This window comes from Paenibacillus xylanexedens (assembly GCF_017874615.1).
In the GTDB taxonomy this organism is placed as follows: domain Bacteria; phylum Bacillota; class Bacilli; order Paenibacillales; family Paenibacillaceae; genus Paenibacillus; species Paenibacillus xylanexedens.
On record NZ_JAGIKV010000038.1, the window covers coordinates 1 to 49,431 of the forward strand.

A 49,431-nucleotide genomic window follows, 5' to 3' on the forward strand; every position below is an offset into this window, starting at 1 on the left:
CAGTCGATTCAAGCCAAGGCTTGTCTCCAACTTTCGCGTTCATTCTGCAAGCAGAATGTTTACTCACTCGTTGTTCAGTTTTCAAAGATCAAACTCATTTTTTCGTCACCATTTTCTCTCAGCGGCGACTTTTATAATATATCATACTTCATTTGTTTTGGTCAAGTGTTTTTTTGAAATTCTTTTTCGAAGTTCGTAATGAACTCCTTCATTTCATCTAAAGCATCTAACCAAGCAAGCAAAGCAACGAGATATAATGTACCATATAAATATCCTGGGAGTCAACTATCCGAACAAAGAAATTTTTAACCCTAATAATAGCCCCACACCTGGCAATCCCAAAACAGTTACAGTCCCTATCGTTGCAGGGTTCAGCGGGATGTAGGTTCCTGTAATCCAGCCGGAATAATTCACGATATATATCCCTACTGCAGCCAGCACCAGATGAATTCCGAATGACGTGAAAAACGATAACCCTATCCGCTTTCTGAACAAAATAACGATAAGCCCCAGTAATGATATAACCAATACACTTCCCAGTATGATACTCTTCATAAGTTACACCTCCGTGTTTAATGTAAACGTGACTACATAATCCCGCGCTGTGATGTAACATCATCATTAGCTCTGGCTCGCTTTGCTCTTCTCAAGTGAATCTGGTACTTCCGCTCAGCTGCCTCCAATACATAAATGGCATAATCAATCTCATCCTGCCCCTGTGCATCTTCAAACTGTCTCATAGCCTGTTCCCATTCCCGCTTAGCCATCTGAATATCTGCATAGATCTGATCCGCCTCAAGCTCCTTCAACATTCTGTTGTGTTTCTCTACCGAGTTCCGTGTATTTCGCCACAAAAACATAAACTCTCCCCCTCCTGATCAGCACAGCATATTCTCATACTTATCAAGGAAAGGACAAACTTAGAACTCGTGCATTCATTTTCTTCACAAAAAAAGAGAGCCCTAAGGCTCTCTCCTGCACATCGAAACTTATTTAGCATCCGAAATTTCCAAAGAAGTGCACTGCGTAATACAAAATGAGCACACTAACGCATCTCCCTGCGCCCTTCCAGCGCTTTGGAAAGGGTTACTTCATCCGCATACTCCAGATCGCCACCTACAGGCAATCCATGGGCAATTCGGGTCACACTGATCTCAAACGGACGCACCAAGCGGGAGATGTACATTGCTGTAGCCTCCCCCTCAATATTGGGGTTCGTCGCCAAGATGATCTCTTTTATACGTTCATCACTTAATCGAATCAGGAGTTCCTTCAACCGAATATCGTCCGGTCCAATTCCCTCCATAGGTGAAATCGCACCCTGTAACACATGATAGTATCCATCGAATTCCTTGGTGCGCTCCATGGCCACCAGATCTTTCGAATCCTGAACTACACAGATTACAGAGACATCCCTGGACTTATCCTGACAGATGCGACACGGATCCGTATCGGTGATATTACAACACACAGAACAGTAATGAAGGTTACGCTTCACACTCACGAGTGCTTTGGCAAAATCGATAACGTCATCTTCCTTCATTTTAAGTACATGAAAAGCTAAACGCGCTGCCGTCTTGGGACCCACACCCGGCAACCGGGTGAAGGCATCAATCAGCTTGGCTATTGGTTCGGGATAATACAATCGATTTTGTCTCCTTTGACAGGATCAATTTTTAACTAAAATAATCCCGGAATATTCATGCCGCCTGTGAATTTGCCCATATCCTTGTTGGCAATTTCATCCGCTTTGGACATTGCATCATTAACAGCTGTCATAACGAGATCCTGCAACATTTCAACATCTTCCGGATCTACCGCTTCAGGTTTGATCGTGATAGCAAGCAATTTCTTGTGTCCGTTAACTTCAGCCGTCACAACACCGCCACCAGAAGTACCTTGGACTGTTTTGTCCGCCAATTCCTCTTGTGCTTTCAGCATTTGCTCCTGCATTTTTTTCACTTGTTTCATCATTTGGTTCATGTTGTTCATGATTATTCATCTCCTTTATTATAGTTATCGCGCAATGCGCATTATTCTTTGATCACTACAAGGTCCTCACCAAAGAGCTGGATGGCTTCATCAATCCAAGGCTGCTTGTTGCCTGAACCGCCGTCTTCATGCTCGGGTTCAAGCTTGAAGTCCTCCTTCGGCGCTTCAGAAGCCCCTTCCATTGCTCCAGTCCAATCTTTGAGCATCATCGTCACCAGTCGTGCCGAGCGCCCAAGATGTTCCGACAACACCCGCTCAATGACTTCGCGGTTAGCCTGCTTCTCCGTTGTTTCACGGTGGATGTTATTTTTAAAAGCAACCAGAACATTGTCTTCAAGCAATGATACCGGCTCTCCATCCACAAACCAGGCGTGGACGGTAACCCTCTCTTCTTTCACTCGTTGCAGGATCTGACTCCATTTTTTGCTGATCTCCGCGAACTCAGGGGCTCCCTTGCGTGCAACATACTGATCCAGCTGTGCAGGAAGCTTCGCAGGTGAGTTTCCTCTCGATACAGGGGCTCGTGTTGCTGGACGCGACGGAGCACTCGATGCACCTTCTCCACCAGACAACCCACTCTTTAGTGCACGATCCAATTTCTTTTCCAACTCGGCAAGCTGCTGCTTCAGGCGGTTGATCTCTCCATCAGCAGGCGCTGCATGGGATGAAGCTCCAACCGAAACAGAAGCCCCCTCTTGCGCCGGAATACTACACAGTTTAAGCAACGCGACCTCAAATAATGTCTGTGGCTGCACCGCATATTTCATTTCACTCTGGTACCGATTAAGGGTGTCGATCATGTGGAACAGTTGTTCCTTAGTGAATGACTCCGCCATATCACGGAAAGATTCCGGATCAAGCACCCGGTCCGTCAGTTTGTCTGCATCAGGCACCATCTTAATCATAAGCAAATCACGGAAATAATACAGTAGATTCTCCATGCACTTGTCTGCGCTCTTTCCTTCATGCATGAAACCTTCAATCATCTGCAAAATATGACCAACATCACCCTTGAGCAGCGAAGCAGCCAGCTTGGCGAATTGCTCTGATGCAATACCCCCGGTCATGTCCATAACCTGCTGGTACGTTACTCGTCCATCCGTAAATGAAGAGATCTGATCCAGCACACTAAGTGCATCCCTCATTCCACCGTCCGATAAACGAGCAATGTATTGGAGTGCATCCTGGTCAGCTTCCATGCCTTCCTGTTCACAGATCAGTGTAAGTCTTGCTGTCTGCTCTTCCAGGGAAACCCGGCGAAAATCAAATCGCTGACAGCGCGATATAATGGTAGCCGGAAGGCGGTGCGGTTCCGTTGTTGCCAAAATAAACATCACATGTGGCGGCGGCTCTTCCAATGTTTTGAGCAAAGCATTGAATGCCTCTGTCGTCAGCATGTGCACTTCATCAATAATATAGACTTTCTGCCGGACTTCAGTTGGCGCATATTTAACCTTTTCCCGAAGATCACGAATTTCCTCAACGCCCCGATTCGATGCAGCATCAATCTCCTGCACATCCATCACAGCGCCAGTCGTGATTCTGCGGCAAGCTTCACACTCGTTACAAGGTTCAGGCGCAGGCCCACGTTCGCAGTTCACAGCTTTGGCCAAAATCTTGGCGGCACTCGTCTTTCCCGTTCCTCTGGGCCCGCTAAATAAGTAGGCATGGGAAGTCCGCTGTTCACGAATCGCGTTCTGCAAGGTCTGAATAATATGCTGTTGCCCCACCATATCTTGAAACGACTGGGGACGCCAAGCCCGGTATAACGCGATATGCTCCATGATGCGTTACCTTCCTTCCACTTCGCATTCGAGTCCTTTGTCGTTCCCCTATTATACTATATTCTAGGGTGAATCCAAACTTTATCTGACTCATTCATGCGTGGTTTATTAAGACATATCAAAAAGACCTCTGCATACATACAACTGCAAAGGTCTCTACATTTAAATGATAAGCCGTGCACCTGCTATCGATATTTGCGATCCAAGTGGCACCCCTGAACAATAGCTCGGGCTAGGCAACCCTCCGGCACAAGAGTGATCTCACTTATGGCTGCTTCCTTCCGGACCTGACCAGGTTCATGAGTACTCATTGCGGAGGACCCAACCGTCAACACCACGTTTAGGGACCAAACCTCACATCGGCAAAACCTCTAGCAGGAATTCAACCTCGCTATAGCGGATTGCGAGTTACAGGGCACCGCTACCTCCCCATCTAGCACGGTAAGAAATAGTATAACGTAAGGTTATCCAAATTGCAACCAGAGGAACTCGGAAGCAACCACGCTTACATATAACATATAAAAACCCCTGCCAGATCAGCAGGGGTGCGTGGGATGCAATTAGCAGACAACTCCAAGAATTGTCCTATTAGATTCCGTATTTCTTTTTGAAACGATCAACACGGCCGCCAGCATCGATAAACTTCTGTTTACCTGTGAAGAACGGGTGGCACGCGGAGCAAATCTCTACACGAAGTCCGTCTTTAACCGAACCTGTCTCAAAAGTATTCCCGCAAGCGCAAGATACTTGACCAATCGTGTAATTAGGATGAATTGCTTCTTTCATTACCTTTCACCTCTTTCCGCCCTGAGCCTCAAGCGGACCCAGAGTAAATGGCACAACTCTGAGATTATAACACGGCCTTGTGCCTGTTGCAATCCATTATTGTTAAGAGGTAATCAACCGTTTTGGACGTGCCATTCCAGCGGGTGGAACATGGGTATACGATCCGATCACAACATCAGGCAACTCGTCTTCAAAAATCTCAATCATCTGCTTCATGCCCAAGATATCACCTTGAGCTGGAGGAATTAATTCCAGATAGCTCTCCGGATCAATATTGAGATTACGCATCTGAATCAAGCGTAGATCGGTTCTTCTTGCAAACTCAATCATCGCCTCAATCTCTTCTTCACGATCTGTTACGCCCGGGAAGATCAAATAGTTAATGGAGGTGTATACACCCTGCTGCGCTGCGTATTTCATCGACTTCTCAACATTGGCTAAGGTATAACCACGTGGTTTATAGTAGGCGTTATAGTGGTCATCCAGTGCGCTAATTGTACTTACGCGCATCAGATCCAATCCAGCATCTACAATACCTCTAATGTGATCGTTCAGACCGGCATTGGTATTAATATTGATATACCCCATGTCCGTTACGGAACGTACTTCGCGAATCGCTTCAATAATCAGCTTGGCCTGCGTGGAAGGCTCCCCTTCACATCCTTGTCCAAAGCTAATGATGGATTCCGGTGTCTTCAGGTGTTCCATCATGACCTGGACAATCTCATCCACACGCGGACGGAAGTTCATACGCGTCTGCGGTGAAACAAAGCCACTATCATCCGGTTGCTCGGAGATACATCCGAAACAACCTGCATTACAAGAATAGGATACCGGTACTCCGCCTTCCCAACGATTCAGGAACGTGTTCGACGAAGTTAGACATTCATATCCGAGCGCACAGTTGGATAGATGGGTGTAGAGACGGTTCTCGGGGTATTGCTCTGTCAATCGTTTAACCCCGGAACGTACATCGTCACGATCACAGTTGAGCGGATTCCATTTGTCAGGACTATCTGACTTCGAAGCCGTAACATAGAAACCGCCATCTTTCCAAACCACTGCGGAATAACCGAACAAAGGCAACTTATACTCCTTATCCGTCTTCACATATCCAGGGAGACACAAACGAGTGAATCCCTGTGGAAGCAAAGCACCTACAGCCTGTGTGTCCGTTGGCATTGGCAGCATCTCACCTGTGTCCGGGTCCATACCAATGGGCCGGGTACTCGGGAGTCCAACCAACGTTGCACCCTCTGGCAAAGGGATGAGTTCATCTTCCATAATCTCAACGATCATATCTCCACTGCGGGCAAGCCCGTACAGGGAAGGATGATCAAATACATTACCTTTTTCATCTGCGTATACTAAATACATGATGTTCTCCTCACATCTAATGGGTTAAACCTAACGACGAGTGTATTGTAACATTTACAGCAATGCTGCAAAAAGAAAGTGATTAGTCGAACGACACTTACGTCGATGTACCTGACGTTGCTGTCTGTCTAGGTGAGCGACGGGTTGTTGTTGTACCCGAATTGCTTGTCGGGCTATTACCAGCCGAATCAAATGCCGCCAAAAACTCTGCATTTGTCTTGCTGTTACGAAGTTTTTTCAGGAACCCTTCGACAAAGTCATGGGAATCATTCATGTTTTTACGAATCGCCCAGATTGTATCCAACTCTTCCTTGCTGAGCAACACTTCTTCACGACGTGTACCCGAACGACGAATGTCGATCGCTGGGAATATGCGGCGCTCTGCCAGACGACGGTCTAGATGGAGCTCCATGTTACCTGTACCCTTAAACTCTTCATAAATGACGTCATCCATACGTGATCCGGTATCAATTAATGCCGTTGCCAGGATCGTCAAGCTTCCGCCTTCTTCCACATTCCGGGCAGAACCGAAGAAACGTTTCGGACGATGGAACGCAGCTGGATCAATACCACCACTAAGTGTACGACCGGACGGTGGAATAACCAGGTTATATGCACGGGCAAGACGCGTAATGCTATCCAGCAGGATAACAACATCTTTTTTGGCCTCAACCAGACGAAGCGCACGCTCAAGCACCAATTCCGCCACCTTGATATGATTCTCAGGTAGTTCATCAAATGTCGAAGCCACAACTTCCCCTTTTACCGAACGCGACATATCCGTTACTTCCTCTGGACGTTCATCAATCAACAGGACAAACAGTTCAATTTCAGGATTGTTAGTTGAGATGCTGTTGGCAATTTCTTTGAGGAGAAGCGTTTTACCCGCTTTGGGAGGCGCTACGATCAATCCGCGCTGTCCCAATCCTACCGGGGCGAGCACATCCATAATTCGTGTGGACAAATGGTCGGGGGATGTTTCGAGAACCAGTTTTTTCTGCGGATACAGTGGGGTTAGTGCCGGGAAGTGAAGTCGTTCTGCAGCCGCCGATGGATTCTCACCATTTACAGCGTTGACTTGCAACAAACCGAAGTATCTCTCGTTTTCCTTGGGCGTTCTACACTTACCTGATACGAGGTCACCTGTTCTTAGGTCAAACTTGCGAATCTGAGAAGCTGAGATGTAGATGTCTTCCGTACTTGGCAAGTAGTTGATAGGTCTTAAGAATCCGTAACCTTCAGGTAAAATCTCGAGTACGCCTTGCATGAACATCAGGCCACTCTGTTCAGCTTGTGCACGTAGTATAGCAAAGATTAATTCTTTCTTTTTTAACGTACCATAGTAAGGTATCTGATATTTTTTGGCCAGTTTGTAGAGGTCCGTTAGTTTCATTTCTTCCAAATCGGAAATTTGTAGATCCATATAATAACCACCTATTCAATTAATAAGTCCGTGTGAAATGGATAGTTTCGCTAGATGTTCCGGCTATAGAGAGCGGCGTCTGCCACAATCCCTTCTGTCCATTGTACGGAATGTAACCGTTATAATGCAAATACTTGTCTTTGAGTGTAAGTTTCCGGGTGGGATGGCCAACATTCGGCAAGATCCGCTATTGAGTGAATGATGCATTGAGGCGATCAATCCGGATAGACCGGCTATGGAGCGCAGTTCAAACAAAACCGGGGTTGGGGATGAGAAATGATGTTCTTACAGCCATATGAAGTTTAATTCAAAAAAAGACCCTCCGGTAAAGGAAACAGTAACATTTCGTCTTATGCCGGAGAGACTGAGAACTCTATTAAAACAGGTTTACCTAATCAACAAAAAGATATGCAGTTCAGTTAAAAAAACTTGTGTATGACTGAATCATGCATAGTGCTTCCTATTAATCAGTTTCCCGCCATACATCTGCACCGAGCAGGCGCAGATTAGTCACCAGATGATCATAACCGCGGTCGATATATTCGACCCCCGTTACTTCAGTCACACCTTCACTGACAGTGAGACCTGCAATCACCAGCGCTGCTCCAGCGCGAAGATCGGACGCTTTTACTTTGGCCGCGTTTAATGCATTGCCTTCAATAATCGCTGACCGTCCTTCTACTCGAATCTTTGCACCCATCCGCACCAACTCAGGCACATGCTTGAATCGATTACTGTATACAAAGTCGCTCAGGACACTCACACCAGTTGCCTGTGTTAAAACACTGGTCATGGGTGACTGTAGATCCGTTGGAAAACCAGGATATACAAGTGCCTTCACGTCAACGTGGTTATAGCTTGGTTTACCAATGACACGTATACTTTCATCCAATTCCTCAATGCCAACACCCATTTCTAGCAGCTTTGCCGTTAAAGCTTCCAGATGTTTGGGAATCACATTGTCAATCAGAACATCTCCGCGCGTCGCCGCTGCAGCGATCATATACGTACCTGCTTGGATACGATCCGGAATGATGGAATGACGGCAGCCTTTAAGCTCCGAGACCCCTTCAATACGGATCGTTTCGGTACCTGCACCCTTGATGCTGGCACCCATGGAATTCAGAAGTGTTGCTACATCTATAATCTCAGGCTCTTTAGCCGCGTTTTCGATAATTGTAGAGCCTTTGGCACGAGTAGCCGCCAGCATGATATTAATGGTTGCGCCGACACTGCTTACATCAAGATAGATTTTTGCTCCCCGCAGCTCTTTGGCATGCAAATGGATGGAGCCATGTTCGTTTGTTACGGTTGCGCCAAGCGCTTCAAACCCTTTGATATGTTGATCAATTGGACGAGGCTCAAAATTACAGCCCCCTGGTAAACCTACGGTCGCTTCTTTGAAACGTCCTAGCAATGCACCCATCATATAATACGAAGCACGAAGCTTCTTCACGGGACCATTCGGCATAGGAATGGATTTGATGTCAGAAGGGTCAATCTTCATCTGACTGCCTTCCCAAGTCACATGTGCTCCGAGTTCCTCCAAAATTTCTGCATAAACCGCCACGTCACTCAAAAGCGGCAGGTTGTCCAACACGACTTCTGACTCGGCAAGCAATGCTGCAGGAATAAGCGCAATGGCGCTGTTCTTGGCGCCGCTTATAGTTACAGTTCCCTGTAACGGACGTCCGCCACTAATCATCAATTTTTCCATAAAGCTTAATGTCCCCCTACGTGTTTTGCAGCCGATGAACGGCAATACGTGCTGTTGGCTTCCGATGTAGAAATAAGGTGTGAAAATGGAAAGACACCGGCTAGGCGGTGTTTTTCCATTTCACAGTATGGAACTGGTAAAGATAAATTACGCTTTGTTGTTAGAACCAAACTCGCGGATTTTACCTTTAACGGTTTCTTTGATTGCGTCACGGCCTGGTACGATGAATGTACGTGGATCGTAAGCATCTGGTTTAGCTGCAAGCACTTCACGAACCACTCTTGCAAAAGCAATTTGGTTCTCTGTGTTTACGTTGATTTTGGACGTACCCAGGGAAATGGCTTTGTCGATGTCGTGTTTAGGAATACCTGTACCACCGTGCAATACGAGTGGAACTTGTACCGCGTCACGAACTTCTTCCATTTCTTTGAAGCCCAGGTTAGGCTCGCCATGGTAAGGACCGTGTACGGAACCAAGAGCTGGTGCCAATGTATCGATACCTGTTTCTTTAACGATACGGATACACTCGTTCAGGTCAGCGTACATGATACCGCCGATAACGTCGTCTTCTTGTCCGCCTACAGTACCTACTTCAGCTTCTACAGAAACGCCTTTAGCGTGTGCATATTCAACAACTTTTTTAGTCATTTCGATGTTCTCATCGATAGAGTGGTGGGAACCGTCGATCATAACGGATGTGAATCCAGCGTCGATCGCTTCTTTACACTTGTCGAAGCTTGAACCGTGGTCCAGGTGAATTGCAACTGGAACAGTGATTTTCATGTCATGGATAAGTCCTTCTACCATTTTAACTACAGTGTAGAAGCCACCAATGTGACGTGCTGCGCCTTCGGATACACCCAAGATTACTGGGGATTTCTCTTCTTCAGCAGCACCAAGAATCGCTTGAGTCCACTCAAGGTTATTGATATTGTATTGACCAACTGCATATTTTCCTTCTAGTGCTTTGTTCAACATGTCTGTCATAGATACTAATGGCATGGTTTCAATCCTCCTAGGGGTTTGGGTTGTGTCTATGGTTTTTAGCCGAAATCACATACGGGCTTATTATACCACATCCCATGTCAAATACTAAACAAGCATTTGCAAAAATGCTGTGCTTTGCAGCACAGTTTTCATAGACACCGCTTTATAACTTCCCCATTTCCAATATTCCCCGGATGAAGGAGTGAAATACCCCATTTTCCCACCAAGTACCTTCTATGTTCTCCACACGCAAAAAAATCCTGTATCAACAGGATTCAGCTGCATTTATTGGCAGTACCATTGCGAAGTTGCATATTCACAGCCACTCGCATCTCGTCGATATCAAACGGTTTCGTAAAGTGCATGAGCGCTCCGAGATCCGTGGCTTCCTTAATCATGTCAAGTTCACCATAAGCGGTCATCATGATCACCTTGATACCCGGATCAATTTCTTTAATATGCTTCAGGATTTCCAGACCGTCCATCCCAGGAATCTTCATATCGAGCAATACCAGGTCAGGCTTGTCATTATTCACAATCTCCAGAGCAACCTTGCCGTTGGGTGCTTGAAACGTGTTATACCCCTCACTGCTGAACACTTCCATTAACAGGATTCGAATACCATTCTGGTCATCAACAATCAAAACTTTTTTATCTTCCACTCTGTAACCTCCTAAAATTAGGAAAGCATGTACATCTTCGAATCTGGATAACTATCCCATAGTCGTCATGATAAGTATTCTACCTCCTCCATTAAAATCCTGCTACCTTCACAAAATGAAAAAAAGCATTTCATCCTGCTTTTTTACGCAAAAAAAGGGATGTTCCGGCATCCGCTTTGGTTGCCAGGAACATCCCCAATATCTATTACGTTAACACTAATACCATGATTATTTCTGTGCATTCTCCAGAGAAGCTTTTACAAACTCACGGAACAATGGTTGCGGACGGTTCGGACGGGAAGTGAATTCCGGATGGAATTGTACCGCCAGGAACCATGGGTGTCCTGGAAGTTCCACGATCTCAACCAGACGTCCATCCGGGGATGTACCCGAGATAACCAGTCCTGCTTTTTCGATCGTTTCACGGTATTCATTGTTGAACTCATACCGGTGACGGTGTCTCTCATACACCAGCTCGTCATCATAACAAGCCATCGCCAAAGAACCTTCCTGAAGCTTACAAGGATACAGACCCAGACGCATCGTGCCACCCAGATTCTCGATATCTTTTTGCTCAGGCAACAGATCGATCACCGGGAATTCGGTAGCCGGATTAATCTCGGAACTGTTCGCACCATTCAAACCAACGATGGAACGTGCATACTCAATAACGGAAACCTGCATACCCAGGCAAATACCGAAGAACGGAATTTGTTTCTCACGAGCATAACGGATTGCCGATACTTTACCTTCAATACCACGATCTCCGAATCCACCAGGAACAAGGATACCATCAATACCATGTAACAGGTCGCCTACATTCTCATCCGTAATATCTTCAGAAGGAACCCAGCGGATTTTCACATCAGCATTGGATGCAAATCCTGCATGAGACAACGACTCAACAACACTCAGGTATGCATCATGCAACGCTACATATTTACCAACAATAGCGATCTCAACTGTATGCTCCAACTTGTTGATCCGGTCAACCAGCCCTTCCCACTCGCTCATATCCGGTGCAGGAGTAGTCAGTTTCAGGTGATTTACCACGATCTCATCCAAGCCTTCTTCACGCAGGTTCAAAGGTACTTGATACAAGGTGTCTGCATCACGACATTCAACCACGGCATTCTCATCAATGTCGCAGAAGAGAGCGATCTTGGCTTTCATGTCTTTAGACAATTCATACTCCGTACGGCATACAATCACATTCGGTTGAATACCGATGCTGCGTAATTCCTTAACACTATGTTGCGTTGGTTTTGTTTTCACTTCACCAGCTGCTTTGATATAAGGAATAAGTGTTACGTGGATGTACATCACATTGTCGCGACCTACATCACTCTTGATCTGACGGATAGCTTCCAGGAAAGGCAAACTCTCAATGTCGCCCACTGTTCCGCCAATTTCCGTAATAACCACATCCGAACCCGCTTCACGTCCAGCGCGGAATACACGCTCTTTGATCTCGTTCGTAATGTGTGGAATAACTTGTACCGTTCCGCCCAGATATTCCCCGCGCCGCTCTTTGCTGATGACGGAAGAGTATACTTTACCAGTCGTGACGTTACTGTTTTTGGAGAGATTGATATCAATAAAACGTTCATAGTGGCCAAGGTCCAGATCCGTTTCCGCGCCATCATCCGTTACAAAAACCTCGCCGTGCTGATAAGGACTCATTGTTCCCGGGTCGATGTTAATATATGGATCAAATTTCTGGATCGTTACCTTAAGCCCTCTGTTTTTCAGCAATCTGCCCAGAGAAGCAGCTGTAATCCCTTTGCCCAGGGAGGACACAACTCCGCCCGTCACGAAAATATACTTTGTCACTGTTATTACCCTCCTAATATAAGTACAGAAATTCAGGCGATATATGGTGTTATCGTAACCTGTTTCCCAGGTAATCATCGTTAAAAAGAGCAATGGCAGAAATTCCCTGCATCTGCGAACTGCTCTTTCTGCGAAGACGGTTTAAATACACGTTGTTCTACAGCAAAAAATGGTGCAAATATTCCGGTAGACTTCATTCCATCTGGTGTTTTTGATATACAAAAACGGGCCACGAAATGTTGGCCGGGAGCATACGGAAAAAATCATTTTGCAAAATTATGCCTCTAAAAATACAAAAAAAAGTACTCCCGCAGGACGGGGCACCTTCTATAAAAAACATAAATATATTGTCGCTCATTCATAAGCCCATGCAATAGTTTACCCGTTACCCCCGTCTGCTGTCAAGGCTGACTATTCCGAGGAAACGGGTAAATTATAGACGTCAAAAATGACTACCGATTATCAGAATCGTCGTCAAATTCATCCTCGTTTTCGGACTCTTCTTCGTCTTCTTCGAGGTCTTCATCTTCCAGATCGTCATCTTCAACCAGCACTTCTTCTTCGCTGTCTTCTTCGTCAAAGATGTCGTCCTCTTCTTCTTCATCTTCTTCGTCTTCTTCTTCGTCTTTATCCGTGCTGTCGAAGCCTTCATCGCTGCTATAGCTGTCTTCTTCTTCACCGAAGTCTTCATCTTCCAGATCATCGTCTTCATCGTTGATGATACGCGGACGCTTCGCACCCGTCATGGAATCTTCTGTTCCAGCTACCGGATACCAGCGCTTTAAGCCCCACAGACTTGTACCGACGCAAGCAAAACGGCCATCGATATTAATCTCGGTATATAGCTGGGCGATAAACTCGTTGATTTCTTCATCAGTCATTCCGCGCTGCTTCGCTACCTCATTCATTAAGTCACGATAGTAATACGGCGTATTAGCCGCTTTCAGCACCATAAAGGCAAGGTCCACCAAAGGGATCTCTTTTACCTTTTCTTTATCAATTTTCAAATTGAGCGAGGTACTCACTGCAGACACTTCCTCTCACACAAAATTCACTTTTTAACCCCTACGAACTGGACTGTTACGTATAACATATCCATTAACAAACCTAAGTAAAACCTATTTAGCGTTAAAAAGCAAGTTTTTATGTACGGATGTGACGCAAATGCGGAGAGCAGCAACAATATGTCCATATATTAAACGTGAGTTGGCATCGAACTCCTAGGAATATCCTCTTTTATCAAAGAGACAACTCCATAATAAAAAAGACGGAGTCCCCTCCGCCTTCTGACTGTATACCCTTGGAGGACTACTCCTCACCAGGTTCCCCGCAAGAGCCTTCTAGCTCTCCATCCATCATATGTCCCTGCGCCCGTTTTGACACGAAGAGAATGTGTTTTTGTAAAAAAAGGGCAAGTTCCCCATGCGGCGGGATGAGCGCATTCATAGAATACCTCAGCATGTTCATCCCGAAGGGGGCTGCCCATTATGGACTATACTGGTTTATTGCATCAATTGATTGACGGGATGCGACGCCCTGAACCAGAACAGGGAGGGCGATATTTGATCCGATTTGCCAAACCGCAGCAGTACGAGGCCTGTCTCGTAGAATTGTCCCGAATGCGGAATGAATTCACCGACCTTGGAGCTGTCCGTTCCTCGCGACTAGCTCGTTCCATTATCGCTCCAGTCCAACGCCCGGAGGACCTATACCGCTATGGGGATGAAATTACGATTGAAGAAGACGTTCCCATCTCCCTTCATGCCAACGCACTCCACAGCAAACCAAGCAATGCTCAAGGCATACCCTGGGGAGTGAAGCAGATTCGGGCGCCCAAAGTATGGTCTGTGTCTACCGGACACCGCATTAAAATCGGTGTGATTGATACAGGTGCTGATTATCACCATCCTGATCTTCGTTATTCCCTGGCACGCGGAATCAATCTGTTAAACCGCAGCCTGCTTCCTCATGATGATAACGGACACGGCACCCACATAGCAGGGACTATCGCTGCTGCCAACAGTACCGCAGGCATGATTGGTGTAGCTCCACGCTCCCTGATCTATCCGGTGAAAGCATTTGACCACAACGGATCGGCTTATGTATCCGATATTGTACTTGGCATCGACTGGTGTGTGCGCAACAAGGTCGATATCATCAATATGAGCTTTGGCATGAAAACACGCAGCAAGGCGCTTCTTGACGTTGTCAATCGTGCATACCATGCTGGAATCGTTATTGTTGCTTCGTCAGGAAATGACGGCAAACGCCGCAGTATTGATTACCCTGCACGGTATCCCCAGACCATATCTGTTGGGGCAACCGACAAAAACAGACGTATTGCGTCCTTCAGCAATCGTGGCGCATATGTGGATGTCTATGCACCCGGTGATAAAATCGTCTCTTCCTGGGTACAAGGCAAGCATCACGAGATGAGCGGCACATCCATGGCGACGTCCCATGTGAGTGGCGCTATCGCCTTGCTGCTCTCCAAACATCCGGGGTTATCCCCTAGTGAAATCAAGACACTCGTAAAACGTGCTACGATCCCATTGCGCGCCCGCAAGACCACCACAGCAAAGAGCAAGGTGCGTGGTGGTGAGATTGATGCCCTGAAGCTAATGCAGGAGGGCGGGGAGTGAGCCAGCTCTGTCAGCCGTCAGCAGAACTTGATTGAGGCTTCGTGGCGAAACGCAGTAGCCCGGCCCAGGCAGTACGCACGAGGGAGTATTACGTAGCGGCTGAAACTCTAGGTTACGCCCACTGTGATGTCAGAGCAGGCTAGTGTGCCTTGGATGGGTCAGGCATTTCGTTTTCTTCAACTCCGGGTACACAACAAAAAAGTCTCCATGTACCACGTTGAAGGCACTCAACGTGGACATGGGGACTTTTTGCCTTAGGCAGAGCGGCGGATGTGCCGCTAGCCTGGAATTTACATTTTGTCAGGAGCGGTTACGCCTACCAGACGAAGCGCCGTTGCGATAACGGTACGTACAGCACCGATCAGTGCCAGACGCGCTTGAGTTTGCTGCGTGTCTTCCGTAATGACACGTTCTGCACGGTAGTAGCTGTGGAACAGGGATGCCAGCTCGTATACATAACGGATGATACGATGAGGTGCATATCCTGTTGCCGCTGCCGAGATCTCCTCAGGCAGCTCTCCCATTTTGCGGAGAAGGTCATACTCGTGCTCTGTTGTCAGCTTGGACAGGTCAATCTGTGCCACTGGCAACAGCTCAATACCCTGTTCTTCAGCCTGACGATATACGCTGCATACACGGGCATGCGCATATTGTACGTAGAATACGGGATTCTCATTGGATGTCGAAATGGCAAGGTCCATGTCAAAGTCCAGATGGGAGTCCATGCTGCGCATTGTGAAGAAGTAACGGATGGCATCAATGCCGACTTCATCCATCAGATCTTCCATCGTTACAGCTTTACCTGTACGCTTGGACATCTTCACTTTTTCACCGTTCTGGAACAAGCTCACCATCTGTGCAATCAAGACCACCAGTTTCTCAGGATCATTACCCAGTGCTTGCATCGCGGCTTTCATCCGTGGAATATATCCATGGTGATCGGCACCCCAGATGTTGATCATCGTGTCGTATCCACGAGCATATTTGTCGCGGTGATAAGCAATATCTGGCGTCAGGTAAGTATACGTGCCATCGTTCTTGATCAATACACGTTCTTTATCGTCACCGTACTGCATCGTTTTCAACCAAGTTGCTCCATCTTGCTCATAGATCTCATTGCGGTCACGCAATTCATCAAGTACTCGCAGCACTTCTCCGTTGTCGTACAGAGAAGTTTCGCTGAACCAGATGTCAAAGTTAACACGGAAGCGATTCAAGTCACGTTTGATCTTGTCCAGTTCCTTCTCCAGACCAAAGTCACGGAAATAAGCCGCACGGTCACCCGGATGCATGGACAGCAATTCGTCACCCTTTTCAGCAACAAGCTGCTTGGCGAATCCTTTAATATCTTCACCGTGATAACCGTCTTCAGGCATCTCAGCATCCTGACCCAGCTCTTGCAGATAACGAGCTTCAATGGAACGAGCCAGATTAAACACCTGATTACCTGCATCATTAATGTAGTATTCACGGGTTACATCATATCCTGCGTAGTCAAGGATGTTACATAGTGCATCACCTACAGCTGCTCCACGGGCATGGCCCAGATGCAGGCTGCCTGTCGGGTTGGCACTGACAAACTCCATCTCGACTTTGCGTCCTTCTCCGATGTTAATTCTTCCGTAATCTTCACCCTGCTCCTGCACAAGCGCAAGTACTGGATAAAGGTAACTCTTGTCCAATTTGAAGTTAATGAATCCTGGGCCCGCAATCTCAGCCTTCTCGATTCCGGCTTCAGCCAGATTCAGATTGGCAATGATCTCTTCAGCAATCTGACGCGGATTGCGCTTGGCAATCTTGGTCAGCTGCATGGCAGCATTGGTCGCCAAGTCCCCGTGCGTCTTCTCACGCGGCACTTCCAATGTGATGGCTGGCAATTCGTCCTGCGTAACAATTCCGGCCGTCACAATGGCGTTGCCGATGGCCGTGCTTACCCGTTCGTTAATCGTATCTAGTGGATTACGTGTCATGAAATTGGTTCCTCCTGTATATGCAAACTAATCGCGAAATGTCCGGATTCTTCATCAAAGCGGTAAAAGTCGTAGCTCCACGCTGCGCGTGCGCTCAATCCCTGAATGGAAAGTTCCAGCTTCTGTGTATGCGTGGACAGGGCAAACGACATGTATGGTGATCGGTAGAAACCAGGAAGCTTCCGATTCAATTCAAAAGTCTGCTCCGATTCCACTTCACCATGACGTATAATCTTGATGGATTGTCCGCCCAGCTTCAATGTAGTACGAGTTGTGCCTCCCTCGGGTCCAACCTGCGGTTCTTCATAACGAACATAAAGAACAGACCCTTTTAACACGGCTTCACCCTGCATTTCCTGCAGCACATCTTCACCTTCATAACGGCTGTGCAGCCGGATGTGTACCGGTCGCATGTTCGACATGAATGTTAACCTCCATTATATTCGAGGCGACGCAAAATCAGGCACGGCCGGTGAGAACAGCCCTTCCCGTATTGTTGTGTCGCTATACGCTCATATTCCCGGATAGCTCGCTATCCTACACTCTACTGTATAACTATATCCAGTTCCCTCGCTCAATTCAAATCCAAATTCAGAGTTTTTTCCTCATCAAGCCAAAAAAGAAGAGCCACACCTTTAAAGTGCAACTCTCTTTTGCTTCATTATAATAAGATTCATTCATCCGATCAGGCCCATTGTGATTCATAAGGAAAAGGACATGTCGACTCGCTCAGCTTCGCTCGCACCTGTACGAGACAGCCACAGTGCCGACAAGTTGTGCCATATTGCAATCCCGGACAGGCAGAGCAGATGGATAGCCGCCGCTCATATTCCTCATCCTGTACCGTTGGACGCGAGCGTGAAGCAATCTCAACAAGTCTGGCCATTTTAGCATCGCTAATCTTCACATCATACTGATCATCGCAGCCCTTGCAAGGTTCCTGCCTTTTCATCATTAACCCTCTACAGCGATGACCCCTACCGATGCTGGAGGAAGAACAAAACGCAAGGTGTTATTCTCCAGTGTGAGTCCCTCCCAAGCCATAGGCTGAACATGATTCGGCTGCTCAAAGGTATTGAATGCACCAAAATCAGTATGGTGCAGAATCTGCCCGGTTACTTTATCCGCTTGAGCTGCGTCCAGCTGACACACAACTTCCAACTCATCCGTATGACTCAGATTACAAGCTGTCACATGAATGACCCCATCCTTGTTGCGGGAAGCTGATAAGCTGAGCTGCGGAATGGTCTCTTCTCCGAATGTGTATCCTGGGCTTTCATAATTCAAATCCAATCGCTGTGCATCCATATGAACCTGATACATATCAAATACATGATACGTAGGGGTCAGGAGCATTTTGTCCCCTTCCGTGAGCACAAGCGATTGAAGCACATTGACGATCTGTGCAAGATTCGCCATGTGTACCCGTTTATTATGTTGGTTGAAAATATTCAGGTTCACGCCTGCAAGCACAGCGTCCCGCATCGTATTCTGTTGGTACAGGAACCCTGGATTGGTTCCAGGCTCAACGTTATACCACGTGCCCCATTCGTCCACAATAATGCCGACTCTGCCCTCTGGATCATATTTGTCCATAATCTCGGAGTGCTTCACCAGTAATTCATCCATATGGAGTGTCTTTTTCAAGGTGGTGAACCATTCAGCCTCGCCAAATCCTGTAGCTGCGCCTTTATCATTCCACTCTCCTGTAGGGATGGTGTAATAATGAAGACTGATTCCATCCATAAAGCGAGCAGCCTCCCGCATTAGGACTTCCATCCATTCATAGTTACCTTCGTTGGGTCCGCAAGCGATTTTATAAATCTCGTTCCCGGAATAGTTACGTACATATGTAGCATACCGCCGATATTCATCCGCATAATATTCAGGACGCATATTGCCGCCGCATCCCCAGTTCTCATTTCCCACGCCAAAATACTTCATTTTCCACGGTTCTTCCCTACCATTATTCTTACGCCAGTTCGCCATCGGCGATTCGCCGTCAAACGTGATGTACTCCACCCATTCCTGCATCTCCTGCACTGTACCGCTGCCCAGGTTGCCACTGATATATGGCTCCGTGCCGAGCAACTCACATAATCTCAAGAATTCATGTGTACCAAAGTGATTGTTCTCTTCCACACCGCCCCAGTGTGTATTGATCATACGAGCACGATCACTCTTCGGACCTACACCATCTTTCCAGTGATATTCATCGGCAAAACAACCGCCTGGCCAGCGAAGTACTGGAATATTAAGCTTCTGTAAGGCCGTTAATACATCATTTCGAATCCCATCCGTATTCGGAATAGGTGAATCTTCTCCTACCCACAGCCCCTCATAAATACAACGTCCCAAGTGTTCGGAAAAATGACCATATATATTGCGATTTATTAATCCTTGATCCGAATCCGCCTTTAAAATAACATCAACCATGATTTCAACCTCCATATAATGTATTGTTATCGCTTACAATAACTCGTTTTAGAGTAGGTTTCAACCGTTTTTATTTCTACACAAACAAGCCTCTTCCTGTGTAATTGATTAGGAAGAGGCTTGTTTGTTATAGAAATTCATACAGAGACTTACCAAATTGATTTTTATTCATTTCTAATTTGGATTTGCTCCGTTGTTATTTCAGATTCACAGGCTATTTAATCCTGCTCTGAAGGCAACAACATTTTTTGTGTCCACGTCGTTCCACCATCTGTAGTCTGATAGATCGCAGGAGAGTTATCACTTGTTACTGCGAGCCACCCCGTCTTGGCAGATGGGAACGAGATACGGGAACTGTATCCCGGATCTTTCAGGTCAATATTTTTCCACGTGGAACCTGTATCATAAGAACGTCCAATACCCACTTTGCCAGCTGCGGGTGAACCTGCAGACAGATACGCCGTCTGATTACCAATCAACGCCATGTTGCCGGGATGACCACCTGGGTTGGCTGGTCCGTTTCCTTTGCCCGTACTGTTTGTACCTGGTGCAGGACCTCCCCCTGCTGTGGATTGCGCAAATACTTGGGTCCAGTTCTTGCCTTGATTACCGCTCGCATAGAGGGAGTAGGATTGTTGGGACATGCCTGCATCACCATACAGAAGGGCCCATACTTGCTGGCCATGTGCATACAGATCCGCTCCGCTCCATGTGTCTGAGACAACTCGGAGAGAGGTTGTCCAGTTTTTGCCGCCATCACTCGTTTGCTTCAGATGATATCCCGATCCAGGTACAACCACGACGGCATACCCTTGTTTCTCTGTTGCAAAGGCAGCTGCACGCGTGTTGGCAGGCGTATTCAATTTACTCCAGGTTACCCCGCCATCCTTCGTCTGATATACACCATTATAGGTGTAACCATAACCTACATCTTTATTGCGAAAATCAATTCGCTTGAATTGAATGCCCGGCGTATCGAGCCGCGTCCAGTGCGATCCCCCATCATGGGTACGGATCAGATAGGTTGCAGGTGAATTCTTCACTCGCGCCAGCGCATATCCGTTCACATTATTCGGAAAATCAAGCTGTGTGAATTGCCACTGCCCGGTATATATGGACTGCCACGTACATCCTGCATTCGAGGTACCGATCAGGAAGCCTTCACCCCCAGCTCGTCCAGTCGTATCATTAAGAAAATCAATGTCCGTAAATTGCAGGTGTTGCTCTTCCACACCGCTGCCCTTTTTCAATGTAGCAGATAGTCCATGATCTCCCTTTCCACATGCCTGTGAAGATGCAGCGTTAGCACCTGATAGCGTATGTACCGGACCCATCCCCCAAGCCAGCGTTAACGATAATGCGAGTGCACCAATCCGTTTCCATGTCATTGTACTCTTGGTTGTCATCGTAACACCTCCTTCTATGGTTTTACCCAAATTTGATGGTTCTAACGTAACAATCTGATTAACCCCGATGACAATTTCGCAAGAAAAAAACCACCTTTACCCATGATTGGTATCATGTAGGCAAGGGTGGTTGATTACTAAACGTTGTGTACTCTAAGTTAAATGGGAAATGTCCTGATACCAAGGATAACAAAACTGATACTTAATAAAAGGCATAAACTAAAATATATTTTGTTGTATTTATATTCACGAATACTATATGCAGCAAAAAGCATGGCCAGATCAGCCACCATCAACGTGAAGTTAAGAAATATCGTCACTGCTAATACAAAATTGATGACAAACACTATAAAAACTGCAGTCAGCCACCTGGGATACATACTCAATTGAGTCCGAATCACACGCATTCACATCCACCTTTCCCTTCCTCTATTTCCATATTATACACAAGTATTAAGATAGAGTCATACCAAGGCACGATATCTGCGTAAGAGGAGAGTCCATACTAACACATGAAATAAATGGTAGAGGCAAGGGAACATACGTGCTATAATTGATGTTATGGACTTTTGAGTATCGGTGGATGTTTTCCAGACCACGGCGCAGCTTCCCGAAAGGGGGTGACGTCGATGGTCAAACTTGTGGCGTTGCTTGATGTAATCCGATGGATTGCTGCGATCCTCAGTATTGTACTGAGTGGGCGAAAGCTTTACCGTTGGTTGCGCAAAAAGTTTCGTCGCAAGCGAAAACCCACCTCATAAGGTCGGAAGCCTGACGGTGGGTTTTGCTTGAATAGCATTATTTAGTTCATGCGCGCCGTGGCAATCCACAGCCTTTCGGGTCCTAAGAGTCTTTACCGTTGGCAGCGGTAAAGGCTCTTTTTAGTATATGACCGAACCCGATCACCATATACTTCACGAATGTAATATATCAATTAATATACTACTGAATACTTATGTAGTCAGTATAGCACAGCTCTGTACAAAAGTTAACAATACAAAACGCCCTCCCCTGCGCAAAGTTGAACCCGCGCAGACAGAGAGCGTTATACTTATCGATTATTCTGTGATTATTTCACGAATCCAAGCAGCATTTCACGGATCAGCTTCGCAGCTACAATCTGTGTCTGTTGTGTTGGATCATAGATTGGTGCAACTTCAACCAAGTCACAACCAACTACATTTACATCAGATCCTGCGATCATATGAATGGCTTCCAGCAGTTCCTTGGACGTAATGCCGCCCGCTTCTGCTGTACCTGTTCCTGGTGCTGCTGACGGATCAAGCACATCGATGTCGATGGTCACATACACCGGACGGTTGCCCATCTTCGGAAGAGCTTCCTTCATCGGAGCTGCCACTTCAAATGGATAGAAGTTGATGTTCTCGCGACCATACTGGAACTCCTCACGGGAACCGGAACGGATACCGAACTGATAGATGTTTTTGCCACCCATCAACTCAGCTGCTTTACGCACTGGTGTGGAGTGGGACAATGGCTCGCCTTCATAGTTTTCACGAAGGTCAGCGTGTGCATCAATATGAATCAGAATAAGATCCGGGTATTTCTTGTACATCTGTTGGATGACTGGCCAAGTAACCAGATGCTCGCCACCGAGACCAACTGGGAATTTGTCGTCAGCGAGCAGACTGCCGATGTATTCATGAATTACTTCAAGACTGCGGCCCGCGTTACCGAAAGGCAAGAGCAGGTCTCCAGCGTCAAAGTATGTCATGTCTACAATGCTTTTGTCGAGATATGGGCTGTACTCTTCAAGTCCAACCGATGCCTGACGGATATGAGATGGGCCGAAACGTGAACCCGGACGGAAGCTGACGGTGTAATCCATCGGCATGCCATAGATAACCGCTTTGGAGTTCTCATAATCCTCAGAGCTGCAAATAAATACGTTTCCTGAATAAGCTTGATCCAGTTTCATTAATGATTTCCCCTTTTATTTCGTTAAATCTTCCACGAATTTAGGAAGTACAAATGCTGCTTTGTGCAGACGTGGAGAGTAATACTTGGTATCCATCTCCAGGATTTGAGTCTCATCCACTTCGAGCGGGTCATGTTTCTTGCTACCCATGGTGAATGTCCACAAACCACTTGGATAGGTTGGAATATTACAGCCGTACACATGTACGATCGGGAAGATTTCTTTGACGTCTTTGTTCACCTTCTGGATCAGATCCGCCTTGAACCAAGGGTTGTCCGTTTGGGCAACGAAGATTCCGTCTTCTTTCAATGCTTCGTAGATGCCTTGGTAGAACCCACGCTCAAACAATGGCGCAGCCGGACCTACAGGCTCCGTAGAATCTACGATGATCACATCGTATTCATTTTTATGTTCAATAATATGCATGTAGCCGTCGTTCACGAGCACTTCAACATTAGGCTCGTCCAACTTGCCGGCGATTTCAGGCAAATATTTTTTAGAGTATTCAATAACTTTACCGTCAATTTCGACGAGAACAGCTTTTTCTACAGCAGCATGTTTAATGACTTCACGAATGACTCCGCCATCGCCGCCACCGACAACCAGAACTTTTTTCGGATTCGGGTGAGTGTTCAGCGCAGGGTGTGCCGCCATTTCGTGATATACGAATTCGTCTTTTACAGTCGTCATCACCATGCCATCAAGAAGCAACATGTTACCGAATTCTTCGGTCTCTACCATGGCCAAATCTTGAAAATCCGTTTTCTCTGTAACATAGGTCTGCTTAATCTTCGCGGTGATCCCGAATACCGGGGTCTGTTTCTCCGTAAACCACAATTCCATAATCTCTACCTTCTTTCCGTAAAGTTAATGATCAGCCATACCCGACCAAGTGCTGTGCACTATAATCGGTTCGCCCAAGCACGTCCAGCGTTCGGCGCCATATCGCGTTATCATTGCTGGCCTGCGGGAAAGGTCCGCGGTTCACTTCATTATATAGATAGTATCTTGTGCCGAATCTTACCTTTTCATTACCCTTTTGCATTATACGCGATTGACGTTTATACTGCAAAACGGTTTTTAAGGCGGAAATGCTACATTTTGTTTGCTTATGCACCCGATTGAATATCCCTGCCAATCAAGTCCCATACTGGAAGAAAAGAGAGGAGCCCGTTCCATGACCAAGCCAAATCAAAAGACCCGCAAACGCGGGTTCCGTGTACGAAAATTCATTAAAAACCTGTCTCTGCTCGCCGTGCTCGCTATACTTGCTACCGCTGCAGGATTGGTCTATCTATACGCAACCAGCCTGCCTCTCGCAGACTCTGACCGGAATTCCAGATTACTGGACAGTCAGGGTGAAGTCATCGCTACCTTCTCCGCAGGTGGCAAAGACTCTGTACCCGTTCAACTGGAGGATATCGCTCCAGATCTGGTCCATGCCACTCTGGCTGTAGAGGACCGCAAATTCTATAATCACTACGGGTTCGACGTGCAAGGGATGGGACGGGCTGTGCTCGTTAACCTCGAACATATGCAGATGTCGCAAGGTGCGAGTACATTGACTCAACAGCTGGCGCGTAACCTATATCTATCTCATGAGAAAACATGGACTCGCAAAGCCAAGGAAGCCATGTACACGGCGCAATTGGAGATGAAATACAGCAAGGATGAAATTTTGCAGATGTATCTGAACGAAATCTATTATGGGCATGGTGCGTACGGAATCGAAGCGGCTTCACGAATGTATTTTGGCAAATCAGCCAAACAGCTCGATCTTGCAGAGAGTGCCATGCTGGCAGGAATCCCGAAAGGACCTACCTACTATTCACCCTATAACCATATGAAAAATGCCAAAGACCGACAGAAGATTGTGCTGAATGCTATGGCTGATATCGGCAAGATCACCCAGGCCGAAGCGGATAAGGCCTATGAGAAAATGCTTTCGTTCAAACCGGAAAGTGAGCGTAAAACGGTGGAAAGTGCCCCGTATTTCCGTGACTATATCCGGAATCTGGCCATCAAAGAGCTGGGAATCAGTGAAGCGATGCTGGATCATGGGGGATTGAATATCTACACCACCCTGGATCTGCGTGTGCAAAAAGCTGCTGAAGATGCCATAGCGAAGGGTATGGATGCCAAAAGCGAGCTGGAGACGGCCCTTGTGTCCATAGACCCTCGGACGGGCTACATCAAAGCCATGGTAGGAGGCAAGAATTACCGCACCAATCAGATTAACCATGTACTGGCGACAACGCGCCAGCCAGGTTCGGCGTTTAAACCGATTATGTATCTGGCAGCCCTGGAATCCAAGCAGCTCACCAGTGCATCCATATTTAACAGTGAACCTACCCTTTTTCACTATGACAATGACCGCAAAACCTATAAACCCGGCAACTTTGGAGACAAGTATCTGGGAGAGATTGATCTAAGACAGGCGATCGCCGCTTCAGACAATATCTATGCGGTGAACACCATTATGCAGATCGGTCCTGAGCAGGTTGTGAGTATGGCAAAAAATCTCGGCATTACAAGTAACCTGAGCGCCGTGCCCTCTCTTGCACTGGGAACCTCACCTGTCAGCCCGCTGGAGATGGCGTCGGCCTTTTCCGTCATTGCTGCTGGTGGACAACGGACGCCACCTGTAGCCATTCTGCAAGTGACGGATGCCGCAGGACGTGTACTCTACGAATCGCCGCAGACGAAGGCAGAGACTGTGGTGGAACCTGCGGCAGCTTATGTTCTGACTCGTTTAATGGAAAGTGTCTTCGAAAATGGAGGAACGGGCAACCGCGTGTCTAAGGCGATCAAACGTCCGGTAGCGGGAAAAACGGGAACAACCAATACAGATGCCTGGTTGGTTGGATTCACACCTGAGCTCTCCACCGCAGTATGGGTTGGGTACGACCAAGGCAAAGCCATCTCGACTTCGGATGGCCGCCGGGCGGCTCCGATCTTTGCCCAGTTCACAGAACAGGCACTTGCGAGCGTACCACCCAAAATCTTCACCGTGCCTGATCATGTCGTAAGTGTCTATATTGATCCGGAATCCGGCAAGCTGGCAGGCAACGGTTGTGAAGAGAAACGGCTGGAAGTTTTTATTGATGGTACTGAACCGACAGAGGTATGTCATGGTACGACGGATGATTCGGATTCTGGAGAAGATGAGAAGACCCGTCAGGTACAGAATCAACAAGGCATACAGGAAGAGAAACATTCCTGGTGGGGAGATTTCAAACGTTGGTGGGTAGAATGACGTAAATGCGCAATGACTTAGTTACGTCACCTATAACCCCTGGTTATATTGAACAATTGGAAATTCACTTCGGATGAAAACTCATAATTATTCAGATCGATGAATACGATTAAGGCACAAGCAAAAGACCCCCAACCGAACTTTCCGGTCAAGGGGCCTTTTGCTTTTTTTCTTTTAGACTGTGTTGAAAGATCTGCCTTAGGCGAGTGCTTCCTTCAATACATCTGGAGAAGCATTCCACCAGTCTTCGTTGTGTGAGATTAGCAGTGTCTTAAGTGCAGCTCGAGCTTCAGGTCCAAGCTCATCCAGCATGAAGCGACGCTTCAAGGCATAATCCATGCGATTCACATGTTCCGCCAGCAGTTTCCATCCACGTCTTGCTTCCGTATCAATCCACATCTCACATGCCGTTGCTCCACCATACAGTTGGCCTTCTTCCGTGCGATCGACAGCTACCCATACCAGCCATACCTGGCGTCCGTTGGGCACATCCTCACGATTGGTAGAGAACTTGATATTGCGTTCCACTTTGCTCTTCGCATGCATCGCACCGATATCGATTTTGGCTTCGCCATTATCAATAATGACCGGGGAAAGGTTATTCAGCTCAATGGAGCCTGCACCGAAGCCTTTATGCTTGCTTTTTGCACTAACGATATTCAAGGCAATCTGTTTTTTGCCGTTTTGCTCGTTTTGGTCCATGTTTATAACCTCCAAGGGTTGATACAAATATTTTAACTAATAATTGTCCCATTGCAAACATATACATGCTGTAGATGCTTGTCAACGGGAGGTATTTAACGATGATTCCACGACGCGCCAAGAGCTGGCTCACTGCATCCCTGGCCCTGTGTGTACTTGCCGGAGGGATATGGATCACTCTGGGTTATAATCGCTCAGCTCATTCCGAATTGCCAGTACTCGCCCCCGAATCGGGCAAGCCTAAGGCAATAGCCCCAACGCCAGCACCTCCAGAAAGTGTACAGACCCCTACTGCCGAAGTGTACAGCAACCGTGTTGTGGAATATCACATGGATGTGAAGCTGGTCGAAGGGAATGTACTGGAAGGGACTCAGACGATTACCTGGACACATCCAGGTAAAAAAACCGTCAGCGAGCTTTACTTTCATATGTATCCCAACGCCTTCTCTTCTGCTGACACCACCTTTATGAAGGAATCCGGTGGAAAGCTTCGGGGTGATGTCATGCCTACCAATGGCTACGGCTCCATGAACATTACCGAAATGAAAACGGAGGACGGGCTCTCTCTGCTGCACCGGATGCAGTATGTGCAACCAGATGACGGAAATATTAAGGACACCACCCTCATTAAAGTACGCTTGCCCAAACCCGTCAAAGGCGGGGAAAGCATCACGCTCCACACTCGATTTGAAGTGAATCTGCCGAAGATTTTTGCCCGGATGGGAACTGCTGATCATTTTGTCATGGCAGGTCAATGGTTTCCCAAAATCAGTGCCTATGAACCTGTGGGTAGACGTGGACGAGCAACGGAAGGCTGGAATCTGCACCAGTACCATGGCAATTCAGAGTTTTACGCCGACTTCGGTATATATAGTGTACGTATTCGGGTGCCTGAAACATACAAAGTTGCTGCTACCGGATTTCCGACGCAGCAAGCCGTGGTGAAGAATGGAGAAAAGGTCTATCAATTCTATGCCGATGATGTGCATGACTTCGCCTGGGCAGCCTCACCCGATTTTGTGTACGCCGAGGAACCCTTCTCTGCACCCAATGTGCCTGGTGTACGAATCAAGTTATATCTGGACCCTGCTCATCAGGATCTGAAAGAACGTTACTTCTACGCCGCGAAGGCCGCACTAGCCAATTATAGCAAATGGTTTGGCCCATATCCTTATGCTACCTTATCCATCGTAGTTCCACCCAAAGCGGGGAACGGTGCTGGAGGTATGGAATACCCTACGCTAGTTACGGCCTTTGGAGCCGATGACACTACGCCAGGTTATGACCTGGAACGTACCGTAGTCCACGAGATCGGACACCAGTACTTCTACGGCATGGTTGCCAGCAACGAATTCGAAGAAGCCTGGCTGGATGAGGGATTCACCTCTTATGCTGAAGACAAACTGATGGAGCAGGAATACGGATTGATTCCGAATCTGCCGGTACAATCGGGACTGATTACATCTCCTTCATCCTTAACACAAGAGTCCTGGAAGTTCGATTCACAGGATGAGTATGCAGCCAATGTCTACACACGCGGCAAGCTAGTATTGCTCGGCATTGAACATCAAGTTGGTGCCAAGAAGATGGAGCGTATTCTCTCTACCTATGTGAAGAAGTACCGTTTCAAACATCCCACTTCGGCTGATTTTCAGAAAATTGTGGAACAAGTGACCCGCACTTCCTGGTCTGATTATTTTGATCAATACGTCTATGGTAACGGGATGGCTGACTTTGCTGTAGAGAAGATTCGTATTACGCCCGTACAGAAAGACGGTCAAACATTGTACGAGTCATCCGTGACGATCGCAAAAAAAGGGAGTGATTACAGCGCCGTTCCTGTTCGCATTGCTTTTGAAGACGGGCATATCCTCACCAAGCAATGGAATGGCAAAGAAGATCGCATCACGTATAAATTAACTCACACATCCCCCGTATCCTGGGCCATGACCGATCCCCTGTACACGATCGTGCTGGAGAACCGCCATATGAATAATTTCCTGAAATCCGGACTGGATGAGCCTACGAAATCCCGCTGGAGCATGAGTGTAACCAAACTAATAGAAGCCATATTCGGAGGTCTGTCATGGTGAGGTGGAAACGGTGAAAGCGAAAATACGTGAAGGCTGGTTTCTCGTCCGTCAGCATATGTTCATTGCCGCACTCTTATTTCTTTATCAACTCATTTGGGGATATTTCTTCTATCGAATGGTACAATCAGCGGTCATCCCACTACTCCTTCGCTATCCAGATGCTGATGCCGGTGAGCTGAGTACACTTTTGTTCAAAATGGAAAGTCAACTTAACCTGTCTACCCATCCGGAGGTTCATCGTTATCTATGGATTCTAGGGGGCATGCTGCTGGTTCGCATGTTGATCAGCCCCCTCATTCAGGCAGGACTACTCTACTCACTTCAGCACTTTAATTCTACAGAAGAGCGCATCCCCTTTGTCCGCGGAATCAAAAATCTGTGGAAACCGATGCTGCTGCTCCACACCATACGTACATTATTGATACTTCTGCCTGCCTACTGGCTCATACCGAAGCTTTACTCGATTCTCATGGACGGATTTCATTCCCTTCAATTACTTTTGCCTGGTATACCTTATGTTGCTGCCTGGATTGTATATGGTTGGATCATCCACCATGCCCTGCTCTACATGCAGTTCGGTGTTTCGGCACCAGAAGGAGAAGGTGGCGCTCACGGCACAATCAAAGCGCTCTGGATTGCACTGCGTCATCTCATCACCGTGATCGGCATTGCACTGCTGCTGGGCAGTATTCATCTGCTTATCTTCGGGGCATTCACTTCAGCCTCGTGGTTACTAACAGGACTAACCGGACTTATACTACAACAGACGTATCCACTTGCCAGATGTCTATTGAGCCTGTGGAAAATATGCGCCCATTTCCGGTTATGGCAGTCCAAAACATCCAAAGGTTAGAGCAGATAGTTTAAAAATTGTTACCATCACATGTTAAACTCATGGCCTAAAATGTACTTATAAATAGGCAAACCTCAACCTTTCCCCGTCAAAGGTCGAGGTTTTTTTTGCTAAATTTGTTGCTAAACGTTGCCAAAGCCGTACTCCTCTGTTACAATAATCGCAGTGAGTTTTTAGTAACAACTTTGTAATCTTTACATTCATATTTGTAACTACTTAAAATTAAATCGTCATTTCTTGATTTCGCAGGTGCATAACTAGCATAGCCAAATTCCTGGCACCTGGGAAGCGGGGGAACCAGTTATGGGTGAATTGATCTTGCTACAGAGGGATCATAGGGGACCTTCAACCGAATCCTTAAGCTAACCTCGCAGGCGTTGGAAGGGGAATATCTCTTGTTCAAGAAGAAATTAACCGCAGCTGTACTTAGCATCACATTCGCTTTATCGCTTGGTGCAGGTAGCGCATTCGCAGATTCAAAGATGGACACAGTAATTGATTCAGCAATGGGAACTACATACAAAAGTGGGGGAACAACGCTTAACGGCTTTGACTGCTCCGGATTTACACGGTATGTATTCGACAAATTAGGTATTGATTTGGCACGCCAATCCAGTTCCCAATTCGACATGGGCGATTCCGTGTCCCGCATGGAAATGAGAGCTGGCGATCTGGTGTTCTTTAATACAACAGGTAAAGGCGTATCCCATGTAGGAATCTTTGTAGGGGATGGAAAGTTTGCACACTCCTCTTCTTCCAAAGGCGTTACGATCAGTGCATTGAGTGAAAACTATTGGGCCAATCGTTATGTTGGCGCTAAACGGATTATGAGCACGGACGCATATGAATCACTGGCCCTTGACTAGGGACAAGCTGAGCAACATGATGCTGTAACCATTAAACATACTGGAACGAAGCAAGAAGCATAACAGAACCGCCCGGTACATTCTCCGCAGGAATGTATCCGGCGGTTTTTTTGTGCTTCAATCCTGATTCATGTTGCAAGGTATACTCGGGGCATATCCCGCGACATCAACAGGTTCATTTTGCGTTCGTTCGTCCGTGCCCTTATGATGTTTTTACCCATCCCGTTATAATATAAACGGAATTACCGGAACTTTTGTTTCATTTTTTTTCTCGGGAAGGAAGACTTGCTAAATGAACATCTCTTTTGTAGAGTGGACAAGAGTTCTGTTTCAAGGAAAGGAGCATGCAGGTGTATGAAGGAAACCCCTGTGACGTTTCACGTTGTACCCATGCGAGAAGAACATGCGGAGCTTATCTGCAGTTGGCAGTATGATCCGCCTTACAATATCTACAGCTGGCTCCCCTGGGAGCAGATGAAAGCCCTGGAAGTGGAATTCGGAGATGCACAGTTGCGGCAGGAGCAATATGCCATCGTCCTGGATCAGAACGATCGTATATGTGGGTTTGCTCAATACTTCCCACTTCAAGGGGTAACCCGGATTGGCCTTGGCATGCATCCAGAGCTGTGTGGTCAGGGTCAAGGGACAGCTTTTGTCACTGCCATTGTACAGGAAGCTATTCGCCGAAATCCCACGAATGAAATTGATCTGGAAGTACTCACTTGGAATGCTCGTGCCATTCAAGTCTATCTGAAGAGTGGATTTGTCACCCAGGATACATACGAACGACAGACCCCAAGCGGCTTGAAGCCCTTTCACTGTATGGTTTATGAAGGGCCTCGCGGTTAGAATCCATTGCAAAACAACCAAATTTGCCCCTTGTTATGTGATTAGTTCAAAAAATTCCCACAAAATGCTATGATGTCAGTACAGGTTCCGTTATAATGATATGGATAGTTTCAGGTTAGATGATCTTTCATTCTGGAGGGGACATAAGGGATGCACAAATGGATCATGAGCGGAGTATTTTTTGCAGCATGCGCTTTAGCTATTGTTTTAATGTTTACGCTTCCAGGGAAAGAAGAAGTGGCTGAAGAAGCCAAGCCAACCATGCCGGAAGTCACATTGGATGCCGGACAGGCTGAAGCACTGGTCAAAGCCAATTGTATCTCCTGTCACGGAGATCAGCTTCAGGGTGGCGTAGGACCTGCTCTGGCCAACATCGGTAGCCAGGATGATCTGGAGAAGATCTATTCTACGATTGTCAAAGGTAAAGGTGGCATGCCTTCCTTCAAGGGTAAACTGCAGGACGAAGAGATTGCAAATATCGCCATGTGGCTGTCAGAGAAGAAATAATCTCTGCACACGCATAACAAAGAGGCGCTTAATCCCCTTTTCGGAGAATAAGAGCCTCTTTGTTATATCAATTATTAGGCCTCTGCGGCATGCTCAGCCAGAAAGGCCTCAACTTCACGTGCGGACGGCATCCCGGACTGGGCGCCGAGCTTCGTCACGGATAACGCGGCCGCACCCATGGCGAAGCCTACGGCCGCGTCCAAAGTCTCACCGCGCGCGAGGGCTACTGCCAGCGCGCCGTTGAAGCAATCGCCAGCGCCGGTCGTATCGACGGCGCTTACGGCGTAGCCGGGCGCACGGCACGCGCCGGCACGCTCTGCTTGTACGCGGCCACCAGGCGCCGCCGCGTACACAGCCCCCTCGGGGCCGAGCGTCGTGACGACAGCGGCCCCGAGGGATGCGGCGAGCTCTGCGACCGCCGCATCTAGGTCTTCCGGCCGGAGATGATCCCGGCCGGTAAGCACGGCAAGCTCACTGCGGTTCGGCGTGACAACGTCGACGCACCGCAGGAGCTCCTGGGGCAGACCCGGCACCGCGGGAGCCGGGTTGAGCACCACCAGTGCGTTGCCTTCAGCCGCCAGTTGGGCGGCGCGGGTAACCGCTGGCAGCGGGATCTCCAGCTGCAGCAGCACCGCTGCGGCTGCAGTCAGGCTTTTTACCGTACCCGCCTCTTCCAGCATCTCAGGCACCACGTGCCCATTCGCACCAGGAATAACGATAATCCGGTTGTCTCCCCGAGAGAGCCAGATGGAAGCCGTCCCTGTAACCGTGTCTTCCAATATGCGAACCTGCGAGGCATCTGCACCACTTTCCGTCAGACTGTGCAGCAGACGTTCGCCAAAACCGTCCGATCCCACCGCACCAATCATCGTAGTCTGTCCACCCAGACGCGCAGCGGCAACAGCCTGGTTGGCCCCTTTGCCACCAGCGAGATAATGCAGCTCCTCACCGCTCACCGTCTCTCCCTCTTCCGGAATCGTGTCTGTCTTCACCACAAGATCCATATTGAGACTGCCTACGACAGCAATAAGAGGTTGTTTCTGATTATAGTCTGACATGTATGGTTCACTCACTTCTGGCCGCGTGAAAATAACCGACCTCGTTATTGCGACCTCATTTTGTCATAAGCTTCGTTATATTGCCCTGCTTCCTTGATATCTACAGATGTAATACCACCCGCATCCCATGATGTGAGACGCAGCGTAACCGTTGTATAATCAATTGTAATAAAAGGATGATGATTGAATGCTTCCGAGATCGCAGCGACCTCATCCACAAATGCAATCCCTTTCATGTAGTTGGAGAACACGAATTTACGTACAATCCACCGTCCCTCTTCCAGTTCCCAGCCTTCCAGCCTTCCCAGATGAGCTTCGACTTCCTCTTGCGAAAAAACCATGCGTTATCTTCCTCCCCATAGGATGGTACATTACAGACGTGAGTCCGTATAACCACCGACACCTTCGGCGCTATCAACAGCAACCTCAAAGGCCAGGCTCACCGCCATGCGGTTGGCCCATTTCACGACTAACATCTTACCACGGACAAGCTTCAAAATCCAATCAACTACATGGCATAGAACCACTAGCCATAAGGCTTTGAGGACAATTCCAGTTCCATTCATACCCCTGAAAATACATGTAAACACACTAAATTAAAGGTACAAATGTCAACTCTTCTTCCCCGATCAAAATATGAATGCGGTGCTGTTCCTTATCATGGATGACCACGCCACTTCCAACCGGAATAACAGAATCCTCGCCCAGCGCATAAAACAAATCCTCCGCCAGCGCCTCATCCACTTCAAGTTGGTCAGATGCAGCCAGTCTCTCCCACTCTTCCGCGTCCATTTCAAAGAAAACATACCGATCCGGTATGCGTCCGATTGCCGTTGTCAGATCTGTCAAAATTCCTTCATAATCCCGTCCATGCTTTACGCCCATTGGCTTTTCACTCCTATTCGGCCCCTAAGGAGCGGATTTGATCTTATTATACCTGAAAATAGCCCTTAAAAAAAAAGGCCTTCTGGTCGATAAATACATATATGACCGTTTTAACTGTTTTAGCAACCGTAAGGAATGCCTAACATTGAACGGATTGCGGCCAAAAATTCGTCCGGAAGCCCGAACACAGCCGCTTGAAAGGATTCAATTTTATCTCATGGATGAGGTGTATGATGAACATTTCAACGATTATTGGACTAATTTTGGGGCTGGTCTCCCTTGTATTTGGTATGTTCTTGAAGGGTGCGCCCTTAATCAACCTGGTTAACAATCCCGCAGCCTACATTATTATCTTTGTTGGTACGGCAGGAACCATCTTTATCGCATTTCCGATGTCTGAAGTTAAGAAAATCCCTAAGCTTTTCGGGATTGTTTTCAAAAATCAAGTACTTATTGATCGCGTATCCCTGATCGGCACATTTATGGATTGGGCTTCCACTACCCGTCGTGAAGGTTTGCTTGCACTGGAATCAAAAGTAGAAGAGATTGACGATCAGTTCCTTCGTGGCGGTATGCGTATGATTATAGACGGCAACGATCAGGAATTTGTGAGTGATGTGCTCATGGAAGATATTCATGCTACAGAGGAGCGCCACCGTGGCAGTGCCTTGATCTTCGCTCAGGCGGGGATGTATGCACCAACGCTCGGGGTTCTGGGGGCCGTTGTAGGTCTCATCGCAGCACTTGCCGATCTCAGTGACATGGAGAAACTCTCCCATGCGATTGCGGCAGCATTTATCGCAACACTCCTTGGTATATTTAGTGGTTACGTGTTATGGCACCCGATGTCTAACAAGCTGAAACGGATGTCCAAGCAAGAAATGGAGATCAAGCTGATGATGGTTGAAGGACTGTTATCCATACAATCCGGTGTATCCACCATCGCCATCAACCAAAAGTTATCCGTATTCCTGACACCTTCCGAACGTAAACAACTGGAAGAGAAGGAGGGATCATCAGGTGAAAAAGGCTAAGAAGCACGAACCACATGAAGAGCATATAGACGAGAGCTGGTTGCTTCCCTATTCCGACTTGATGACCTTGTTGCTCGCTCTGTTTATTGTATTGTTCGGCATGAGTTCAATCGATGCAGCTAAGTTCGAGCAGATGGCTTCCGCACTAAACAGTGCATTAAATGGAGGTTCCGGAATTCTGGACCATTCGTCCATGAATCCGGATACGCCAGGTGCTGATTTGGGTAAGAACAAACAGGAACCTACAGAAATTACCAAGAAAACACCAGCTCAGATTACAGATGCACAGATGGCTAAGAAAGAACAAGAAGACCTGGAGAAACTCAAAGAGCGACTCGACAAATATATCTCGAAGAACGGGCTTTCAGACCAGCTGAACACCAAGCTGAATCAGTCTGAATTGAAGATCACCATCAGTGATAACGCTCTGTTCTCCTCAGGCCGAGCAGATGTGAAGCCTGAATCACGATCCCTGGCCAAAGCAATCTCAAGCATGCTGCAGGAGTTCCCTGAATATGAAGTGGTTGTATCCGGTCATACCGATAATATTCCCATTTCGAACAACCAATATAAGGATAACTGGGATCTAAGCGCAGATCGTGCGCTCAACTTCCTGAAAATCCTGTTGCTGAACTCGCGATTGGACCCTTCCAAATTCACACCAAGTGGTTATGGAGAGTATCACCCGATTGCCAGCAATGACACCAATACCGGACGGGCACAGAATCGCCGTGTAGAGGTATCTATCATTCGGAAGTATCAAAGTAACAATACAAATGTAAAAGCCGTTGGCGGAGGAAACTAGAGGCCTGCAGCGATTCATTAACCAAAGACCGTTCTCCAGGTACAAGGAGAACGGTCTTTTTGGTTTTATAAGGCTTATGCCTGGTTTATCTCTACATTTTTCACACTATTTGCGAAGATTCACCTGTCGTCATTGAACCTATACCAAAAAGCCCTGCACTCCCTTACGGAAAGCAGAGCTTTAATCGGTTAAATTAGTCGAACTCGAATCAACTATTCCAGCGAATAGTCCAACAGACCGCCCAGCTCCGCTTTTTCAGCAGGGGTAAGCTCTCTCCATGAACCTGTCGCCATTTCTCCAAGATGGATGTTCATGATCCGAATACGCTTTAACTTACGAACCTCGTAACCAAAGGCACTACACATCCGCCGAATCTGACGGTTCTTTCCTTCAGTCAGGATGATACGGAATACTCGATCCGTCATCCGGGTCACGGTACAAGGCAGGGTCATTTCACCCAGGATCTTCACCCCAGTGCTCATACCTCTAAGGAAACTCGGGGTTACAGATCGATCAACAGTAACGATATACTCTTTCTCATGGCGCCCTTCTGATCTAAGAATCCGGTTAACGATATCACCATCATTGGTCATCAGAATCAAACCTTCCGAGTCCTTATCCAGACGTCCGATTGGAAAGATACGTTCATCGTGCCCGACAAAATCAACGATATTGCCCTGAATATGCTGCTCGGTTGTGCTTGTGATTCCAATCGGTTTATTCAGCGCAATATATACGTGTTTTCTCTTTTCCTTGATTGGTTTACCATTAATTCGTACATCGTCGCCTTCTTCTGCCTGACTGCCCAGTTCTGCCTTAACTCCATTAATGGTTACCTGACCACTATCCACCAACTTGTCGGCTTCACGCCGGGAGCAGTAACCTGTTTCACTAATAAATTTATTAATACGCAAAAGGTAATCTCACCTCATCTATTTCTCTTCATCTGTAAATGTGTCATCTGTTACCTGATCTACCTCAATAACTTCCGGTTGTTGCTCGGATGCAGGCAGTTCAATAATAACTGTTGTTCCCTTGTTCATGACGCTTTTAATATCCATCATGCCCTTATGTGATTGAATAATGCGCTGACTGACCATGAGGCCAAGCCCTGTTCCAGACTCTTTATTCGTAAAGAAAGGTTCCCCAAGCTTGGGCATCATCTCTTCCGGGATACCAATGCCCTCATCCCTGATCTCAATTCTGACGCGTTTCGACTGCTCGTCATGCTTGAGCTTGATATGGATGTTTCCTCCATTTGGCATGGCCTCCATACCGTTTTTCAGCAAATTGATGAATACCTGCTTCAACTGATTTTCTTCACAGTGTACCATAGCCGAATCGGATGAGGCACGCAGTACAAATTCTACACCATGCAGATGCGCCTGACTATCCAATAACGAGATGACATCGCCAAGAATAAAACGAATGTCCCGATTCTGAAAATGAACCGCCTGCGGTTTCGCCAGAATCAGAAATTCACCAACAATAAGGTTGATTCGATCCAGTTCCGATAACATCAGATCCAGATGACGATGATTCAGCTTATTGCTCTCTTGCTGTAACTGTAGGAACCCGCGCAGCGTGGTCAGTGGATTACGAATCTCATGTGCCACACCTGCTGCAAGCTGACCCACGGTTGTTAGCTTCTCAGAACGTCTGAGCAGCTCTTCCATCCGATTACGACTTGTAATGTCCCTGGAGACGCTAATGAGTGCGGTAATCTCTCCAGCCTCGTCTCGTACCGGAGCTGTACTGACACTGACCTCTACTCGGGTCCCGTCTTTCTTCATCCAGGTAGTTTCGTTGGACGTAATGGACATCCCCTCAACGAGTTGGGCATGCTGACGTTTCATTTCTTCTTCTGCCTCTGGCGGGATGATCTTGAGATTACGACCTTCCACCTCACGACTTCGAAAGCCATATAATTGTTCAAATGCCCGGTTAACCCGCAGCACTTTTCCTTCAAGATCCGTAATGTGAATGGCATCCGCTGTCTGATTGATAATGGACTCCAGATGTTCTTTCACCGCCCGATTCTCTTCATACATCTGTTTCAGACGGCTCGTATAATGGCCCAGATTACGAATCATGGCATTAATACGATTGGCCAGCTGGCCAAGTTCATCCTTCCTCTTTACTTTCAGACGGAAATCAAAGTGCCCATCCGCTACATCATTCACTTTGCCCAGTATGGATTGGATCGGACGTGTAATATACCCTGCGAGCAAATAGCTGCCAAAGATCACAATCTCCAGCAAAACCAACGATATGGAGGCATGGCTCACCAACTGCTCAGATACCATGGAGGATATTTGCTTATAGTCCATGACAATACTGATCACATAGGAAGACTGATTGGGTGTGAAAATGGGAATAAAACTCTTCAGTACCTTCTGTTCGTGCGTTTCACTGACAAAAGATACATTTTGCCCTGTTCGAATGGCGCGCACCACAGCACGATGATCCTCATCCGTAGAACCATACTGGTATGTACCAAAACGAATCGGTCTGTTATTCAACTTGCTAAAGTTCGAATCTCTTCCGTCATCACCCATGTTCGGGCTGCCAAAAGTCAACGGATTGATGCCTGTAATCTCCAGAATGGAGGGATTGACCTCACGAATTTTATTTAAAATCTCATCCGGACTAGAGATTTTCACATAGTCATCAACTTCCGTATTATTATAGAAGGGATTGATTATGTAGTTTCTCTTTCCATCATGGTAGTAACCCCAGATATCAATATCCGAAGGACTGGATGTCGAATATTCGAATCCATCTGACCAGAAATGCTCCAACTTCTGCCCTTGGGGAATCGTCACCTGTTGTTTTTCAAACAATTGCTTAAAGGCCTGATACCAATAAGTCATAGATTTAGTGGACAGCCCGATTTCTCTCGGATCTGAGGAGCGGCTAACAACGATGTCATCATCCGTCTGCTCCATTAACGAAATATGTGAGACGCCGACCTTTTGGCTCAAGCGTACAAGTTCTTCATTTGTGATATTATTAATATCCGGGTCCAATTCTTCCGCTGCCATAACAGCAGCAAGCCACAGATTGTTTCCAATCTGCCGTTTTACATAATCCGAACTGTATTGATTCTGTTCGACAGCAATTGCAATCTGCTTTGCAGTGAGCACCATCTTGGTTTCACTGTCCTGCCTCAGATTCTCTTCTGTAGTATAATAACTCAGTGCGATATTCAACACTAAAATAACGAGCACTGAGCACGACATAATCATGGATAATTTCGTTTTAATAGACAAGTTTTTTTGTTCACCTCTCGGCTTGTACCCTCTGGCGATATATGGCAAAACCTATCTCCATCATAACGCTTGTATGTCTTTTTGAAAAGGATAATTGACCCGTGTCCAAAAGTTACCGAATGACTGAAAAGCTCGAAATTCGTTGTTTTTTGCATTTTCGAACTCTACAATGAAATTAATCACTATATTTATCCACATACCCACAGGCTTGTGGATAGTTTGTTTATAACTATGTGAGCAACTACACGGTTATCCACAATTCTATACACAACATGTTAACAACCCGAATATTTGTTCGCTGAATAAACGATTTTGGAAGGAGTTATATAGTAATGACTGACCATTTTCTTCAGACCGATCTTGCGCATTTATCTGAGGAAGCTCAGCATGAGCACTGGATGCGAGAGGCCATTGCCGAGGCCTACAAAGCTGAGGCTCTTGGGGAAGTGCCGATTGGAGCTGTAATCGTACAAAATAACCAAATTATTGGTCGGGGATACAATCTGCGTGAAACTACACTGGATTCCACCGCCCATGCAGAGATGGTGGCTATTCGTCAGGCCAGCGAGACCATCGGAGCTTGGCGTTTGTTGGATTGTTCTCTGTACGTCACACTGGAACCTTGTCCAATGTGTGCAGGTGCAATTGTACAATCCAGGGTCCCCCGCGTAATCTATGGTACGGCTGATCCCAAGGCAGGCTGTGCAGGTACACTGATGAACCTGTTACAGGAGCCTCGTTTTAACCATCGTACCGAGGTGATTCCGGATATCCTTCAGCCTGAATGCTCCACGATGCTAACTCAATTTTTCAGAAGTCTGCGCCAAAAGTTAAAGTAGCCACCGACTACAAACATCCCAATTTAGAAAGGAAGTGTGCTGTAATGGCACTAACACTCTATGATACAGCCAATGGCATTAGCCTTCGGTTGCTCACACCCCAGGATACACAGTCCTATCTGGACCTGATTCAGATCACACGCGTCCCATACCAGTCTGTAGAACCCGTGCGAGACGATGAGTTCTATACACTGGATGCTCAGACTCGGCGGATTGAGGATCGGGTCAAGGCAGCAGAAGATGGTACAGGATATCAATTTGGAATCTATACTATTAAAGACAGCCTGCTAATTGGACAAGTAAGTATCAACAATGTCGTATTAGGCGTTGCCAATTATGCGGATATGGGTTACTTTATCCATCCAGATTATCAGGGTGGCGGACGAATGACAGCAGCGGTTAAACTGGCCGCAGCTTATGGCTTCCGTGCGCTGAAGTTAAATCGGATTCAGGCTGCAGTATTGCCCTCCAACAAAGGTTCACAGCGCGTTCTGGAGAAGAACGGATTCCAGTTTGAAGGTACTGCTCGCAAATACCTCAAGATCAACGGCAAATATCAGGATCATCAGATCTATGCTGTACTTGCTGAAGACTTGGACGAACTTACGAATTAATTGATTTAGAAGCTTCCCAATAAAGCTGTCTGTATTCCCAATTTAACTATATACAAATTTAATATTCAAAACCGCACTACCCTAGTTATGTAGGAGAGAGTGCGGTTTTATTTGTATATATCACCAGCCACGATTCAACTTCAAAGATCAATTATTTTGCGGATATCCCCTCTTGCGCTGTCTAACAAAAAAAACCGCCTGTACCCAAGCGGAAGGAGATTATCCTCCACTTGAATAACAAACGGTTTGATTTGAACTCAGCGAGATTAGTATCCGTATGAAGCGTTCATCAATTCTTCGAACTCTTGCATAGTAATTACGTCATCGCCAGTAGGGATGTTGATTTTGAATGCTGCTTTTTCATTAATCTTGGTGTACGTATTGGAACCGGTAAATGCCAATTTCACTTCGTCTTTTGTACCTTCTGGCTTGATCAGCACATCAGCGACCATCTTTTGATATACAGGGAAGTCGTTTTTGTCCAATGCGAAATCGATGTTGAATTGGTTGATTGTCAGAACATCTTTCAATTTATCCAAGTCTTTAGCCATTTCAGCCTGATCTGCTTCAGTGATCTTCAGATCTTCTTTAGCTTTGTCGATATCAGCCTGATCCATTTGCAGCATTTCACGATATTCCTCTTTGGACAGAATATCCAATACTTTAGGCATAGCTTTTGTTACCAGTACAGTAACTGCTTCTTTAACATTGTCATTATTCACCGAGAATTGTACAACCTGCTTCGCATCTACACCTTCAGGAAGTTTTGCATCTTTGGTGTCTAGATTTTTGAAGAATTTAGCTTGATCGTACTCGCTCAGCACTGCGTCCATAACTTCGTTGCTCAGCTTTTGCGTTTTGGCTGCGTCCATAGCATCAGGGTTCCATTCTGTACCCTCTTGCTCAGCCAGTTCTTTCAGGTCCAGCTCAAGGAACTTGTTAACAACATTCTCCGGAATCGGGAAGAACGGAATATTCGGCACTTTCACATAGAGTTTCTCTGCCGTCATCACCATTGGGATGTTAAAGGTCATACCCATGTCGCCTTTAAGCTCGATGCCAAGAGTCATCTCGGTCTGCATTGGCTCACTTTGGTATACACCTGTTACATTCAACTGAGCATCCTTCAGCATGCTCATAAACTGAGTCATAGTAGGATCAGTTTGTGAAGCATCCCCAGGTTTATAGCTCAATTCATTAATAGTGAAATTAGAACTCATTTCATACGAAGTCAATTTGGAAGCATTGGCCGCAGCCGTCTTCAATGCCTCTTTTGGTTCCTGCTTGCTGCTACATGCTGTTAATGCCATAGATACGGTCAACAGCAACGTGAGAAGAAGCGCCCCCATACGTTTAGTCATTTGTTTCTCTCCTCTCGTGATAACCCCAAAAAAAAGTAATTCAATATCAATGATATACCATATCACCAGATACCGAAACCTAATTTGGGAAAAATGTGATCTTTCCTCTTTAAAATGGCTACAAAGACCTATGTCAGCTTTGGGAATAAGCATGTGCCTGTCTTTATATATGTATGAATACGCAAAAGCCCCTTGTTAGGTAACAAGGGACTTTTGCGTGAATCTGTTTCTTCTATTAACCTTGAGGATTCAAATGATCCACATGATTTTGATTTTTTACTTTTTTGGAACCGGATAATGGTTCCTGCATGGAAGAGCGTTTGGATGAATGACGATGCTGTTCGGATGCTTGCGCTTCCGGTACGGGAATTGTTTTTGGTTTGCTCATATTATTGCCCCCTCATCATTGTTAGGAATGGGATGGGTCCCTATCTTCCGTTTTGTCATGATTCAGTGCATCCTGATGACGGCGATCATTAATATCTTGCTGAATTTGCTGGGCATGATGACTGTTTACGGCAGGCTGCTCCAGATCATCGACTACACTCTGCAGGTTTTTGTCTACTCCCGCTTTGGCTTTAGTCAATTGAGTTCACTCCTTCAGATTTCAGGCTATTATCTCGTCTGGGATTGTAACGACTGGGCGCATTCATGAATGTGCCGTGTATAATCGTGAGCCAGTTCCTGAATCGGTTCTGTACGCTCATCCGTCGTTCGTCCATCCCGTTCCACATCAATCAGCTGTACGCTGACTTCACGGGAATCGACATATGCACATTTGAAATCAAAAGAGTACATCTCGTGCCCTGCTGTAGCAATGTGTATCCGAATCGCCTGCTGATCGGCTTCATCGGCCATTACCTGAGCCTGGTCTCCAACATTCAGGACTTGAGGCAAACGTTCTTGCCAAGCCCCTACAAGCTCTGTCTGATCGATGTTTAACTCGCGGTTCATCTTACCACCTCCACTCTTATAAAGTGCGGCGATGAAGATGTTTTTATACATATTAGCCTTATTCAAAATATAAAGTTGTACTGAGCAACGTATACATCGGTCACCAACCTGTATGCTCACTACGCTGGACAAACTCACAACGCAAAAAAGGACCCGAGCGAGATCGCTCGAATCCTTGTTATAAGTGTAATATGGCGGAGAGGGTGGGATTCGAACCCACGTGGAGTTGCCCCCTAACGGTTTTCAAGACCGCCCCGTTATGACCGCTTCGGTACCTCTCCAGGGAAATTAACTTTTATAAACTTGCCACAAAAAGTATCATACCACATCTCGACATTATAATGCAACTTTTTTATATGAAAATTGATGATCCCTTATCAGACAACTGCCTCAGTTATACAAAACACTCCAATCCGCCATTCCGAAATGACGGATTGAATTTGTATTCCCCTTGATGAGGATGGTTAGCTAACTCTTACTTAAGAGCGACGTGCAATCACACTTGCACCGCCCATATAAGGACGCAATGCTTCAGGAATGACAACCGTACCATCTTCCTGTTGATAGTTCTCCAGGATAGCGGCTACCGTCCGTCCAACAGCCAATCCTGATCCGTTCAATGTATGAACAAATTCCGGTTTCGCTTTTGGTTCTCTGCGGAAACGGATATTGGCACGACGTGCCTGGAAGTCCTCACAGTTGGAGCACGAAGAAATCTCACGATAGGTATTGCTCTCAGGCAACCATACTTCAATATCATACGTTTTAGCTGAGGTGAAGCCCATATCTGCCGTGCACAATGTCAGGACGCGATACGGCAAGCCCAACAATTGAAGAACACGCTCCGCATTTTGAGTCATTTGCTCCAGCTCTTCATACGAAGTCTCCGGAGTAGAGAGCTTGAGCAGCTCTACTTTGTTGAATTGATGCTGACGAATCAAGCCGCGTGTATCCCGTCCAGCCGAACCGGCTTCAGAACGGAAACAAGAGCTGTATGCCACAAAATGCTTCGGCAATTGATCTACATTCAGAATCTCTTCGCGATGATAGTTCGTTACCGGAACTTCAGCAGTAGGGATCAGATAATATTCGGTATCTTTCAACTTGAACAGGTCTTCTTCGAACTTAGGCAGTTGACCTGTTCCAAACAAGCTGTCCCGATTAACGATGTATGGAGGCAGAATCTCTTCATATCCATGTTGATCGCTGTGCAGATCCATCATGAAGTTAATCAATGCACGTTCCAGACGTGCGCCCAGACCTTTATAAAAGGTAAAACGGGAACCTGTTACTTTGGCAGCCGCTTCAAAATCAAGAATATCGAGATCCTGCGCAATTTCCCAGTGTGCTTTTGGTGCAAAAGTAAATGACTTCGGCTCTTCCCAACGACGAATCTCAACATTGTCGTCTTCAGAAGCTCCAATAGGTACACTTTCGTTAGGAATGTTCGGAATCGCCATTGTGAGATCATTGATCTTCACTTCCAGTTCCCGAACTTCCTCGTCCATGGCTTTGATTCGATCAGAGACTTCACGCATCTCCACAATCAGATCATCAGCGTTCTCACGATTCTTCTTCAGTCTAGCAACTTCTGCGGAAACTGTATTTCGACGGCTCTTCAGCGTTTCACTCTCTTGAAGCAATTCCCGACGCTTAGCATCCATCTCGGTAAATCCAGCGATAAGATCCAGCGATTTGCCACGTTTAGTCAATGCTTCTTCTACACGTGCATACTCATTCCGCAATATTTTCACATCAAGCACGATATACCCCTCCTAAATAACCTCACAACGTGAAGCCTTATGTTAAATCCATTCTCAAAACTCTACTGTATACACCTTACTATATACTTATCGGAACCTGTAACCCAAAAAACAACCTATATCCCCCTTGTCACCCTCCGCTGCGATTCCCGCTATGAAGCAGATACAGGCAACATTAGGCATCCGTTCAGATGCAACTGCCAACCAGTGGCCTTACACGGCTTCTGGTGAAGTGATCCGATGACCGGGAGATCATAGGTTGTACATCATGCATTATTTAGAGTCTACCTTGTGTTTGTAGGATCTGGCCATGTCTACAAAATAAGTATGTAGACGATAGTCATCCGTCAATTCCGGATGGTAGGAGCAAGCCAACAAATGTCCCTGACGAGCCGTAACAATCTCATCCTTGTATGTGGAGAGAACCTCCACCTGGTCTCCGACACTCTCGATCAAGGGTGCCCGTATAAATACAGCCCTTACCGTTTCCTCAATGCCTTTGACTGGCAAATCCGTCTCAAAACTTTCTCTCTGCCGTCCAAATGCATTTCGGGATACAGTCATATCCATTAGCTCCAAATGAGCTTCTTCTTGCCCTGCAATGTGTTTAGCCATAACGATCAAGCCAGCACAGGTACCAAATACCGGTTTGCCCTCAGCAGCAAACGCCCGAATGGCATCCATAAACCCATACTTGCGCATCAGTTTACCAATCGTCGTGCTTTCCCCGCCAGGAAGGATAAGACCATCCAAGTCCTCCAATTGCTGAACCTGCTTGATAGCTATACCTTCTGCTCCAGCACGTTCAATACTTCGAATATGCTCTGTGACAGCTCCTTGAAGTGCTAAAACGCCGATCTTCATACGCTCATTCCCCTTCTCTTACCAGCCACGATCTTGCATACGGTAAACGAACATTGTACTTTTTTACTTCATCATACGTGAATTCTAACTTGATATTTTACCGGAAAAAATGTAAATATACAATCCATCCGGTCGGAATAACTTGTATTTTGTCAAGGATATGACCATGTGAGCATTAAAATCATGATCATACTCTTTCCATGAAGTTTGTTATGGACTAAAACAGGTTTTTAATCCCGTCAAAAAGATCCACAAAGAAATCCTTCACAGCACGGAAGAACAAACGGAACCATCCGCCTTTTTCAGCCTCTTCAGCAGTGATCAAGTTCACTGTTTTTTCCTGTGGCTCAATTCCCTCTGCTTTATACGTGTACGTTACCGTACCAACCTTCGTACCTGCCTTGAGTGGTGCTACCAACTTGTCAGCCTCAGTTACGTTAGCTTTGAACGTCACATCCAGGTTCTGAGTACCTTTGGGAACAACGAAACTTACCGCATTATCTGTTACAACAGGAACGGTTGTTTCTTTCCCTTTTTTCAAAGGTACCGCCTCCCAGCCCGTCACTTTGGTCTTGCCTGCGACAGCCTGTTTCACTTCAAAGTTGTTAAATCCATAGTCCAATACCTTTTTAGTTTCTCTGAAACGTGCGGATTCCGAATCTGTGCCCATAACAACACTAATTAGACGCATACCGTTACGTTCTGCTGTACCTGTAAAGTTATTACCTGCGTTCGTGGTATGGCCTGTTTTCATTCCATCCAGACCTTCATAGGCATAGCTTTTGAAATTGGTTATATTTTTATTCGCTTCCAGCATCCAGTTGTAATTGATAATTGGAGCTTTATCATTGGGACGGAACTTGTAGGATTGAATCGTTGTAAATTCTGTGTAGTCCGGGTGATCCATAATGATATATCTGCACAGAATCGCAGCATCCAGAGCGGACATTACTGTTTCTTTATCTTCAGCTGGACGGAAGTCGGCAGGCATATCTGCTCGATCGAGACCCGAAGAGTTAATGAAGAACGTATCCTTCATGCCCATACGCTTCGCTTCATCATTCATCATTTTCACGAAAGCTTCTTCCGAACCCGCAACATACTCAGCCAAAGCAACCGTAGCATCATTGGCAGAGCCAACAGCCATAGCAATATAAAGATCCTTAACTGTGTGCTCGTCACCTTCCGCCAGGAAGATACGTGATCCGACACTTTGTGCAGCATTCTTTTTAACAGGTACAATATCGTCCCAGCCAAATTTCCCTTGTTTGACTTGTTCTGCGACAATGTACTCTGTCATCATCTTGGTCATACTGGCAGGTGGCATCGCTTTATCCGCATCAACAGACAGTAGAATCTGCCCTGTTGAAGCCTCCATTAGCACCGCTGATCTAACTTCAAGCCCAAGCGAGTCTACCCCAGGCACCTGTACAGCTTTCTCCGTCTTCGTTGTTGTTGCCGCAGCAGTCAGAACCTGACCGGAGTTGTCCGCAGCAGCCATGACCGGCATTACTGCAGACATGCAAAGCATGTTAATTAGCATTACCGAGGCTACGCTCTTTTTGAGCATTTGGCGTTTCTTTTTATTCATGTGTTTGGCTTTCAATGATGAATACTCCCTTCGATCCAAAGCATTGTTAATTGCTTCAGTGCAGCTTATGCTGCGATTTTCTTGTTCCCTAACCTGCGTGTTTGATGTATGAGATGTATGCTATATGCGCTGTATCGAACGAGCAATATTATTGCTCCTAAAGTTCGTTATCGATTGTCACTTAGTCCGCATTTTGCGAATGCTTATGTAAAAGGACGTCCGCGCTTCTGTTTAACTGGCAGCCTTGTCTGGCACTGCATTTGCTTTTCAAAACCATATTCATATATTCACGTCAAATAGCCGCCGCAACGCCTTAACCCACCCATGGATCGTCACCGCTTATTCTATTCTATCACAGGGGTATCTGCAAAAAAAGACAGACCCGGTGAAAATCACCGAGTCTGTCCTGGAAATGATTAACTCTCTTCAGATTACAACGAGTAGTTAGGTGCTTCTTTTGTGATCTGTACATCATGCGGATGACTTTCGCGCAGTCCCGCACCTGTAATTCGGATAAAGCCTGTATCGTTACGAAGTTGCTCCAAGTTACTTGTACCACAGTATCCCATACCCGAACGCAGACCACCAATCAGTTGGTGGATCGTATCAGACAATGGTCCTTTGTAAGCGACACGACCTTCGATTCCTTCCGGAACCAGTTTCTTGTCATCATCTTGGAAGTAACGATCTTTACTACCTTGTTTCATTGCAGCCATTGAACCCATACCGCGGTATACTTTGTAGCTACGTCCTTGGAAGATTTCAGTTTCTCCCGGGCTTTCTGCTGTGCCGGCAAACAAACTTCCCAGCATCACCGCGTGTGCGCCTGCAGCCAGTGCCTTCGTAATTTCACCAGAATATTTAATTCCGCCATCGGCGATAATCGGAACTCCATATTCGCGTGCCACTGTTGCACAATCGTAGACTGCAGTTACTTGAGGTACACCAATACCAGCGATAATACGTGTTGTACAAATCGAACCTGGACCAATACCCACTTTGACTACCGAAGCCCCTGCTTCGATCAGGTCACGAGTGGCTGCGCCAGTAGCGACGTTACCTGCAACGATGGTCAGACTAGGGAAACGTTCACGAAGCTGACGTACAGCTTCAATGATATTGATGTGATGTCCGTGAGCCGAGTCTACCGTAATCAGGTCGACACCAGCTTGTACCAAAGCATCTGCACGTTCAAATGTATCTTTGGAAATACCAATCGCTGCACCAACCAACAAACGGCCTTGAGCATCTTTGGCTGCATGAGGGAATTGAATGGCTTTCTCGATATCTTTAATCGTGATAAGACCTTTCAACGTGTTTGACTCATCAACTAATGGAAGTTTTTCAATCTTGTGCTTCTGAAGGATACCTTCAGCTTCTTGTAGTGTAGTGCCTACAGGAGCGGTAACCAGATTCTCACGAGTCATGACTTCGCTAATTTTGATGTCGTAATCATGGATAAAACGCAAATCGCGGTTGGTCAAAATACCAACCAGCTTCTGATCTCCTTCAATAATAGGTACACCGGAGATCCGATATTTCGCCATTACTGCTTCCGCATCAGATACCAGATGATCTGCCGTAAGTGAGAACGGGTTTGTAATTACGCCACTCTCCGAACGCTTAACACGATCTACTTCTTCTGCCTGTTGTTCAACCGACATATTTTTATGAATAATACCGATACCGCCTTCACGTGCAATGGCAATAGCCAATGTCGCTTCAGTTACCGTGTCCATACCCGCACTAATCAAAGGAATATTTAGCTTTACAGTATCGCTCAAACGAATAGATACATCTACTTCTTTAGGCAGTGTCTCGGATTTCCGTGGCACTAGCAATACATCATCAAAGGTGAGGCCTTCCTTACCAAATTTATCTTCCCACACGCAAGTGTTCCTCCTTATGTTTGCTCAGCTTTACGGTCCAAAACCCGAAGATTCCAGGCTGTATTTTATGCCGAAAATACGTTTTCTGAAAAATTTATTATTGCCATCTTAGCAAAGCGATATTTAGACTGTCAAGGAAAAGTACTTGGTTATATCAGGTGTATTGCCTGATGAACACAACTGTTTTTCCAGAGCGGACAAGTCTAGGTATTACGCAAAAAAACGTCAATTCGTATCGAATAACGTTACCTGTATACATCCTATTGTGCTGATAAATTACCAAATTCAATCTGTATTTTAATCCCATACTGCATAATATAACTATATAATAAAAACCACCACCGAATAACATCGGCAGTGGTTCTTCGCTTGGCGGCGTCCTACTCTCCCAGGACCCTGCGGTCCAAGTACCATCGGCGCTA

At 46.5% G+C, this 49,431-nt stretch carries 47 protein-coding genes, 1 tRNA gene, 1 other RNA gene and 1 riboswitch; of the genes, 12 read left to right on the forward strand and 37 right to left on the reverse strand.

The window, feature by feature from the left end; all coding sequences use genetic code 11:
* Positions 1-285 precede the first annotated feature (285 nt).
* The 14 genes from J2Z28_RS29475 to rpoE all read right to left on the reverse strand — a co-directional run bounded on the left by J2Z28_RS29475 (position 286) and on the right by rpoE (position 13,586).
* Entirely contained in the window at positions 286-555 is a 270-nt protein-coding gene (locus J2Z28_RS29475) for a pro-sigmaK processing inhibitor BofA family protein (protein ID WP_036607241.1), read from the reverse strand.
* A gap of 32 nt (positions 556-587) precedes the next feature.
* Positions 588-860 carry a DUF2508 family protein gene (locus J2Z28_RS29480; RefSeq protein ID WP_244988608.1) on the reverse strand — a complete coding sequence of 91 codons (273 nt, stop codon included), beginning with the start codon at positions 858-860 and terminating at the stop codon, positions 588-590.
* A 185-nt stretch (positions 861-1,045) separates the two neighbouring features.
* Entirely contained in the window at positions 1,046-1,645 is a 600-nt protein-coding gene (gene recR, locus J2Z28_RS29485; protein WP_017691283.1) for a recombination mediator RecR, read from the reverse strand.
* Between the two features lie 35 nt (positions 1,646-1,680).
* Positions 1,681-1,992 carry a YbaB/EbfC family nucleoid-associated protein gene (locus J2Z28_RS29490; RefSeq protein ID WP_017691284.1) on the reverse strand — a complete coding sequence of 104 codons (312 nt, stop codon included), beginning with the start codon at positions 1,990-1,992 and terminating at the stop codon, positions 1,681-1,683.
* A 41-nt stretch (positions 1,993-2,033) separates the two neighbouring features.
* A complete protein-coding gene (gene dnaX, locus J2Z28_RS29495; protein WP_017691285.1) occupies positions 2,034-3,776 on the reverse strand; it encodes a DNA polymerase III subunit gamma/tau in 1,743 nt (580 codons plus the stop codon).
* Between the two features lie 174 nt (positions 3,777-3,950).
* An RNA gene (ffs, locus tag J2Z28_RS29500) (signal recognition particle sRNA large type) lies at positions 3,951-4,218 on the reverse strand.
* A 146-nt stretch (positions 4,219-4,364) separates the two neighbouring features.
* Positions 4,365-4,562: a 50S ribosomal protein L31 gene (rpmE, locus tag J2Z28_RS29505; RefSeq protein ID WP_036607255.1), complete on the reverse strand. Its 198-nt coding sequence runs from the start codon at positions 4,560-4,562 to the stop codon at positions 4,365-4,367.
* A 102-nt stretch (positions 4,563-4,664) separates the two neighbouring features.
* Positions 4,665-5,939, reverse strand: a complete 1,275-nt coding sequence (locus J2Z28_RS29510; protein ID WP_062838115.1) for a radical SAM family protein — start codon at positions 5,937-5,939, stop codon at positions 4,665-4,667.
* Positions 5,940-6,036: 97 nt separating this feature from the next.
* The gene (rho, locus tag J2Z28_RS29515; protein WP_017691288.1) at positions 6,037-7,362 is read right to left on the reverse strand and encodes a transcription termination factor Rho; all 1,326 of its coding nucleotides are present in this window, start codon (positions 7,360-7,362) and stop codon (positions 6,037-6,039) included.
* A 463-nt stretch (positions 7,363-7,825) separates the two neighbouring features.
* Positions 7,826-9,079, reverse strand: a complete 1,254-nt coding sequence (locus J2Z28_RS29520; protein WP_211085572.1) for a UDP-N-acetylglucosamine 1-carboxyvinyltransferase — start codon at positions 9,077-9,079, stop codon at positions 7,826-7,828.
* Positions 9,080-9,226: 147 nt separating this feature from the next.
* Positions 9,227-10,081: a class II fructose-1,6-bisphosphate aldolase gene (fba, locus tag J2Z28_RS29525; protein ID WP_211085573.1), complete on the reverse strand. Its 855-nt coding sequence runs from the start codon at positions 10,079-10,081 to the stop codon at positions 9,227-9,229.
* A gap of 260 nt (positions 10,082-10,341) precedes the next feature.
* Positions 10,342-10,728: a response regulator gene (locus tag J2Z28_RS29530; RefSeq protein ID WP_017691292.1), complete on the reverse strand. Its 387-nt coding sequence runs from the start codon at positions 10,726-10,728 to the stop codon at positions 10,342-10,344.
* Positions 10,729-10,956: 228 nt separating this feature from the next.
* Entirely contained in the window at positions 10,957-12,561 is a 1,605-nt protein-coding gene (locus tag J2Z28_RS29535; protein WP_211085574.1) for a CTP synthase, read from the reverse strand.
* A gap of 452 nt (positions 12,562-13,013) precedes the next feature.
* Positions 13,014-13,586 carry a DNA-directed RNA polymerase subunit delta gene (gene rpoE / locus J2Z28_RS29540; RefSeq protein WP_211085575.1) on the reverse strand — a complete coding sequence of 191 codons (573 nt, stop codon included), beginning with the start codon at positions 13,584-13,586 and terminating at the stop codon, positions 13,014-13,016.
* Between the two features lie 462 nt (positions 13,587-14,048).
* On the opposite strand from rpoE, the gene J2Z28_RS29545 reads away from it, so the two are divergent.
* Entirely contained in the window at positions 14,049-15,203 is a 1,155-nt protein-coding gene (locus tag J2Z28_RS29545) for a S8 family peptidase (RefSeq protein WP_036667694.1), read from the forward strand.
* A 290-nt stretch (positions 15,204-15,493) separates the two neighbouring features.
* Here J2Z28_RS29545 and argS read toward each other — a convergent pair whose 3' ends face one another.
* The 5 genes from argS to J2Z28_RS29570 form a co-directional block, all read right to left on the reverse strand.
* Complete coding sequence (gene argS / locus J2Z28_RS29550) at positions 15,494-17,173, reverse strand: arginine--tRNA ligase (protein WP_211085576.1); 1,680 nt, start codon at positions 17,171-17,173, stop codon at positions 15,494-15,496.
* Positions 17,170-17,595: a YwiB family protein gene (locus tag J2Z28_RS29555; RefSeq protein WP_017691299.1), complete on the reverse strand. Its 426-nt coding sequence runs from the start codon at positions 17,593-17,595 to the stop codon at positions 17,170-17,172. Before J2Z28_RS29555 ends, argS begins: the two co-directional genes overlap by 4 nt.
* Before the next feature lie 263 nt (positions 17,596-17,858).
* Positions 17,859-18,128 (reverse strand): DUF6171 family protein, encoded by a 270-nt coding sequence (locus tag J2Z28_RS29560; RefSeq protein WP_244988609.1) that lies wholly within the window; start codon positions 18,126-18,128, stop codon positions 17,859-17,861.
* Positions 18,128-19,609: an alpha-N-arabinofuranosidase gene (locus J2Z28_RS29565; RefSeq protein ID WP_211085577.1), complete on the reverse strand. Its 1,482-nt coding sequence runs from the start codon at positions 19,607-19,609 to the stop codon at positions 18,128-18,130. Before J2Z28_RS29565 ends, J2Z28_RS29560 begins: the two co-directional genes overlap by 1 nt.
* 218 nt (positions 19,610-19,827) lie before the next feature.
* Positions 19,828-21,015: a WD40/YVTN/BNR-like repeat-containing protein gene (locus J2Z28_RS29570; protein WP_211085578.1), complete on the reverse strand. Its 1,188-nt coding sequence runs from the start codon at positions 21,013-21,015 to the stop codon at positions 19,828-19,830.
* A 629-nt stretch (positions 21,016-21,644) separates the two neighbouring features.
* Here J2Z28_RS29570 and J2Z28_RS31590 point away from each other — a divergent pair.
* Positions 21,645-21,776 (forward strand): hypothetical protein, encoded by a 132-nt coding sequence (locus J2Z28_RS31590; protein ID WP_280530872.1) that lies wholly within the window; start codon positions 21,645-21,647, stop codon positions 21,774-21,776.
* Positions 21,777-22,084: 308 nt separating this feature from the next.
* Here J2Z28_RS31590 and speB read toward each other — a convergent pair whose 3' ends face one another.
* Complete coding sequence (gene speB, locus J2Z28_RS29575; RefSeq protein WP_036607280.1) at positions 22,085-22,954, reverse strand: agmatinase; 870 nt, start codon at positions 22,952-22,954, stop codon at positions 22,085-22,087.
* 15 nt (positions 22,955-22,969) lie between these two features.
* Positions 22,970-23,797 carry a polyamine aminopropyltransferase gene (gene speE / locus J2Z28_RS29580; RefSeq protein WP_211085579.1) on the reverse strand — a complete coding sequence of 276 codons (828 nt, stop codon included), beginning with the start codon at positions 23,795-23,797 and terminating at the stop codon, positions 22,970-22,972.
* Between the two features lie 334 nt (positions 23,798-24,131).
* Between speE and J2Z28_RS29585 the strand changes: the two genes are divergently transcribed.
* Complete coding sequence (locus tag J2Z28_RS29585) at positions 24,132-26,210, forward strand: transglycosylase domain-containing protein (RefSeq protein ID WP_211085580.1); 2,079 nt, start codon at positions 24,132-24,134, stop codon at positions 26,208-26,210.
* 198 nt (positions 26,211-26,408) lie between these two features.
* On the opposite strand, the gene J2Z28_RS29590 is transcribed toward J2Z28_RS29585, so the two are convergent.
* The gene (locus tag J2Z28_RS29590; protein ID WP_017691308.1) at positions 26,409-26,912 is read right to left on the reverse strand and encodes a YwhD family protein; all 504 of its coding nucleotides are present in this window, start codon (positions 26,910-26,912) and stop codon (positions 26,409-26,411) included.
* 101 nt (positions 26,913-27,013) lie between these two features.
* Between J2Z28_RS29590 and J2Z28_RS29595 the strand changes: the two genes are divergently transcribed.
* From J2Z28_RS29595 to J2Z28_RS29615, 5 genes are all read left to right on the forward strand, one after another.
* Positions 27,014-29,005, forward strand: coding sequence for a M1 family metallopeptidase (locus J2Z28_RS29595; RefSeq protein WP_211085581.1), 1,992 nt, complete (start codon positions 27,014-27,016; stop codon positions 29,003-29,005).
* Between the two features lie 10 nt (positions 29,006-29,015).
* Complete coding sequence (locus tag J2Z28_RS29600; protein ID WP_211085582.1) at positions 29,016-29,858, forward strand: hypothetical protein; 843 nt, start codon at positions 29,016-29,018, stop codon at positions 29,856-29,858.
* Between the two features lie 254 nt (positions 29,859-30,112).
* Positions 30,113-30,250: riboswitch (cyclic di-AMP (ydaO/yuaA leader) on the forward strand.
* A gap of 3 nt (positions 30,251-30,253) precedes the next feature.
* Entirely contained in the window at positions 30,254-30,724 is a 471-nt protein-coding gene (locus J2Z28_RS29605; protein WP_036607285.1) for a C40 family peptidase, read from the forward strand.
* 354 nt (positions 30,725-31,078) lie between these two features.
* Complete coding sequence (locus J2Z28_RS29610) at positions 31,079-31,573, forward strand: GNAT family N-acetyltransferase (RefSeq protein ID WP_036607287.1); 495 nt, start codon at positions 31,079-31,081, stop codon at positions 31,571-31,573.
* Positions 31,574-31,723: 150 nt separating this feature from the next.
* On the forward strand, positions 31,724-32,080 hold the full coding sequence (locus J2Z28_RS29615) for a c-type cytochrome (RefSeq protein WP_036607288.1): 357 nt from the start codon (positions 31,724-31,726) through the stop codon (positions 32,078-32,080).
* Positions 32,081-32,154: 74 nt separating this feature from the next.
* Here the strand turns inward: J2Z28_RS29615 and rbsK are convergent, their stop codons facing one another.
* Genes rbsK through J2Z28_RS29635 form a run of 4 tightly spaced genes read right to left on the reverse strand, consistent with a single transcriptional unit; the run spans position 32,155 to position 34,023 of the window.
* The gene (rbsK, locus tag J2Z28_RS29620; protein WP_211085583.1) at positions 32,155-33,138 is read right to left on the reverse strand and encodes a ribokinase; all 984 of its coding nucleotides are present in this window, start codon (positions 33,136-33,138) and stop codon (positions 32,155-32,157) included.
* Between the two features lie 44 nt (positions 33,139-33,182).
* A complete protein-coding gene (locus J2Z28_RS29625; RefSeq protein WP_017691315.1) occupies positions 33,183-33,479 on the reverse strand; it encodes a 4a-hydroxytetrahydrobiopterin dehydratase in 297 nt (98 codons plus the stop codon).
* 30 nt (positions 33,480-33,509) lie between these two features.
* Positions 33,510-33,704, reverse strand: a complete 195-nt coding sequence (locus J2Z28_RS29630) for a hypothetical protein (RefSeq protein ID WP_211085584.1) — start codon at positions 33,702-33,704, stop codon at positions 33,510-33,512.
* A 25-nt stretch (positions 33,705-33,729) separates the two neighbouring features.
* Positions 33,730-34,023: a hypothetical protein gene (locus tag J2Z28_RS29635; protein WP_017691316.1), complete on the reverse strand. Its 294-nt coding sequence runs from the start codon at positions 34,021-34,023 to the stop codon at positions 33,730-33,732.
* A 233-nt stretch (positions 34,024-34,256) separates the two neighbouring features.
* Between J2Z28_RS29635 and motA the strand changes: the two genes are divergently transcribed.
* A complete protein-coding gene (gene motA, locus J2Z28_RS29640) occupies positions 34,257-35,057 on the forward strand; it encodes a flagellar motor stator protein MotA (RefSeq protein ID WP_211085594.1) in 801 nt (266 codons plus the stop codon).
* The gene (gene motB, locus J2Z28_RS29645) at positions 35,044-35,862 is read left to right on the forward strand and encodes a flagellar motor protein MotB (protein WP_211085585.1); all 819 of its coding nucleotides are present in this window, start codon (positions 35,044-35,046) and stop codon (positions 35,860-35,862) included. The genes motA and motB overlap by 14 nt, the downstream gene beginning before the upstream one ends.
* 212 nt (positions 35,863-36,074) lie before the next feature.
* On the opposite strand, the gene rluF is transcribed toward motB, so the two are convergent.
* Both rluF and J2Z28_RS29655 read right to left on the reverse strand, forming a co-directional pair.
* Positions 36,075-36,776, reverse strand: a complete 702-nt coding sequence (rluF, locus tag J2Z28_RS29650) for a 23S rRNA pseudouridine(2604) synthase RluF (protein WP_036607293.1) — start codon at positions 36,774-36,776, stop codon at positions 36,075-36,077.
* Between the two features lie 18 nt (positions 36,777-36,794).
* Entirely contained in the window at positions 36,795-39,134 is a 2,340-nt protein-coding gene (locus tag J2Z28_RS29655; RefSeq protein ID WP_211085586.1) for an ATP-binding protein, read from the reverse strand.
* Between the two features lie 332 nt (positions 39,135-39,466).
* Here J2Z28_RS29655 and tadA point away from each other — a divergent pair, with 332 nt between their 5' ends.
* Positions 39,467-39,973 (forward strand): tRNA adenosine(34) deaminase TadA, encoded by a 507-nt coding sequence (tadA, locus tag J2Z28_RS29660; RefSeq protein WP_017691321.1) that lies wholly within the window; start codon positions 39,467-39,469, stop codon positions 39,971-39,973.
* Positions 39,974-40,017: 44 nt separating this feature from the next.
* Entirely contained in the window at positions 40,018-40,587 is a 570-nt protein-coding gene (locus tag J2Z28_RS29665) for a GNAT family N-acetyltransferase (RefSeq protein ID WP_211085587.1), read from the forward strand.
* A 266-nt stretch (positions 40,588-40,853) separates the two neighbouring features.
* Here the strand turns inward: J2Z28_RS29665 and J2Z28_RS29670 are convergent, their stop codons facing one another.
* The 9 genes from J2Z28_RS29670 to guaB form a co-directional block, all read right to left on the reverse strand.
* Positions 40,854-41,948: a hypothetical protein gene (locus J2Z28_RS29670; RefSeq protein ID WP_036607295.1), complete on the reverse strand. Its 1,095-nt coding sequence runs from the start codon at positions 41,946-41,948 to the stop codon at positions 40,854-40,856.
* A gap of 235 nt (positions 41,949-42,183) precedes the next feature.
* A complete protein-coding gene (locus J2Z28_RS29675; protein WP_036607296.1) occupies positions 42,184-42,336 on the reverse strand; it encodes a small acid-soluble spore protein P in 153 nt (50 codons plus the stop codon).
* Between the two features lie 21 nt (positions 42,337-42,357).
* Entirely contained in the window at positions 42,358-42,534 is a 177-nt protein-coding gene (locus J2Z28_RS29680) for a hypothetical protein (RefSeq protein WP_211085588.1), read from the reverse strand.
* 29 nt (positions 42,535-42,563) lie between these two features.
* The gene (locus J2Z28_RS29685) at positions 42,564-42,902 is read right to left on the reverse strand and encodes a hypothetical protein (RefSeq protein WP_036607297.1); all 339 of its coding nucleotides are present in this window, start codon (positions 42,900-42,902) and stop codon (positions 42,564-42,566) included.
* Positions 42,903-43,094: 192 nt separating this feature from the next.
* A tRNA-Ser gene (locus J2Z28_RS29690) sits at positions 43,095-43,183 on the reverse strand.
* A gap of 198 nt (positions 43,184-43,381) precedes the next feature.
* Positions 43,382-44,665, reverse strand: coding sequence for a serine--tRNA ligase (gene serS / locus J2Z28_RS29695; RefSeq protein ID WP_017691327.1), 1,284 nt, complete (start codon positions 44,663-44,665; stop codon positions 43,382-43,384).
* Positions 44,666-44,938: 273 nt separating this feature from the next.
* Complete coding sequence (pdxT, locus tag J2Z28_RS29700) at positions 44,939-45,529, reverse strand: pyridoxal 5'-phosphate synthase glutaminase subunit PdxT (protein ID WP_211085589.1); 591 nt, start codon at positions 45,527-45,529, stop codon at positions 44,939-44,941.
* 217 nt (positions 45,530-45,746) lie between these two features.
* A complete protein-coding gene (locus J2Z28_RS29705) occupies positions 45,747-47,135 on the reverse strand; it encodes a D-alanyl-D-alanine carboxypeptidase family protein (RefSeq protein WP_211085590.1) in 1,389 nt (462 codons plus the stop codon).
* Positions 47,136-47,551: 416 nt separating this feature from the next.
* Positions 47,552-49,009, reverse strand: coding sequence for an IMP dehydrogenase (gene guaB, locus J2Z28_RS29710; protein WP_211085591.1), 1,458 nt, complete (start codon positions 49,007-49,009; stop codon positions 47,552-47,554).
* Positions 49,010-49,431: the final 422 nt, after the last annotated feature.

Bases quoted from the DNA above. Each gene is read 5' to 3' on its own strand.
- J2Z28_RS29475 (WP_036607241.1), bottom strand. From the start codon at position 555: ATGAAGAGTATCATACTGGGAAGTGTATTGGTTATATCATTACTGGGG.
- J2Z28_RS29480 (WP_244988608.1), bottom strand. From the start codon at position 860: ATGTTTTTGTGGCGAAATACACGGAACTCGGTAGAGAAACACAACAGA.
- J2Z28_RS29490 (WP_017691284.1), bottom strand. From the start codon at position 1,992: ATGAACAACATGAACCAAATGATGAAACAAGTGAAAAAAATGCAGGAG.
- dnaX (WP_017691285.1), bottom strand. From the start codon at position 3,776: ATGGAGCATATCGCGTTATACCGGGCTTGGCGTCCCCAGTCGTTTCAA.
- rpmE (WP_036607255.1), bottom strand. From the start codon at position 4,562: ATGAAAGAAGCAATTCATCCTAATTACACGATTGGTCAAGTATCTTGC.
- J2Z28_RS29510 (WP_062838115.1), bottom strand. From the start codon at position 5,939: ATGTATTTAGTATACGCAGATGAAAAAGGTAATGTATTTGATCATCCT.
- rho (WP_017691288.1), bottom strand. From the start codon at position 7,362: ATGGATCTACAAATTTCCGATTTGGAAGAAATGAAACTAACGGACCTC.
- J2Z28_RS29520 (WP_211085572.1), bottom strand. From the start codon at position 9,079: ATGGAAAAATTGATGATTAGTGGCGGACGTCCGTTACAGGGAACTGTA.
- fba (WP_211085573.1), bottom strand. From the start codon at position 10,081: ATGCCATTAGTATCTATGACAGACATGTTGAACAAAGCACTAGAAGGA.
- J2Z28_RS29545 (WP_036667694.1), top strand. From the start codon at position 14,049: ATGGACTATACTGGTTTATTGCATCAATTGATTGACGGGATGCGACGC.
- argS (WP_211085576.1), bottom strand. From the start codon at position 17,173: ATGACACGTAATCCACTAGATACGATTAACGAACGGGTAAGCACGGCC.
- J2Z28_RS29555 (WP_017691299.1), bottom strand. From the start codon at position 17,595: ATGTCGAACATGCGACCGGTACACATCCGGCTGCACAGCCGTTATGAA.
- J2Z28_RS29560 (WP_244988609.1), bottom strand. From the start codon at position 18,128: ATGATGAAAAGGCAGGAACCTTGCAAGGGCTGCGATGATCAGTATGAT.
- J2Z28_RS29565 (WP_211085577.1), bottom strand. From the start codon at position 19,609: ATGGTTGATGTTATTTTAAAGGCGGATTCGGATCAAGGATTAATAAAT.
- J2Z28_RS29570 (WP_211085578.1), bottom strand. From the start codon at position 21,015: ATGACAACCAAGAGTACAATGACATGGAAACGGATTGGTGCACTCGCA.
- J2Z28_RS31590 (WP_280530872.1), top strand. From the start codon at position 21,645: ATGGTCAAACTTGTGGCGTTGCTTGATGTAATCCGATGGATTGCTGCG.
- speB (WP_036607280.1), bottom strand. From the start codon at position 22,954: ATGAAACTGGATCAAGCTTATTCAGGAAACGTATTTATTTGCAGCTCT.
- speE (WP_211085579.1), bottom strand. From the start codon at position 23,797: ATGGAATTGTGGTTTACGGAGAAACAGACCCCGGTATTCGGGATCACC.
- J2Z28_RS29585 (WP_211085580.1), top strand. From the start codon at position 24,132: ATGACCAAGCCAAATCAAAAGACCCGCAAACGCGGGTTCCGTGTACGA.
- J2Z28_RS29590 (WP_017691308.1), bottom strand. From the start codon at position 26,912: ATGGACCAAAACGAGCAAAACGGCAAAAAACAGATTGCCTTGAATATC.
- J2Z28_RS29595 (WP_211085581.1), top strand. From the start codon at position 27,014: ATGATTCCACGACGCGCCAAGAGCTGGCTCACTGCATCCCTGGCCCTG.
- J2Z28_RS29610 (WP_036607287.1), top strand. From the start codon at position 31,079: ATGAAGGAAACCCCTGTGACGTTTCACGTTGTACCCATGCGAGAAGAA.
- J2Z28_RS29615 (WP_036607288.1), top strand. From the start codon at position 31,724: ATGCACAAATGGATCATGAGCGGAGTATTTTTTGCAGCATGCGCTTTA.
- rbsK (WP_211085583.1), bottom strand. From the start codon at position 33,138: ATGTCAGACTATAATCAGAAACAACCTCTTATTGCTGTCGTAGGCAGT.
- J2Z28_RS29625 (WP_017691315.1), bottom strand. From the start codon at position 33,479: ATGGTTTTTTCGCAAGAGGAAGTCGAAGCTCATCTGGGAAGGCTGGAA.
- J2Z28_RS29630 (WP_211085584.1), bottom strand. From the start codon at position 33,704: ATGAATGGAACTGGAATTGTCCTCAAAGCCTTATGGCTAGTGGTTCTA.
- J2Z28_RS29635 (WP_017691316.1), bottom strand. From the start codon at position 34,023: ATGGGCGTAAAGCATGGACGGGATTATGAAGGAATTTTGACAGATCTG.
- motA (WP_211085594.1), top strand. From the start codon at position 34,257: ATGAACATTTCAACGATTATTGGACTAATTTTGGGGCTGGTCTCCCTT.
- tadA (WP_017691321.1), top strand. From the start codon at position 39,467: ATGACTGACCATTTTCTTCAGACCGATCTTGCGCATTTATCTGAGGAA.
- J2Z28_RS29665 (WP_211085587.1), top strand. From the start codon at position 40,018: ATGGCACTAACACTCTATGATACAGCCAATGGCATTAGCCTTCGGTTG.
- J2Z28_RS29670 (WP_036607295.1), bottom strand. From the start codon at position 41,948: ATGACTAAACGTATGGGGGCGCTTCTTCTCACGTTGCTGTTGACCGTA.
- J2Z28_RS29675 (WP_036607296.1), bottom strand. From the start codon at position 42,336: ATGAGCAAACCAAAAACAATTCCCGTACCGGAAGCGCAAGCATCCGAA.
- J2Z28_RS29685 (WP_036607297.1), bottom strand. From the start codon at position 42,902: ATGAACCGCGAGTTAAACATCGATCAGACAGAGCTTGTAGGGGCTTGG.
- pdxT (WP_211085589.1), bottom strand. From the start codon at position 45,529: ATGAAGATCGGCGTTTTAGCACTTCAAGGAGCTGTCACAGAGCATATT.